Consider the following 53,557-nt stretch of genomic DNA (forward strand, 5'->3'; position numbering starts at 1 on the left):
TTACCCCAGCGCCGACGAGCTGTACGAGCGGTACGCCGCCGCGGAGCCGCAGGCCACCGAGGAGCGGCTGCTCCTGCTGAGGGCGAAGGCCGAGAAGGAGGGCAACCGGACTGCCCGGTGCGGGTGGGAGATGGTGTTCTCCCCGGTGAAGAGCTTCAGCGTGCTGTGGGGGTGCGCCGACGACACCGAGCGGGCCCGGCTGGAGGCCGTCGAGGAGCGCGCCTTCCGGCGGATCTTCGAACGCCTTGAGGGTGAGGCCTGCATCACCCGGACCGGCCCGACGCCCGCCTCCCAGGTGCAGGTCCGCGCCAGGGGCTTCATCGCCTGCGTGTTCGTCCACCGCAGCAGCCGGGCGGCCGATCCGGCCTATCACCGGCACCTCACGATCAGCAGCAAGGTGCGGGCGGCGGACGGCCGCTGGCTGGCCCTGGACGCGCGCCATCTGCACCGGATCGCGGTCGCCCTGTCGGAGGCCTACACCGCCGAGCTGGAACGCGGGATGCACGCCGAGTTCGGCATCCGTGCCGGGGCGCGCCAGGACAGCATCCGGCCCGCGAAACGGCCGGTGCGCGAGTTCCTCGGGGTGCCCCTGAGCGCGGTGCGCGGGTTCTCCCGGCGACGCGAGGCCACCGAGCGGGCCCTGGCCCGGATGATCGCCGAGTTCACGGTCCGGGAGGGCCGCGCGCCCGAGCGCGCCGAGCAGTACAAGCTGGCCCAGGCCGCCACCCTCCAGTCCCGTCCGGCGAAGACCGCGACCACCGTGGACGGCGAGCGCCGGCAGTGGCGCCGCCGGGCCAAGGCCTACGGCATCAGACGCCCCGACAGGCTGCTGCGGACCGCCGCCCGCACCGGTGCCACCCACCCCGCGCCGGGCCCCGACCCGATGGTCGTCCCGAAGGCGATCGACGCGGTGCTCGCCGAGCTGGAGGGCCATCGCGCCACCTGGACCCGGGCCAACGTCGAGGCCGAGGCGTGCCGCCGGCTCACCGCGGTCGGCGCCCACCTCGACGACGACTACCACCGGGTCCTCGCCCGCGTCGTCGACGGCGTCCTCAGCCCCGTCCGGTGCGAGCTGCTGACCCCGCCCGACGCGGTGCCCCTGCCCGCCCGGTACGCCCGCTGCGACGACCGTCCGTCGCTGTTCGCCGAGGTCGGCTCCCGGGTGTGGACCTCCCACGGCATCCGGGCCGCAGAGCGGGCGCTCGTCGAGGCGTCCACGACCCCCGCGCCGGTGCGCCGCCTGACGGCCGAGCAGGTCGACCGGGTCCTCGCGGCCGGCGAGACCGAGCGGGGCTTCGCGCCCTCCGACGAGCAGCGCGAGGCGGTCCGCCGGATCTTCGGTGCGGACACCCGGGCCACGTGGGTGGTCGGCCCCGCCGGCACCGGCAAGACCACGATCATGCGCCTGGTGAGGGAGGTCGCGCACGCCCATCGGATCCCCGTCCTCGGCCTGGCCGGCGGCCAGGTCCAGGCCGACCTGCTCGCGGCCGAGGCGGGCATCCGGGCGGAGAACATCGCCAGGTGGCGGACCATGTCCGAGCACTACGGTCGGGGGCTGCGCCACTGGACGCTCCAGCCCGGCACGATCGTCATCGTCGACGAGTCCGGCCAGGCCTCCACCCCCGATCTCGCCGCGCTGCTCGGCCAGGTCCGGCAGGCCGGCGGGCGGCTGCTGCCGATCGGCGACCCGCGCCAGCTCGGCTCGCCCGGAGCGGGCGGCGCGCTCGCCGACATCGAGGAGAGCGTCCCCGACGCCGTCGTCCGCCTCACCGAGGTCCGCCGTTTCCGCGACCCGGGCGGCACGGTGCGCCGGTGGGAGGTCGACGCGGCCCACCGGCTGTCCGTCGGCGACGCCGGCGCCGCCTTCGACGCGTACGAGCTGCGAGGGCGCGTCCACTGCGGCCCGGCCGCCGCCGTCATGCGTCGGCTCTTCGAGGACTGGCGGCGCGACGTCGACGACGGCCTGAGCTCCGTCATGATCGCCGCCACCGACGCCGCCGTGGCCGAGCTGTCCCGCCTCGCCCGCGAGGACCGCATCGCCCGTGGCCTGGTGGACGACCGGCGCACGGCCGACCTCGGCGCCCGCGGGCGCGCCGGCGTCGGCGACCTCGTGGTCACCCGGGTGAACGACCGCCGCCTCGCCACCGCCGACCGGCGCCAGTGGGTCCGCAACGGAGACGTCTGGACCGTCGGGGCCGTCGGCGCCGACGGCTCCCTGACCGTGCGCCACCAGCGGACCCGGCGCACCGTCACCCTGCCCCCGGCCTACGTCGCCGACGCCGTCGACCTCGGCTACGCGATCACCTCCGCGCGCTGCCAGGGCGTCACCGTCGACGTCGGCCGCGCCCTGCTCGACACCGGCTGGAACCGCAACGGCGTCTACCCGGCCCTCACCCGGGGCCGCTACGGCAACCACGCCTACCTCGTCACCCAGACACCCCCCGACGAGGACAGCGGCGAACCCGGGCACCCGCGCACCGCCCGCGAGATCTGGCACGCGATCGTCGAGCGCGACGGCACCCGGCTTTCCGCGGGCGCCACCGCCCGCCGCCAGGAGGAGCAGACCCAGTGCCTCGCGACCACCACCAGCCGCCTCGTCCACGTCCTCGACGAACTCAACGCCGAGGCCGCGCAGCGGGCGATCGCCGCACTGCTCGGCGGCCACGCCGCCTCCCGCCTGGCCGCCGCCGAGGCCTGGCCCGCCCTGCGCGCCCGGTGCGCGCGTCTGGCCGACGACGGCTACGACACCGCCCGGCTCCTGCGCGCCGCCTGGGCGGACGGGCGGGGCAACGAGACCGACCACCGCACCGGCCGGCCGCTGCGCGACCTGGCCGCCATCGTGGTCGCACGCCTCGACGCCCTGGCCGAACACCACGGCGAGCGCTTGCGCCTGCCCGACGGCGCCCCTCGGCCCGCGACCGCCCCGACCTACTGGGCACCGCCCTGCGCCCGGCCCGGCGCCGCGCTCCTGGAGGCGATGGGCCTGGTGCTGCCCGACGCAGGCCGGTGACGCGGGTGACGAACTGGTCGGTGGTCAGGCCGGAGGAGCGGATCATCCAGGTGGAGACGTCGTCGGCGGCCCAGATCAGGGTCTGGGTGACGGTGTACACGGCCGCGCAGCTCAGTGCCCACTCGACCAGGCCGGTGACCGCCGTGGCGATCCCCTTGCCCTCCTGCGAGACGCAGGTGCGGGTGACCTCCACGCACAGCAGGATGACCGCGATGATCGCGGACAACTGGAGCATCAGGGCGAGGGTGTCGGAGATGCCGTCAGCGTCCAGATCCACGACGGACCCCTCCAGGACGGCCTTGGCCATCTCCCCGAGCACCCACTTCGCCGCGCTGGCGAAGGTGTGGGCGAGCCGACTGGTGCCCTCGTCGGCGATCGCGGCGCCGGGGTTCTTCAGGGCGGCGGCGAGGCCGCCCTTGGATTCGGCTTCGCAGTGGGCCACACCCGGGTTCTTCTTGCACCAGGCGGTCATCTCCCTGTCGGCGTTCCCGCAGTACACCTCCATCCCGGGCAGGGGCAGGACGTCGGCGTCGCAGTACCTGTGCTTGTAGGTCGCGTACACGCAGGTCGAGAGCGGGTGGTCGCTCAATCCGAGGGCCCGGCAGCCGTCCTCGTCCAGCGGGACACAGCCGCCGCGCGCGTCCATCTGTTCGGCCGGGGGCTTCGGCTGCAGACCGGTGGCGGTCAGCTCCTCGGGCTGCCCGACGGGCCGGGTGTGCGTGGGGCAGGGTGTTCCGGCGGCGGCGCCCGGGACGGGAACCGGCGGGGGCGCGGCGGCGAACGCGGCGGCCGGCCCGGCCAGGTGGGCCAGGACGAGCACCAGGACCAGCACCGCGCGCCGCACGCCGCTAGTGCTGGTAGGCAACGGGCCTCCAGCCGGCAGCGTCGGCCTGCACTGTGCCCGGCTGGGCCACCACCGGGGTCTCCCGCATCTTCTTCGAGGTGAGCCTCCAGTCGTCGCCCTCCCAGACCACCGGGGCCGCGACGGCGAAGACACCGGTGCCGTGCTGGATGCCGCCGACGGTGGGTGTCTGGGTGGTCAGCAGCCACACGTCGACGGCGTCGGCGCTCACCGACTCGGTCTGGTAGGCGCGGACCTGGAAGGCGATGAAGTCCGAGCCGGTGCTGCCCCCGGCCTCGGGGAGAGCGAGGAGGCGTCGCCAGTCCCGGGCGTCCGCGATCGCCAGCGAGGTCAGCTTGAAGAAGTCCTCGCCCTTGCGGGCCATCACCATCATCTGGTCGGGCACCGCGTCGGGGCTCAGCAGGTCACGGGCCTCGGTGTAGTGGGCGGCCGCGGACACGGCACCGGCCAGGGTGTGGGGGTAGCCGACCGGAATGCCCTGCTCGACCCGGGCGGGCGCGGGCAGCGGCACAGCCTGCACCACCGTGGACGGGCTCGCGGACGGCGGTACGGCGGCGGCCGAAGCAGCGGCGGGGCCGGCGGCGCCGGCCCGCGGCCCGGGTTCGGCCTGCCAGATCAGGACCGCGACCGCGCCCGCGGCGGCGGCCGCCGCCAAGGCAGCCCCGGTGACCAGCGTGCGCAGGGCCCGCCGCCGGCGGAGCTCGACGGAGTCCATCCCGTCAGCCCTTCAGGCTCGCGCCGAGGGCGACGATCGGCCAGGCCAGGCCGATGATCACGGCGGCGCGGAAGCACTTCGGCATGCCGGCCTTGCCCCGGGCGCTGACATCCGGCTTGTCCGAGATGCTGCCGAAGGAGTCCATGGCGGCGCACGCGCACAGCGCCGCGACCACGAGAGCCAGGCAGCCGCCCATCGTCCAGTTGACGATCGTGGTCAGCGCGCTGCCGACCTCTCCGCCCGGCACCTCGGGCCTGAAGTTCTTCCCGACGTCGTAGAACGACCCGCTCGGGGCGCTGGTGGGGTCATTGAACGGCAAGGTGGTCAGCCGGGCTGCCAGCAGCGACATAGAGGTCGTCATGCGAGGGATCCTCCGAAGTGGCGGCCGTCCCGGCCGGGGCCCGCAGCGGGCCCCAGGACCTCTCGGCCGTGGTGATCAGGGTGTCGGCCAGCCCGGTGCCGGCCGCCTCGAACCGGCGGCTGAGCCGGTCGGTCCGCAGGGCGTGCGCCCGCCAGGTGGGGCAGTGCGGCACCCGTACCACCGCGCCGACCCGGGGCGCGAGCATGGTGGCGACCGCCCTGCACCGCCGCGGCATCCCACCGGCCATGCCGACCAGCACCAGCACGCACCGCTGAAGCGGCAGACAGACGCTCTCGGCGGCGGCGATCGCGACGGCGGCCGCCTCCAGGCCCTCTCTCGACGTCGGCGCGCAGATCACCGGCACGGCCCCTTCCAACAGCATCCACTGGGCGGTGCGCGAGTGGACCCCGGTGTCACCCAGGTCGTCCGCGACGGTCAGCGCCGTGTCCGCCACGCTCACCTGCCAGCCACCGATCCCTGCCAGAGCCGGCCACGCCGACGGCGCCGAGGGCAGGGCGAGCGGCGGTTGCGACCAGGGCCTGCGGTCGGTGAGCACCTGGACCCGGCCGTCGAGGCAGGACGAGGCGGCGGTGCGGACCTGACCGGTGCTCAGGGGCCGGTCGGCGGGTACGGAGGCGAGCCCGGTGCCGCCGGCCAGCGGCCAGCGGCGCCACGGCGACGACGCGGTCGACGCGCTGTCGAGCACCACCGTCGAAGCGAGCCGGGCCAGTCCCGCTGCGGCGAGCAGGGCCACGGTGCTCCGGCCGCTGCCGGCCGCCGCCCCCAGCACCGGGACGATCAGCCGGGCGCCGGCGTGCAGCCCGGCCACGGACGCGGACCTGCCCACCGATGTTCACTCCCTCCCACCTGACCGGTGTTCAGCGATGCCAGTTCATGGGCCATCACTGGCCGTAGCCGCACTGTCTAGCACAGTGACGACCGGCTCTGTTTACACTCGGCGATCGACTTGGAGCGGATCGTGACCAGGGGTGTGCCGGTGCCGTACGACACCACCGACTTCGGAGGCGGGGCCGGCATGCGGCCCTGTCCTCGCTGCCTCGACGGCCGGCCGGAGGTGATGCCGGCCGTCGAGGCAGCGGCCCACCTGCGGCGTCTTCCGTCCGCATGCCCTCGTGTCCGGCCGCTCCGGGCGCCTGCCCGGTCGGCAGGTCGGCGGCTCCGGCGGTGCGGCAGGCGGCACCCGGACAGCCACCTCGCCACCGGCCGCGCGGGCCTGTCCGGCCAGTCCGTACCTGACACGCCGACGGGTGCCACACGATCGGGGGACCTGGACCATGCCCAAACGGACGATCCTGCTCGTGGGCGGCGCGGTCGCCGCACCCGCCGGACTGCTCGCCCTGGTGCTGCTGGCGGCCGCCACCGACGTACCCGCCGCGGCGAGCGCCCCGGGGCACGGACCGTACGGCAGCGCGCTTCGGCCGGGCAGCGTCCCGGCGCCGTACGTTCCGATGATCGAGCGCGCCGCCGGGGCCTGCGGCCAGGGCCTGACCTCCCCCCGGCTCGCCGTCCAGCTCCACCGGGAGAGCGGCTTCGACCCCAACGCCCAGAGCCCGGCGGGCGCCCAGGGCATCGCCCAGTTCGTTCCGGACACCTGGCGCGCCTGGGGCCGGGACGTCGACGGCGACGGGGTGAGCAGTCCGTTCGAGCCGGCCGACGCAATCGACGCCCAGGGCCGGATGATGTGCTCGCTGATCCGCCAGGCCCGCGACTCCGGCATCGCCGCCGACCCGTGGCAGCTCGCGCTCGCGGGCTACAACGCGGGCTGGCACGCCGTCGAAGCCGAGCACGGCATCCCGCCCTACCCGGAAACCCAGCGGTACGTCGCCGCCATCGTCGCCGCGCTCCCGGACTTCACCGCCCCCTCGCCCGCCGGGCCGCCGGCCGACGCCGCCCTCCCACCGGGGTGGGACGTCCCGGCCGGCACCCACCCGCAGGCCGCCGCCGCCATCCGCTGGGCCCTGGCCCAACGCGGCGGCTGGTACCAGTACGGCGGCGACTGCACCGACCCACTGGGCGCCACCCCGTCCCACTGGTGCGACTGCTCCAGCCTCGTCCAGCAGGCCTACGCCCATGCCGGGATCCGGCTGAGCCGCACCACCTTCACCCAGGTCGAGGAGGGGCAACCGGTCGACCCCGGAAGCATCCAACCCGGCGACCTCGTCTTCACCAACGGAACGGACGGCGGTCCGGGCCGCCCCGGCCATGTCGCCCTCTACATCGGCGACGGCCGTCTCCTGGAGGCCCCCCGTACCGGCCTCCGGATCCGGACGGGCAGCTACCAGATCTGGAGGGCAGCTGGCGGCGGCCCCAACCAGGTCGTCGCCGTCCGCCGGATCGTCACCTGATCCCCCGTCCGGGGGCCGGATCCGTCCACACCCCCGGGTTATCCACAGGAAGTCGCACCACCCGCCCCGGGGACGGCCGGATCCGCCACCCTGACCGCCACGACGACAACCAACGAAGGAGTCCGCCATGACGACCGCCTGGTTCGACCGCATCGCCGCCCGCCTCGCCGAGCCCGACATCCAGGGCCCGCTCTCGGCGGCCTGGTCCCTCGCCAACCAGACCGGGTACTGGGCCCTGGCCGTCACCACCGACACCGGCGGCGACACCCTGGCCGCCTGCGGCACCCACAACCACGCCATCGAGCTCCGCGGCTTCCTGCCCGAGCCCGACGACGGCGACGACCCCGAAACCGACCTCACCTTCGCCGACGGCCGTCGGCTCGCCGAATTCCTGGAGCAGGCGGAGCTTCGGCTTTCGGCAGCGGCCGCCACCGCGGCGACGCCGGACGAGGCCTACACCGCCCTGGTTGCCGTCCGCCTCCTCGGGCACACCGCCGCCGCGGTGCGCACCACGCTCCGCCCGGCGGAGACCGCTCGGTGAGCGCCGAGTTCGGCGAGTTCGTCGCCCTCGCGGGCAGCTGCCTCACCGACGCCGACCACCTGCCGATCGAGCGGAGCTCGGAACTCTACCGACGGACCGTCGGCCACCAGGTCGCGGACCTGCTGGACCTCCTCCTCGCCGTGGAGACCCGGTACGGCTGGGAACCGGTGGACACCCTGCCCGACCGGGCGCCCACCGGCCCCGGCCCGGCGGCGGCACCGGACAGTGCCCGCCGGGCCCGGCTGCACGTGGCCCTGGCCGAAGCCGCCCGACAGCTCAGAGCCGCCTACGGCAAGCCGCCGGCCCTCACGGCCCTCCAAGCGTTCCAGGCCCCCCGGTACGTCCCCCATGCCGTCCAGGCCCTGCGCACCGGCCTGGACCTGCTCGCCACCCACACCGATCCCGACGGCCGGCCCCTCACCCGGCACGGGCTTGCCCTGGAGAGCACGCAGCTGCGCACCGCCGTCCTGGTCAGGGTCCTCGCCCTCACCGGAACGGTCGCGGACCTGGTGGGCCGCCTTGGTTCGGCCACGTCCAGCGCGTCCTTCACCGAGCGCATCGGTGCCCTTGGCCGGGTCGTCGACCAGCTGGGAGTGGTGCAGCGAGAGGTCCGGGCGCTCGCCGCCGACCCGGACGTCCGGCTCGGCGCCGTGGCGCTCGACACCGTACGGCCCCGCGCGCTGCTGCAGCCCGACCCGCCCCGTACCGTGGAGACCCCCGCACAGCTCGGCACCGGCGCCGCCGCCTCGGCCGACCGGCTCGCGGACATCAGCTGGCGCGCCGTACAGGCGGGCGACGACTCCCACGCGCACACCGCCTCCGCCATGGGCACAGCAGCCTCCAACGCCCTCGCCGTCTACCAGCTGACCCGGTTGCTGTTCACCCACGCCGCCACCCATGCTCCCGCCACCGTGTCCGCCCACCTCGCCTCCGTCCACGCCGCCGACGACGCCTGGGAAACTGCCGAGCACGCCTGGCGCCGCGTACGCGCCTGCTGGTTCCCCCTGCGCTCCGCTCCCGACAACACCCTCTCCGCCGTCACCGCGGAGTCGCACGCCCTGGTCGACCGGGTGGGCCGGCTCCTCTACGCCGACCCGGCCTGGCGGCTGTCCCACGGCCACGGGGGACCCACCCGTCGGGCCTGCGACATCGCCGCGTCCCTGCCGGTGTGGTGCGACGCCCTCCGCCAGATCTCCGCCCGCCTCCAGCACCTCGCCGAGGACCACGCCGTCCTCGCCGAACGCCTCGCCGACACCCGGCGGCTGATGATGCGAGCCTCCGGCCCCGGGCACAACCGACTGCCGGCCCGGCCGCTGCCCGCCGATCGGCGCGCTGAGCTCGCCGAGGAATACCGGTCCGCCGGCCGGGCGAGCGCGGCCGCCGAGACGGCCCTCGCCACCGTGGTCTCGGCGCTCGGAGCCGACCTCGCCGCCCAGCACCTCCAGCACCGGCTCGCCTCTGCTCCCGACCGTCAGGCCGCCGACCGCATGACCCTCAGACGCTCAGCGGCCCGGCTCGCCGCTACCGGGCAGAACCCGCAGCCGACCCGGCGTCCAAGGCGGAGCGGCCTGGGCCTGTGAACTATGGACCCGCCGGGCAGAGTCCAAGAAAGCAATGTGGTCCGATACGGGTGACGATTCCTACGCCGTGCCTCCGTGCCAGTCGGTGCCGACACCTGAAGCACCGGAAAGCGCTGTGCCGTCGCCGGCGACCCGATCCTCAGTCAGCTGCTCGCGGGCAGGCGGTGGGTTGATGTCGTATGTCCGCAGGACCAGGCAGTGGCGGTATGTGGCGACGACTTCGGCGACGGCGGCGAGGTCGGCGGCACCGCGGAGCTGAAGGTCGTCCTGTGTCAGCCTCTCCGCCCCGGGGCGTGGCCGACGCCGTCACCGGCGAACCCGTCCCCTATGCCCATGCCTGATGCCAGCCCGTACGATGCTGTCGAAGGTTCAGAGTCGGCTCGCCGGGGCGCAGCTGGGAGAGATCGTCTCTGGGGCGTTGGTCCCGTACACGTGGGGCTCCGGATTCGAACTGAATGGATTGGCGCACTCTGCGCCCAATCGCCGCAGGTCAGGAAGTGTCGGCCCCGCGCTCGCGGGGATAGCTCCCACCAGTGGTCGACGGCCGGGGGCTGGTCGCGGTCGGCCCCGCGCTCGCGGGGATAGCTCCCGTCACCTCCTGGACGGCGACCTGGGCCTCACGTCGGCCCCGCGCTCGCGGGGATAGCTCCCTGATCAGTTACGTCGGCTCGATCTCCGACCGGTCGGCCCCGCGCTCGCGGGGATAGCTCGACCAAGGGCGGCAAGCTCTACCGCGTCGACGCGTCGGCCCCGCGCTCGCGGGGATAGCTCCATCCCCCGCGAGAACTCGAAGATCATGGGCCCGTCGGCCCCGCGCTCGCGGGGATAGCTCCTCCCGGACGACGAGCCTGGGGACGACGCTCCGGTCGGCCCCGCGCTCGCGGGGATAGCTCCTGGCACCTCGTGATCTTCGGGTACTCCGCCAGGTCGGCCCCGCGCTCGCGGGGATAGCTCCCCGGAGCACCGCATGACCACCACGAAGGCCACGTCGGCCCCGCGCTCGCGGGGATAGCTCCGAGTGGGACAGCACGCGGCCGTTCACCGTGTCGTCGGCCCCGCGCTCGCGGGGATAGCTCCCGCCTGACCAGCTCGGCCGGGGGTATGGCGATGTCGGCCCCGCGCTCGCGGGGATAGCTCCGAAGAGGAGAGAAGCCATGGCACGCAAGCTCAGTCGGCCCCGCGCTCGCGGGGATAGCTCCTATCCCGGCCCACGTGGGCCGGGCACAGCAGTGTCGGCCCCGCGCTCGCGGGGATAGCTCTTCTTGACCCAGTCATTTTCGGGCCCTTCCGGCGTCGGCCCCGCGCTCGCGGGGATAGCTCGGCATTCGGCTATGTCGACGAGGGCGGCGTGACGTCGGCCCCGCGCTCGCGGGGATAGCTCCTGCGGGGAGGGGAAGTTCGGCGAGGGCCTGGTGTCGGCCCCGCGCTCGCGGGGATAGCTCCGTCTCCGGCATCCCCGTCACCGCCACGCGCTCGTCGGCCCCGCGCTCGCGGGGATAGCTCCCCGCCGGCGGTCGACACCACCCAGTACTGGCTGTCGGCCCCGCGCTCGCGGGGATAGCTCCAAGGCCATCAACCCCGACGCGGCCGGCGCGGAGTCGGCCCCGCGCTCGCGGGGATAGCTCCAAGGCCATCAACCCCGACGCGGCCGGCGCGGAGTCGGCCCCGCGCTCGCGGGGACAGCTCCTCTCCGGTAGTCGTGCCCGCGACGACCTTCGAGTCGGCCCCGCGTACGCGGGGATAGCTCCTGCCACTGCAAGCTCACCTACTGTCGGAAACGGTTGAAGCCGGGGGAGGGCCGTGGGGCGGCGCTCCGTGCTTCAGGAGGGCCGGTGAGATCGACGCTGTCCAAAGGATTCACATGCAGTGGGTCGCCGGGCACCGCCGGACGGGTGTCCCGGCAGCGAGTTCGCGCAATCACCGGGTGTTCGGCTTTAACGCTTCGCAACAACGGCATCCGGAGTACCGTCCTGATGGACGAGGTCAGAACGGAGTACACCAGCATGCCCTTGAACAGCGAGCACATCGGCGCCCGCGTGCGGATCGCCCGAAACGCGGCTGGACTGACCCAAGTTGAGCTGGCCGGTTTCCTGGGCCGGGCAGAGTCCTGGATGGCAAACGTCGAGAGCGGTCGACAGCCGCTCGACCGGTACAGCGTGATCACTGCGATCGCCGACCGTTGCGATGTCGACGTCGTCTGGCTCCTCGGCCAGCCGTACCGCCTCCAGAGGGCCGGGGGAAGCCTTGCACACGCCCACGTCCCCGCGGTCCGGACCGGTATCCGCCGTGCCAGCCTGATCCTCTCGGGACACCCGGGGCTCGCCCCGCAGGGGGCACCGGTTGAGCTGGACAGGCTGCGTGGGCAATCCCGCCGTGCCAACGCAGCCCGCCAGGCAGCGAACCTGCCCGGAGTCGCCACCCTGCTTCCGCCACTGATCGAAGATCTGAACACGGCGGTGCTCACTCTTACCGGCCACCAGCGGGACGAAGCTCTGAGGCTGTTGGTCGACGCCGCCAGGACGGCTCGGATGTGCCTGAACCAACTCGGCTACCCTGATTTGGCATGGTCGGCGGCCGAGGTGGCGGCCAGTGCCGCGGCAGCGGTTGACGACCCGCTTATGCGTGCCGCCGTCGCATGGGACAGGTGTGGTGCGTTGCTGCACCAGGCCTCGAACCGGGAGACCATCGCCGTGGCGGAGGCCGCGCTGCGGGACCTGGAGCCCTACACCACCGGAGGCGCGACTACCCGAGCAGCGGTGTCCTTGCGCGGTGCCCTGCACTTGAGGTGTTCGATCGCCCATGCCCGCGCAGGGCAGAAGGACGATGCCTGGGCCCGGATCAGTGCCGCGCTGGAGGACGCCGACCAGCTTGGCGACGGCTGGTACGACCTGGCGAACCACACCGTGTTCGGGCGTGGCGTCGTGGCCGTACATGCGGCGGAAGCCGGAGTGGAAGTGGACGAGCCGGACCGTGGCCTCAGGCGCGTTCCGGAGGTGGACATTCACGAGGTTCCGTCGAAGGAGCGCCGGACGCACTATGCGATCGACGAGGCGCGAGCGATGCACCGGATGGGTAGAAGCTCGGCCGCGGTGGTCAAGTTGAGGGAAGCCGCGACGGCAGCACCGCACTACGTGTACGCCGACCCCATGAGCCGCGCACTGGTCACTGAGCTCGTCCAGACCGGAGTGCCCTCCCAGGCCGCTGCCCTCTCAGGGCTCATCCGGAACATGGAACTTGTTCAGTAACTAAACTGAAATATCGAACAGTTGACGCCCCCTAAGTTTTCTAGGGGGCGGGCCGAGGCCGGGCTGCCACTCTCGGAAGGTCACCAGCAGTGCATGTGTGATCACCGTGGGAGAGACTGGCATGGAGCTGATCAACACCCGCCGACCGGAGGACGCCGCCACGGCCTACTCGGCCCTGAGCTGGACGCTGTCCGTCGGACACCGACACCGGCCCAGGCAGGGCTGTACCTGCGGCGATCCGAGCTGTCCGGCCCCAGGCGCCCACCCGCGTCCGAAGGGTCCGGTGTTCTCCGACCCAGAGCTCGTCATCTCCGAGTTGGAGGAGTCGCCCGGTGCCGGCCTCATCGCCTGGACCACCAGGTTCGATGCCCTGCTCCTCCCGCGACCCATCGGCATGGCCGCGATGGTCGTCTTGGAAAAGGTCGCTCAGGTCCCGTGCATCGTGACCGTCGAGTCGGTGATCCTTCTGGTTCTCCCGGCCACCGGCCGGTACGCGAGCGCATCCTGTGACGACCTCGAAGTCCGCTCCGGTCCCGGCGACTGGATCGCCGTTCCGCCTTCGCACGGCACCCGCTGGGACACCCCGCCGTGGGTGCCTCAGACGAACACGCCGGCTGTCCTGTTGCACGGTGCCGATGTCGGCCGCCGCCTTGAGGGAAGCTCCTCCGGCTCGGCCACTGGGAGGGCGGTGTGAGCAGCATCGCCAGCCTTGAATTCGTCGCCGAACGGGAACGGATCGGCGATCTCCGCCGCTGGGCGAGGACGGCACTGCCGACGCTCGGCCTGGACGGCCGGCAGCAGGAGGCGGTGTCGGACGATCTGCAGCTCGTGCTGAGCGAACTCGGGACGAACGCCGTCGTGCACGGCTGTGGCGGCGAGCGGCCGGACGTGATGCTGACCGCCCGCCTGCGGTACGACGCGGGTGTGCTGCGGGTGTCCGTGACCGACCCGGGGCTCGGCCGGCCCGAGTACCGGTCGGCCGGTGACGAGGCGACCTGCGGCCGCGGGCTGATGCTCGTCACGGCGGTCGTGTCCCGGTTCGGCGTCGAAGAGTTCCCCGAGGGCGGCAAGGAGATTTGGGCCGAGATCGGGCTTCCCGAGCAGGCGCGTCCGGCGGCCACCGTGGGCGAGCAGGTCCACCCGCGGGGCGCGGCGCCGCGCGCGGACGCGCTCGTGCGGGAGTTCCGGCCTCGGCCTGCCGTGGGCCGGCTGCCCGGGCAGCCGGCGCGCGACCGAATACCGGCGTGACCGGCACCTCGTAGGCCTCCGGTAGCACCTGCCGCCTCCGCACACGCTGCCTGCGCACACCGGTGCCACCGGAGGTCCGGAACACCCGTCCCTGGAGCGACACGGCGGCGGGTGGCGGAAGAGCACCGCCCGCACGGGGCGTGCACGCTCACCGCCTCCCGGGGCCGCTTCCCTCTCCATCCCGTCCACTCCGAACCCGAGGACTGCGCCGTGAGCGTCGGAACGCGCACCAAGACGCTGCTCAAGACCATCAGCCCGGCCCGCAGACTGGACATCGCGGCCTCCTACGAGGCCCTGACGCAGGCCTGCGTGGCCACCGGCGACGACTCCGCGAAGGCCGAGCTGGTCAGCGACAGCCCGAACCACCTGTGGTCGCTCGGCTCGCGCTCGCACGCGCTCGCCATCGTGCACCCGGACCTGGACCAGGCCTGGGCGCTCGTCAAGGGCGCGCAGTTCCTGCGGCAGCACCGGCTTCCCGTCACCTCCCCCTACTACACCGACGTCCGCCCGGCCGCCGACGGCCGGGCCGTGACCTTCTGGCAGGACCCCGGGAGGCCGAGCGCCGACACGTCCCTGTCCGCGTGGGTGACCGCCCTCGCCCACCGCATCGACCCCGCGTCGGCGCCGTGGCTGGGGGAGCACGACCCGTTCGCTCACCTGCTGGACGGACTGGACGACGCCCCGCTGGACGATGCCGCCCGCCGGTTCCTGCGCGAGCACACGGCGCAGCTGCGCGAGGAGTGGGACTACCTGGACTGGCCGACTCCGGACACCGTCGTCCTCGGCGCCCTCGGAATGGTCCCCTGCCACGACGACGGCGTTCACGTCGGGCTCCTGCTGCGCCGGCCGCTGACGCGCGGCCACAAGGAGTGGGACCTGGTCGCGGCCCGCTGGCGCTCCGAACTGCTCACCGGCCCCCGCGAGGACCACCGGACCTACGCAGACACCTACCTCTCCTACGAACGGGAGGGCCGGCTCCCGGCCCACCCCTACATCGGCGCCTGGTCCGGCTACCAGGTCGTGCGTGACGTCGTCGTCCTCACCGCGGTGATGAACACGGTGCGGCGCGCCCACCTCGACGCCGCCGCCCACCGGCAGGCCGCCCACCGCGTCGCCTGCCTGCGCGGTGCCCACCCCACCCCGTGGAACTGGGGGCCGCGATGACGGCCTCCCACACGAACGCCCGCCCGCTGCCGGACGTCCACGAGCCCCGGATCCTGCGGTGCGGCGACCACCTCATGGAGGAGATCACCATGCCCATGACCCCGCCGCAGAGCACCCCGGCCGCCGCCGACTCCCTGGCCGTCGCCGGCCTGGCCGACCTGGACCCTGACGCCCTGACCGACCGCCCCGAGTACCTGGTCACCGGCGCCTGGCTCGCCCCCGCCACCGAGTTGGCCCTGCACCTGCTCGACCGGGCCGACCCCGGCACCCTCGCGGCCGGCTCCCGCACCGCCCCCGGCCACACCCTGCTCCTGCTCGCCGCGCCCCGCGACGGCCACCCGGCGATCCACCTGCGCCTGCCCGACGGCACCACCCCCGACGGCGCCACTTCCGCCGGGCCCTGGCCCGCCGACCGCACCACCGCCCTCGTTCCGCTCGTCGGCACCCTGGACCTCGCCCTCTACCGCGACCGGGACGACGTCGACCACGACGACCCCCAGTACCTGCGCACCCTGGACCCCGGCCAGGTCTGCCTCCTGCACGCCGGTGCCACGACCCGGCTCACGGGCTCCCCGGACAGTGCGCAGCTCATCGCGTCCCATGCCCCGGCCTCCACCCAGGCCCCCACCCCGGTCCCGGGCACCGCGCCGCTGACCCCGGACGAGTACCGGGCCGCCGCCGCCGACGCCCACGCGCGCCTCACCGACCCCCGCCCGACCGGTGCGGCCCGGGCCGCCGCACCCCGGCTCGAGGACATCCCGGACCTGCGCGCCGCCGACCTGCCGCGGTTCCACGCCGAGTCCGACGTCCTCCACCGCCTCGCCGCCGACCGCGCTCTCCTGTCCTACCTGGTCACCACCACCGTCCTCGTCCCCGACCGGTACGAGGCCTCCCGCACCACCCTGCTGCTGGACCGTCTCGTCCTGTCCACGGCGGACGACCTCGGGTACGAGGTCCGCCTCAACACCAACCCCCGCCCCGGCAACCAGCTGCTCCCGCACGACCACGCCTACCCGTTCGCCGCCCGCGTCCTGACCGGCGGCTACCTCCACACCGTCTTCCTGCGCACCGACGGCCGGACCGCCGACCGCGCCGACGGCCCGTTCACGTCCGGCGACCTGCGCCCGGCCGTCACCACCACCGAACTCCCCGGCAGCAGCTACACCCTGGCGCCCACGCTCGTGCACCGGGCCGTCATGCTGCCCGGCACGACCACCCTCATGGTGCGCGGCCCCTACCGCTCCGCCGCCCACGCCGCCTCCGACCTGATCCCGCCGGTCTCCGCCTGGCCCCCACCCGTCGGCGGCGAGGCGCCGACGCACTCGCGCCGGATGACCGACGCCGAGCACCACGCGCTCTACCGGAGCCTCGCCGCCGCAGGCGTGATCGACCCCGTGCCCGAGCGCCGGTGAAGCAGCACCCGGCCCCAGGATCCCGGCGCTCCGGTGCCCCGACGCCGCCGGGAACCCGGCCGAACCGGCCCCGGCGCCCGGCCGGACTTGGCAAGCTGGGGCGGCCCACTTTGGCACCCTAGGCAAGGAGCGCCCCGTGCACACCGTCCTGACGACCGATCACCCAGCCTGGCAGGAGAACACCATTACCGGCCACCGGCAGCGCCCCCTGCGCACCGCCGACGGCCTCTGGCTGGCCACCCTCACCCCCGACGGCCTCGACCTGGCCTGCGTGGACGGCACGGAGGACACCAAGCCCACCCTCGTCACCACCGACCCGACGTCGCTGCCCGGCACCGTCCCGCCCGACCTCCTCGCCGGCCTGCGCGGTCTCGGGCCGAGCGTGCGGGTGGCCAACCCCTGGCTGTGGGACGCGATCACCACCGCGGTCCTGCGCCAGGTCGTCCGCGCCGACCAGGCCCGCCGCCTCTACCGCGGCTGGTGTGCGGCTCACGGCACCGGGCTGCCCGCCCCCGGCAACGGCCCCGACAACGGCCCCGCCTCCGGCCACGACCGCGGGCCCGCTCCCGACCGCACCCTGCACACCGCGCCGACGCCGGAGACCGTCCTCGCCCTGACCGACGAGCAGTTCGCCGCCGTCGGCACCACGTTCCACCGCACCGCACTGCGCGCGGCCGCGAACGCGTACTTGGAGCACCGCGTCCGCTGGGAGCGGTTGGACGCCCCGGCCCTGGCCGCCGCGCTCGTCGGCGTGCCGCGGATCGGGCCCTGGACGGCGGCCGCGGCGGCCGCCGACTTCACCGGCGACTTCTCCGTGTACCCGCACGCCGACCTCGCGGTCCGCACCTGGGCCGCCCGCATCGCCCCCGACCACCCCTGGCCCGCCGCCGACAAGCCGAAGAAGACCGAGGCCCTGTTCGGCGCGCACTGGCACCACCTGGCCGGCGACGAACCGCGCCACCTGCACACCCTCACCCTGTCGACACTCACCTGGGGGGCCCATGCCCGCACCGATCAGCTCGGAGGAACAGACCCGCACCGCCCATGACCTGGTCGCCGGCGCCGACCCGGACCGCGCCCTCGACTGCCTGTTCGTCAACGCCCCGCTGCGCGACTACGGCCTGCGCCCGCGCGTCAACGACTACACCCTGCCGGTCCTCGGCATGGCCTACATCGCCACCCACGCCGCCGCGCACGGCTTCAACGTCGGCATCCTGGACGCCGAGGCCCACGGACTCGGCATCCGGCGCACCGCCGACGTCGTCAACGCGCTGCGGCCGCGCTGGGCCGCGTTCAACCTCCTCGCCCCGACCTACGAGCTGACGGCGCGGATCGCCGCCGCCCTGGACCCGGCGATCGCGCTGATGGCCGGCGGCCACCACGCCAAGGCCGACCCGGGGCGCGTCCTGGCCGATCCGCGCTTCGCCGGCCTGGAGGCCCTGGTGATCGGCGAGGGCGAGATGCGGGTCACCGCCCTGCTCGGGGACGTCCACCGGCGCCGCGAACTGCCGAAGGTGATGTGGCGCGACCGCCTGCTCGGCACCACCGCCTGCGGCATCCCGCGCCCCGGCGACACCGCCCGCTGGCTCGCCCCGGACATCGACGCCCTCGCCGTCGACCGCCGCTTCCTCGCCCAGGACCCGTACCGGGCCGCCGACGGCCGCATCGAGGCCAACCTGGTGTGCTCGCGCGGCTGCCCCTACGAGTGCGGGTTCTGCGGTGCCGCCGCCTCCATGAATCCCGAGGTCAGCATCCGCACCCGGACCCCCGAGAACATCATCGCCGAGATGCACCGGCTCGACGCCGACTTCGGGTGCACGGCCTTCCGCGCGGTGGACGACCTCTTCCTCGGCGCCCGCCGCGTCATCCACCCCGCCCTGGACGCCTTCGCCGCCGAGCGCGTCGGCGAGAGGTACGTGTGGGACGCCACCGGCCGCATCAACGTCCTCGACCGCGAGAACGACACCGTCCTGGAGCGGCTGCGCGGCAACGGACTGCGCGAGGTCGCGCTGGGGATCGAATCCGGCTCCGCCCGGATCCTGGAGGCGATGGACAAGCGGATCACCCCCGCGATGACGCTCACCGTCGCCCGCCGGCTGCTGGAGAAGGGCATCGGTGTGAAGGGGTACTTCATCCTCGGCTACCCCGGCGAGACCATGGACGACGCCCTCGCCACCCTCGCCCACATCCGCGAGCTCTGGGCCCTGTCCGACCGCCTGCCCGGCACCTTCCGCGCCTCCGCGTTCACCTTCCGCCCCTACCCCGGCTCGCCCGTCTTCGCCGACCTCGTCCGGCAGGGCTGGGACCCCGAGGCCATGCAGACCTACCAGGACGTCGACCTCACCGGACACGGAGCCGACGAGGCGATGCGTGGCCGCGACGAGTTCAACTTCGCCACCGGCCAGCAGTTCGGCCACGTCCCCCTCACCCGGCTCTACGGATGGCTGGCCGACATCTCCCGCGAACAGCACCACCGCAACGCCGCCGCCCGCCGGGAGGTGACCGCGTGAACGGCCTGCTGCTCACCGTGGACGGGCCCAGCGGCCTGGGCAAGTCCACCGCCGTCGCCGCCACCGCCCGAGCCCTGCGGACGGCCGGACACACCGTCCACACCGCCACCGGCCCGTCCGCCACCCCGTACGGCCAGGCGGTGCGTGCCGCCGCCGCGACGATGCGAGGGCGAGCCCTCGCTCTGGCCGTGGCCGCCGACCGCCTCCACCAACTCGACACCGACGTCCGCCCCCGCCGCGCCGCCGGCACCACCGTGCTGCTGGACCGCTACCTGCCCTCCACCCTCGTCCTCCAGCGCGCCGACGGAGTCGACACCGACTTCCTCCTCACGGTCAACGACGGCGCGGACGTCCCCGACCTCGCCGTCCTCCTCACCGCCGACCCCGACACCGTGCAGCGCCGCCTCGCCCACCGCGGCACCCGGCACCGCTTCGAACTCGACGCCGCCGCCACCGCCCGCGAACTGCGGCTCTACCAGGAGGCCGTCCCCGTGCTCGAACGGCTCGGCTACCGGCTCCACACCGTGGACACCACCCACCTCACCCCCGAGCAGACCGCACAGGCCATCCTGGAACAGGTCCCACCCCGGACGATCAACACCAAAATGCCGTACGGGAGTTAGAGAGAACATGAGCACCAGCGACACGAGTCCCACCCCGCATCCCGTCGTGGACGTCCACGTCATCCTGCGCACCCCGGACGGCAAGGTCCTGCTGTCCCAGCGCGGTGGCCCCTACGGCTACGGCCAGTGGCACGCCCCCAGCGGCAAACTCGACCCCGGCGAGAAGCCGGCCCGCGGCGCCGCCCGCGAACTGGAGGAGGAGACCGGGATCACCGTCGACCCGGCCCACCTCCACCTCGCCTACACCGTCCTGCACCGCCAGGACCCGGCGATCCTGCGTCTGGGGCTGTTCTACCTCGCCGCCGAGTGGGAGGGGGAGCCGGTCAACCGCGAACCCGCCAAGTGCCTGGACTTGCGCTGGTTCACCGAGGACGGCCTGCCCGACGACCTGATCCCCTACCCCGCCGCCGGCATCCACGGCGCCCTCACCGACCCCGGCGGCCTGGTCCACCACGGCTGGCCGCCTGCGTGACGGCCCCGGCCCACCCGTGCTCACCCTCCGGCCCCCGTGCCGCCCTCAGGGGGCCGGGGCGTTCAGAGGGTGAGCCGGACGGGCCCGAAGGTGGCGCAGAACTCGCAGCCACGGCTGGTGAGGGAGTTCGCCTGGCAATGGGCGGTCGGCCAGGAGCGGGACACACAGGGGCCCGGGTCGAGCGGCGCCTCGCCCCCGGGCACCGCCCTGTCGCACCACGTGCACCGGACAGCCGCAGGCACACCCGCCTCCCGCAACCGCCGGGCCGCCCCGACGGCGACGTCGAACGGGACCTCCTCCAGAACCACCACAGGGGCGCTGCCCAGAAGCAGCTTGCTGCGCCCCAGGCTCAGCCCGGTCACCGCCCTGACGGCCCAGTGCCCCGCAGCGGCGGGGAGGCGGTACGTCGGCGGCACCCACCTCTGCGTAAGCGGAGGGCGGACCCACTCCGTCCGATCCGTTCGGGGACAGCAGCGTGAGCGGCCGTCCCCACACCACGAGAGCAGAGGTGCGGCATGTCGCCGCGTCATCCCAACCGTCCGTCCGGACCGTTCCCCTACCTCGACGAGCCCGAATGGCGCGCCCGGTTCGTCCAAGCCGGCCTCGCCGACACCCGGTGCACCCTCGACGAGAGCGCGCTGAAGCGCCTCGCCACCGAAGTCATCAACATCAAGTCCCTGATCACCACCACGGGCCGCGGCAGCGGCATGGTCGGCACCGGCTTCAAGGAAAAGGCCGTCCAGGAGATCGAGACCGAGTACGGCGTGCTCTACCAGCTGGTGGCCAAGCAGCCGGCCTCGCCGGAGCGATCAACCAGTTCAACATCCGGTTCAGCTTCGACGTCGCGGCCAGCCCCGACGTGCCCACCCCGAAGGTCACCCCGGCCAAGGCCGAGGGCACCGGGCAGCCGGCCGTCATGGAGGCCGACTCGGAGAAGGCGTTGATGAAGCACCTCACCTTCGTCGAGGGACGGCTGACCGCAGCGGAGACCGCCCGCAAGTACGACCTGAAGGAGGACTTGGCGGGTCTCGGGCCAGTCCGAGCGAGCGACCTACCACCTGGTGCGCTACCGCGTCGGAGACCAGGTGTGGGACGCCGTCAGCGCCACGGCCGGATCGAACCGCACCAGGCACCGGCACGACCTGCGACCTCGGCGGCGACCACGGCGCGCTGCTCGGCGTGCTCCTGCTCGGTGGCCGAGTCCCAGACAGCCAGCGTCCGCTGGGGTTGTGCGGAGGCTGGGCGAGGACGGTCCGTACGGGGAGGGGGTCGTCCCCGACGAGCAGGTAGCCGTCCGCGTGCAGGATGTGCAGCAGCTCCCGGTGGGGCACCCCGCTGGCGGCGACGGCCGGGAACGCGGTGGCGAGCATGCGCGCGAGTCGGTCCACGGGGACGTGCGAGGTGTTGCCGGGGCCGATCAGGCGGGGAGGAAGCCTCCGGCGATCATGCCGTCCAGGACCAGCGCGGCCGGCGGGACTTGGCCGCCGTGGGTCGGGCCGACCGAGAACGACAGCCATCGGCGGGCGGCCTTCGCCCGCAGGTCTATGGCTCTTGGAGCGAGCACAGATCGGTGGAGCGAAGGCCGCTGTCGTGCGTTTGAACGGCTGGCTCAGGCACCCGTGCCGGGTGCCGGGATCACGGGTTGGCGCCCCGGGTCCAGAGCTGGCCGGCGTTGCCGTTGCAGTTGGCCTGGACGACCAGGGTGGCGTCGGCGGTCCCACCGTTGGCGGCGTCGAGGCACAGCCACGAATCGGTGCTCTGGATGCTGCCGTTGGCGTTGAGCGTCCACTGCTGGTGCGGGTTGTTCGCGGCGCACGGCCGAACGATCACCTTGCTACCCGAAACGTTCTGGGAATTGTTGTCCAGGCACATGGAATCGTCCCAGCCGTACAACCCGAGGTGCAGGAAGCCCCGGATCGCTCCCCCATTGGGGACGAGCGGGCTGGAGGGGACGGGGGACTGGGTGTTGCCCACGCTGTTGGGCGTGAACGTCCAGTACTGGCTGTCCGTTCCGTTGCAGGACTCGATGTCCATCTGAGCGCCCGAGGCGGCGCTGGGGGCGCTCAGGCAGCGACCGGAGGACCTGCCGGTGAAGGCGCTGGTGGTGGTGAAGCCACGGACGATATGTGCCCCCGCCCCCGCGGGCGCGGTCGCAAAGCTTGCACCGGCGCAGCTGCCATACTCGGCGATGTTGGACAGGGTGCCGGACAGGCCACCCCCGTCGATTGTGGTGGGGTTGCCGAACACGACGTCGGAGACCGTGTTCCGTTCGCAGGAAGCGTGGGCGTCGAAGTAGACGTACTCGACGAACCCGCTGCCCGAACTCTTGAGCAGGCCGGACGGCAGCGTCCAGCTGCCGATGTGCACGACCAGGCGGGAGGTGGCCGGGTCGAACACGTCGCCGGTCCAGGTTCTGGTGGTGGAGGTGCTCCCGGTCGGCCGCACCTTGAGGTGGTAGGCGTGGCCGTACTCCGCCGTGAAGAGGACGGAGCAGGACTGGCCGGCCCCGGAGTCGGCACCCGGACTGCAGTTGGGGTCGCTGCTGGAGGTGTTGCCCGGGGTACCGGCGGCACCGGAGGCGAAGACCGAGAAGGTGGCACGGAACCGCTGAACGCCGCCGGAGGTCGGCTGGGGCTGAAGACCCGTGTAGCCCATCAGGCCGTTGGAGAAGAAGAACTGCTGGGCGTAGTAGAGGCCGATCTGCTCGCTCGCCGGCTCGATGGCCATCGGGAAGGTGAGGTCACTCAGCCCCGCGGCCGGGGCGTTGGGGATCTGCCAATTGAGGCCCACGTTGCCGCCGAGGCCGAAGTACACGGCCGAGGCGGGCTGCGGGGCGACGAGCATCAGCGCTGCCACCGCCAAGCCCGCCAGGGCGGCGCCGTAGCGCCGCAGTGTCAAGGAGAGACGCATCTCGGGTTTTCCTTATCCCTACCGCCGCTGCGCAGTGCGCCGATCAGCGGGACGACTGGATTTCGCCTACTACGAGCCGACAGGGCAGTGGCAGCGAGAACACGCAGGCCGGCCCTCCCCGGACCGACCCCACAGCCCGGCCACACACAGTATGGATACAAATGCATACCGCTGCCTCCGTTTCCGGAAAATCAGTCGCCCCAGGGCGGACATGACCGAGTTCCGCACCCCGAACGTCCCGCCGGACAGACCGGAGCGCCGGCCCTGGCGCCGTCGTCCGGTCCCCCCGCCACCCAAGTCGGCCGCCCCTGGCCCGACGCCGTACAGCATCTTCGTCGACCCGGCCTACGAGATCGTCGAGTCCCAGCGGGTCGGCGAGGCCGTCTACGTGCGCGCCTACCGTCGCGGCACCGAGGAGGAGTCCGTCTGGGTCCACCGCGGTGACGAGTCGGACCAGCTGATGACCAGCGGCGGCGGCTTCCGTCCCCACGACGCCTACCGTGCGATGGTCGGCTCTGACGCGCCGACCACCCTCTACGATCAGCTCGTCAAAGAGGGCCAGCTCCTCGACGCCCAAGTCCGCGAGGACGCCAGATGGGAGCGCGAGCAGGAACGCGCCGGGTACGAGGCGGGCTTGGACGCCCTGGACCTGGCGTTCGAGGAGGGCCTGATCACCGAGGCCGAGTACGGCCAAGCCATCGCTGACCTCCAGCCCCCGCCAGACGCTGACCCAGCCCCGGTAACGGAACCCGCACCGGCCGCGGCCGCCGGACCGCCGTCTCCGGCCACTCCAGCTCCGCTGACCGTACCGTCCGGTGTCCGGCCGCAGCCGACGGAGCCGCCGTCGGCACCAACACCAGCGGCCCTCGGCGCCAGCCGGGGGATCGGTTCGGCGAACACAGATACCCCATCGACGTTCAGCTCCACCGACGGCACGTGGGTATCTGAGGCGCTGTCGGTCATCTCCGCCATGCCGGAGGACCAGGCCACATGTCTGCAGGACCACCTCGGGGTGCTGGCGGCGGCTCTGCAGGCCGTCCAACACGAGCTGACCGAGGACAGCTCCGTACAGGACGGCCTCGCTCCCGAGCAGGCGCTCGCCGACCTCATGGTGGCCATCCAGCAGGTACAGGACCGCGCGGGGTGGTGGCTCGCGCTGCCGCAGTGGGCTCAGGTCCAGTCGATCCAGGCTGCGGCCGCCGGGGCCTGGACCGCCGTCAAGGACGCCCTCCGAAGGAACACCGCGCTCGCCGCCGGCGAGCACCAGATCACCCGCCTTCTCCAGGGCGTCTCCGCAGCGGCCTGCCGCTCCGTCGCCCACCACGCAGCCGACCTCGCCTCGTTCAACGGCTGACCCCCGCGGGTACGGGGAGGAGTCCGGTTCGGTCGGAGCGGGATCGGCCCCGGCCGGCTGACCCCCGCGGGTGCGGGGAGGAGGCGCCCGGCACGAAGCTGACCGCGGTCGAGCACGGCTGACCCCCACGGGTGCGGGGAGGAGGCCCGGGTCCAAGGCCGACCGGGACTCGCTGCGGGCTGACCCCCGCGGGTGCGGGGAGGAGCTCCTGGGCAAGCCGGTTGAGCTCGGCCAGCTCGGCTGACCCCCGCGGGTGCGGGGAGGAGTCGGCGACCAGGTCGGGCAGGGCCAGCAGGTCCGGCTGACCCCCGCGGGTGCGGGTGTGAGCGGACACGCCGAAATGGTTCTGGCACGGATTCCGTGAAGTCGATCGTGCTGCTGTGCGCCGGTGACGCTCCGTCAACTCATTTTGGATACTGGCCGCGTGTGAGGCGATCTCCCTTCTGCTGCCGCATCTCGCCGGGATGCGGATCGAGCTCCTGGAGGTGCGGGGCGGGTGCGTGGTGATCGAGGCGTCGACGCCGGAGCACATCCCCGTGCCCTGCCCGGGCTGCCGGGTCACGTCTGACCGGGTGCACAGCCGGTACGGGCGACGACTGGCGGACGCCCCGTGCGGCGGGCAGGGTGTCCTGATCGAACTGTCGGTGCGCCGGCTGTTCTGCGACAACGGCGCCTGCCCGCGGGTGACCTTCGCCGAGCAGGTCGAGGGGCTGACGATCCGCTACGGCCGGCGGACGCCCGTCCTGCAGACGCTGCTCGGCGCGCTGGGCGTGGTCCTGGCCGCTCGCGCCGTGTCGCGTCTGGCCCTGCTGCTCGGCACCGCGGTCAGCCGGATGACCGTCCTGCGCCTGGTCATGGCGCTGCCGGACCCGACCTGGGCGACCCCGCGTGTCCTGGGCATCGACGAGTTCGCCACGAGGAAGGGCCGCCGGTACGGCACCATCCTCGTCGACTGCGAGTCCCATCAGCCGGTGGACCTGCTGCCCGACCGCGACGCGGACAGCGTCGCCGCGTGGCTGCGTGAGCATCCCGGCGTCGAGATCATCTGCCGTGACCGCGCCTCGGTCTTCGCCGACGGCGCGCGAGACGGTGCCCCGAACGCCCAGCACTGCGCGGACAAATGGCATCTGTGGCACAACCTCGGCGAGGCCGTCGAACGCCTCATTTCCCGCCACCGCGCCCTGCTGGGTGACCTGGACGAACCTGCCCCCGAGCAGCCGGAGTTGACGCAGGTCGAGGCCGTCACGGCTGAAGAAGGCCCGCCTGGCCCGTACCCGGAGGGGAAGTTCCTCGACCGGCTCCGCGACACCCACGCCGCCGTCCGCGCCCAGGTCGAGCAGGGCCTGAGCCTGCGCGAGATCGCCCGACGCCTCGGTCTCGGGCGCAACACGGTCCGCAAGTACGCTCGCGCGGCCAGCCCGGAGGCGATGCTGCACGGCCAGTGGCAGAACCGGACCAGCAAACTCGACCGGTTCAAGCCCTACATCGAGCAGCGCATCGCCGAGGGCTGCACGAACCTGTCCCGGATTCACCGTGAACTGCGAGAACGCGGGGCACTCTGCAGTTACAGCACGCTGCGCGACCACGTGCGGCCGTTGCGGCCCGACCACCGGGCCGCGGGCAAAGCGCCGCCGATCGCCCGGCCGCCCTCGCCCCGAGAGGCCACCCGCTGGATCATGAGCCACCCCGACCACCTGCGCGAGGACGACCAGCAGCGACTCAAGGCACTGCTGGCCCGCTCACCCGACGTCACGGCCGCCGCAGGCCACGTCCGCACTTTCGCGGCCATCATGACCAACCGGCAGGGAGACGAGTTGCGGCACTGGATCGCCGACGTCTGCGCGGACCAGCAGGCGGCCGGCCTGACCGGCTTCGCCGCCGGACTGATCCCCGACCTCGACGCGGTCGTCTACGGCATGAGCACCGACTGGTCGTCCGGCCCGGTCGAAGGCCGCGTCAACGACCTGAAGGCCCTCAAGCGCAGCATGTTCGGCCGAGCGAAGCCACCCCTACTCCGCAAGCGGCTCCTCCTGATCGCGGCCAGCCGCCGCCCCTAACCTCTGCTCCCGCGGGCGTCGCGGTCCAGAAACTTGATCAGCCGCGATTCCGAACGCAGAAGCCGCTCTCGCAGCTCCAAGGGAAGAGAGGCGAGGGCGTCTACCAGGACTTGCCTGCGTGGGACGTGCACCAGGTTGCTGCAGTAGATCCTGCAGTCGGAACACCAGATCAGTCCGATGCACCGCTCGAACATGGAGGACTCGGGCGGATGGAAGCGGTACTGGTACGAGCGGACGGGCGTTCCGCAGGTCGCGCAGACTCGTCCGTCGCTGCCGGGAACCGTCTCGCAGGCCGCGACCTTGACCCAGTAATGCCGCCCGGCCGGTGCTCTTCAAGTCGTCATGCCGAGCATTCTCTACCACCGCGAGCCGGCCAGCACAGTCGTCCGGCCCGGACCGACCACAGACCGCGACGGACTCTGGCCGGGTTCACGAAATCCGTGCCAGAACCCATACATCCCGCCGAAAACAGGATGTGCTCGGTCAGCTCGGCGTCGTGGCGCTTGCGCGCGTACGGCTCGACGGCCTTGCGGCGCCAGCGGTAGGAGGTGGAGGCGGGGATGTGCAGTTCCCGGAGGACGGGCTCGGCCCCGAAGCGGTCCTGGTGCTCGTCGATGAGCCTCAGTACCGTCGCCGGGTCGGGTCGAGCTCCTGGGCGAAGAAGCCGAGGCGGCCTTGAGTATCTCGCAGGACCGGCGGAGCTCGGCGTTCTCCTTGCGCAGAGCGGCCAGCTCCTCCTTCTCGGCCGTGGTGAGCCGGTCGTCGCGCTCGCCCCCGTCCGCCTCATCCTGGCGTATCCAGTTCGGCAGCGCCTCGTGGTGCATCCCGAGATCGCGGGCCATCTGCCGGATCACGGCTTCGGATCGGCGGCCCGGTACGCGGAAACAGCTCGCTGCCACGACTCGGGCGGGTACTTCATCCGTGCAGCCATGGTAGAGGCTCCCTTCTCACGGCCCATCAGGCCATGTCCGGCAACCTTCCGCACCTCGGGGAACCTCACAGTGAATCTGATCCGCAAAAGTGTGCGGTACATAGTTGTGCCGGTGGATTTTCATGGTCTGTCTTCGATCCGTCGGGTTGGTTGGAGGTACGGGCGAAGAAGCAGGGAGTGTCACCAGCCCTTCTCCGACCGCCGCCCTCGACTTGCGGAACTCCGCGCTCATGAGCGCCCTGCGCGCCGAACATCCCAGAAAGCCACCGATGAACCCGATTTCCGTCATCCGACGCATGGGCAAACGCCTGGGCACCCTGTTCCTGGCCTTCCTCGCCACCATCACCCTGGTGAGCACGGCCGCCACACCGGCCCAGGCGGACACCAACCGTCCCTGGAACGTCATCCAGTGGGACATCACGGGCATGAACGAGGGGGCCGGCCCCAGCCACACCGCAACCAGGACGAGTACGCAGGTTTCCAACAACTACCGGGCAATGCTTCTCGAACTACGGCGGCTGACCAGTCACCTGAACCCGATCAATACTTCCCTGCGTGAAAGCCAGTGGATGACCGGCCCCTACGTCGAGATCCAGGTCTGGGACCACAACGACCACGAGAACCCGCACCGCGTGTCCCTGTACCTGCGGGCGGACAACCTCTACCTCGACGGCTGGACCGCCGAGGGGCGAAACTTCCGGTTCCAAGGCACCAACAACATGCTGGTGACGAGCTTCGCCGGCCAATACGGGGCGCAGCTCTTCACGACGCTCCCCTATGGCGGGGACTACGCCCGTTATCTGGACCGTGGCCAGACCCGCGGCGGCGCGTCTTACCTCGGGCAGAGCCTGTACTCCTACCTGCGTGTGCTGTCGCGCATGCGCGCTGGCGACCACATGGACAACTACCGCTCCATCCTGACCAACATCATCGGCGCCACCTCCGAAGCTGCACGCAGCGGCTGGATTGAACGGCGCATCGCCAACTCCCTCGAGGCCGGCGGAGATCCGGATGAAAACGGCTTCCAGACCACCCTCGGAGGCTTCGGCGTCGGTCTGGAGAACGGGTGGGACGATCTCTCCGCTCTCGCCCACCGTTCTCTGAACAACCAAACGGTCACCCCCGTCAACATCGACGGCCGGTTGTACAGCAGTTTCGAGGACCTGTCCGGAACCGGTGGCCGGCCCAGGATCCTTCCGCTCCTGGCCCACTCCAGCGCGTTCGGGGCACCGTAGGCGGCCCGGGCCCGGATCTGCCCATCTGATCCGGGCCCGGCCACCTGTCTGTTCACCCCCGGCGCACAGTGAATGCGGCCGTTCGCCGGACCGCGAGCCTTGGCCGTTGTCGCCGTGCCGACCGGTCGGCGGACGTCGTGCTGCCCGCTGCCGGACCGGAGGCCACGTTGAACACGAGCGCGCTCGACCTGCTGCTGCGCGCACACCTTTCACGGCTTTGCGTCCGAGCTCTCCACCCTGACCCGGGCGCGCGCGGGCGGTCCCCGGTCTGACTGTGAAACACCCTCGTCCTGTACTGGGCCCAGCACAGGCCCGCCGGACTTATCGACGGCCGTCTCCCCGCAGACTTGCGGGGGACCGGAGGTAGCGGCGCGTCGGCCCTGGTCGAGGTGTTTCGCGAGTTCCTGCTGGCCTCGGGCGTGCCGTAGGAGCGGATACCGGAGTCGAAGAGCAGCACGGCCGCACTGTTCCCGGTCTCTGGCCGCCAGCCGCCAATTTCTGGTCGTATTCGGCAACGCACGTGAATTCGAGCAGGCCAGGCCGCTCCTCTTCGATGGTGACCGATGCATCACCATCCGTCACTAGTAGGGCTGGCTCCCAAGGCTGTCGTCAGCGACTTGGCCAGCGCCCGTCGCTGTGGACGTTCTCGCGCCACAGGACGGCACTGCCCTTCTGGCCCGGGTCTTTGGGAGGCCTGCACAGGCCAGTGCCGTCGCAGGCGGACACGGGGTCCGCTCCGCCACGGTGGACGGGGCTGAGGCTGGCCGAGGTCGGGCGGGTAGCCAGGGTGAGGTGCGGCTCAGTGGTGCGGTGGGCGAGGACCGCGTGGTGTCAGCCATGGAGAGAGGAGGCGGGGGCCGGGAGCTGCTGGAGTTCGGTGGCGGCTTCGCCGGCTCGGGGGTGGCCGAGTTCGCCGAGGGTTCGGTGGGCGGTTGACAGTTCCTGGTGGGCTTCTGTGTGGCGGCCGAGGTGGCGCAGGACGATGCCGAGGTCGAGGCGGGCGGGTTCGCTCCAGGCGGCCATGCGCGCGGTTTCGAGGTGGGTGACGGCGTAGCGCAGGGGTTGCTCCGCCTCACTCCAGCGCCGCAGGGCGGCGAGGTCGCCGCCGAGGTGGAAACGGGTCACAGCCAGGTAGATGCCGATCAGCTCCCCCTGTCCGGGGACGCCGGACAGGCAGATGGCCTCACTGCGCTGGTGGACTTTCAGCGCTTCGTCGGCGCGGTGGGCAAGGCGCAGCTGCGTGCCGAGGGTGTTGAGGGTGGTGAGTTCGGCCATGCGGGCAGGTGGTTCGGGTTGTCGGCCGAGATGATCGGCGGCTGCGCGCAGCTGGGCGATGGACTCCTCCGTACGGCCAAGGCGGATGAGCGCTCCCGCCGTGTAAGCCAGGGCCCATCCGGTCTGGAGCTGGTCCCCGCTTGCGCGGGCCGCCGCCAGTGCGGTGTGGGCGGTGGTCAACGCTGTAGCGGGGTCGCTGACGCAAACGTTGTAGGCCCACACCAGGTAGTTGAGGTGGACGGCTTCCTCACGGGTACTGCCGAGGGCCCTGGCGGAGTCGGAAGAGCGCTGAAAGACCTCGACCCACTGCTCCCAGTGCTGGGCGCGGTCGGAGAACCAGTGCATCGCCTCGGCGGTGTCGACGACCTGGCGGTGGAGGCCAGCCTCCTGGGCGTAGGCGAGGGCGGCCAACCACTGGTCGCGCTCTACCTCAAGCCAGGTGTGGGCTTGGTCGCGGTCGCTGGGGGCGGTGGCGGGGTGGGGGTCGACGCAGGGGGCGACGTGGTTCTCGGGGTCGAAGAGCTGAGCTGCTGCTGTGGCCCGGCGCAGTGTCCACACGGTGGCCCGCCGACGGGCGTTGTCGAGGTTGGCCGGGGTGTCATCGATCTCCAATTGTTCAGTGGCGAACAGACGCAGGAGGTCGTGGTAGCGGTAGCGGTCGGCGGTGGGGTGGGGCTGGAGAAGGCCGGCGTCGGTGAGATCGGCGGCGATCAGGGCGGCCTGGCGCAGGGTCAGGCCAGCCAGCACCCCGGCGGTCTGGGGGCTGAAGTCGGGCCCGGCGGTGAGGGCGGCGCGGCGGAAGAGGACGCGGGCTTGTTCGTCGAGCTGGCGGTAGGAGAGGTCGAAGGCCGCTCGAACCTGGAGGGAACCGGCACGCAGGGCATCGAGGCGGCTTTCGTGGGAGGCGAGCTGGCTGGTGAGCTTGGCCAGGCTCTCGCCAGGGCGGGCGGCGAGACGTTGTCCGGCGATGCGCACCGCGAGCGGCAGGTGTCCGCACAACTCGGCGAGCTCGCGGGCGGCCTGCGCCTCCGCGTGCACGCGTTCGGGGCCGAGAATGCGGGTGAGGAGTTCGACGGCTTCCTCGCGGCGCAGGAGCGTAAGGTCGGCGCGGTGGACGTTGTCGAGGCCGGCAAGAGTGTGGCGGCTGGTGACGAGCGTCAGGGTGTGGCCGTGGGCAGGGAGTAGCGGGCGGACCTGGTCCTCGGTGGCGGCGTTGTCCAGCAGAATCAGGGCTCGGCGGCCGGCCAGGAGTGAGCGCAGCAGGCCGGAGCGCTCGTCGGTGGTGCGGGGGATGTCGGTCTCGGCCGTGCCGACGGCGCGCAGGAGGCGGGCGAGGGCCTCGCTTGGGTCGAGGGGCTCGGGATCCATGCCGCGCAGGTCGAGGGCGTACTGGCCGTCGGGGAAGGACGCGGCGAGGGCGTGGGCGGCATGGACGGCGAAGGCGCTCTTACCCAGGCCCGGTTGTCCGCAGACCAGCGCGACGGGCGGATGTGCAGGGTCGAGGTCGGTGGCCAGACGGCGGAGGCGGTCGAGCGCGGGGCCGCGGGCGATGAAGTCGGACAGGTCCCGGGGCAGGGTCAGCCCGTAGCGGGCGGGAGTAGCAGCGGCGGGCGCAGCCCGGGTGGCGGTTGTATCCGCGACCTTGACGGAGTCGGCGCCGGGCCGGGGCCGGGGGCGACCGTGTGCTGCCAGCTGTTCTAGCTCGGCCGCTGTGGCACCGTCCAGCCCCAGCGCCTTTGCCAAGGCCTGGACGGTGCGGCGCTGCGGTCCTCGCGAGCGGCCCTGCTCCAGGTACGCCACGGCCCGCACACTTACCCCCGCGGCGTGCGCCAAGTCCTCCTGACTGAACCGGGCACGCTGGCGCAGGCCCCGCAGATAGGGACCGAAGCCGTAGCCCGCCGGCGGTGCGGTGCTCATCGTGCAGGACTTCCTTCTGTGGACGTGGCCCCGCGGAACTGCGAACCCACCTTGCAAAAGTGTGCGGTAAATAGGTTAATCCTATATTCACGCCGGGTTTTGCGGCACCGTCAGGCAGCGGGCAGGACGGGTCGGGTGCCCAGGTGGGCCCCGGCGGGGAACGGCCCCGTGCTGGTCGTGCCAGGGCTCGATCACCGGCCCCGGGGCGCTGCTGGACGGTGGAGCCGCGCTGGCGCTGGGTGGAGATCCGTCTGGGCGGCCGGTGGAGGCCGGGCCGGCTGGAGCTGTGGCGTCTGCACCAGGGGTCGACCCGCTGGGGCTGGTACCTCTACGAGCCGCAGGCCGTCCGGCAGGTCCCGGAGCCGGCGCCGGGCCACGGTTCGGCGGGCTGATGACGGCCGACAACGCGGGCGCGGCCGAGGACCTCGCCGACTGGATCGGCGAGCTGCTTCGCGAGGAAGCCCAGGACCTGGGAACCGGCCCCGCCGACCGTGACCGGGACGACGACGGGCAGGACGGCGGGCTGAAACCGGCCTGGTGGTGACCCGGCCCTGCCTGCCTGGCCCGGGCTCAGGACTCGGAGCTGCTACGCTCCCGTTCAACTTGGGGCCGTCGCGCCGGCCCAGGGCGACGGCGACGCCGCGTCTCATCCAAGGTGCTCCGCACCGCGCTTGAGTCCACACCTCGAGCCCTGGAGCCCCTGTGCCCGACAAGCACTCCCGCAAGAAGGCCGTCCGCGAACGCATGGCCGCCACTGGCGAGACCTACCGGCAGGCCGTGGCCGCGCTGGACCAACGACGCTGGGCCGAGGGGAACGCCCAGGCCGCCGAACCCAGCCACGACGACGGATCCGGCTGGGGCACCTGCACGATCCCTGACTGCCCCGAGTGCGCCGAAGGCCGACGCCGCGGCGAGGAGCAGTACGCGGCCCATCAGGCGATGCTCGACGCCTACCGGTGCCCCGGACTTGCGCGGTGCGTCCTGCCGGACTGTCTCAAGGGCTGCAACGAGGAGGAGGAGCTGGAGTTTTCCATGTGCAGGGACTGCTGGGCCGTCGACTTGCCGGCCGACGGCGCGAACTGCCCCTGGTGCCACGCCCGGCGGTAGACCTACGGGCGTTGGTGCGGTCCCAGCGCAGAACGCTGGGACCGCAGAACGGTCTTCTCGGGACCGCTGCGCACCCTATCCGCCAGCACCGACAGGGCAGCCTCCAAGGGCCTGCTGTAACGCCGGCGCTTCCTGGTGCACCGGGCGGAGGCAGAGCGCTTCGCCCGTTCCCGCGGGCGCAAGCTGGCGGCCTGAGACCTGGCAGGGAAGGCCTTGATCACGATTCGGTTCCACCGCCCACACGGGGCCTTTGCAGGCTGGGATGCTCACGGGCATGGACGAGACCACCGCCACGCCGCCCGCACCCACCACCGAGCCGCTGCAGGAGGTCGTTGAGAGGCCTGCCGGGTCGAGCGTACGCGTACCGGTGTGGCTCGTCGCGGGGCTGGTGGGCTTCGCGGCTGGCGCCGGGGCGGTCGGTCTGACGTGGGGTCTGTCCTCCTCTGGCGACCCGGCGGCGCCCGAGACGTTCACCCTCACCGGGTCCATGTCCCTCAAGAACGGCGCCACCACAGGGGCCGTGTGCGTTGGCCGCGGCGGGTACAGCGACATCGCGATGGGTGCCTCGGTCACCGTGTACGACGAGGGCGGCCGGGTCCTGGCCACCGGCACGCTGGGTGCGGGCAAGGGGAAGTCGCTGGACGGGTGTGACTTCCCGGTGACGGTGCCCAACGTGCCGAAGGGGCCGCAGTTCTACCAGGTCGAGGTCAGCCACCGCGGGAAGATCAGCCTGCCGAAGGCTGATGCGGAGGCTGGTCTGCTCGCGGTGTCGCTCGGTTGATCCGGCGTCCCCGGTGGTCGTAGAGGGGGCGATGATCATCAGCGGGCCGGTGTAGCCGACCATCGTGTGCATCCCGGCCATCCAGGCGGTGACGGTCCAGGGGCCGTGGCCGGGGTTGTTCAGGGGGTAGGTCATGAAGCTGAGCACGAGGGCGAAGGCGACGACCAGGGCGGCGGTGAGTGCTTGGCGGATCCGTCGGCGGTGCGGTGCCGGCGTAGGCGGTGGGTGTGGTCGGCGAGGACCCAGCCGATCAGGGGGAAGACAATCGCGGCCAGCCAGCACATGCCGGTGCCGTACAGGGGGCGCAGGGCGGTGGCGAAGTGGGGGACTGAGATGACCCACCAGTCGGCGCAGACGAGGGCCAGGCCGTTGAGGGCGATCCGGTAGTTGGTGCTGGGCCGGCGGGTGTCGCCCGCTTCGGCGGGGGTGGCGTGCACAGCGGGCATCCTGTCGCAGCCGCGGCGGGGCCCGGGCAAGTGTCGTTGACGCGGTCGGTGGGCGGCGGCGTGTAACGCTTCTGAGCGTGCTGTCGTACTTCAGGGTGTGAGTGTCCGGCGGGCGTGTGGTGGGAGCCGCTCGCCGGACACAGCCAAGGGCCCCTGGGGCCCGTAGAACCACTCCACGATGACTTTCTATAACAGCCCTAGACCTCAGCCACCCACTCAGCCGTCGCCGCGCGCGCCCCTCACGTGCACGTGGAAACGACGGTTCGGAAGGCTGCCAGGGTGGTTGGTGACGGTAGGGCTGTTATAGAAAGTCATTCTTGGGGCTGAGAAAAGACAGATACCCCGACCGGACCGCGTCTGCCACGATCCGGGGCATGCGCTTGAAGCCGCCCTACACCATCAAGGTCGCCGACAAGGCACTTGACGAAGCCCGCAACGCCCTCTGGAACCTCGGCGCCAGCATCGGCCGTCACGACACCGACCTGCGAACCCCCTACCTGACCGCCGTCGGCTTCGCCGTGGGAAAGCTCCTGCTCTTCGCCGTCCCCGACTTCGCCACCATCCTGCAGTCCGCCACATACTGGAACGTCCTGCAGATGCCCACCTGGACGCACTCAAGGCCTACGCCGCCCGCCCTGGCCTCCCCCTGGTCTACGACACCAACATGCTCAACCACTTCAAACAGCCCGACCACATCGACTGGAAGGACGCCGTAAGGCGAGCGACCGGCACGAAGCCCCCACCGTCCGCCTGATCATCCCGCAGGAGGTCATCGGCGAACTCGACCGCCAGAAGTACGGCCAAGGCGACCTCGCAAAGCGCGCCGCCGCCGCGATCAAGTACCTCGACACCGCCCTGCTCACCGCCCCGCCCGGTCACCCCGTCCAGATCCGCGACGGCGTCACCCTGGAAACCCGCCTCGCCCCACCCGGACCGTCCCACGTGATCGACGTCGACTGGGAGATCCTCATGTGCGCCGATGAACTCCACCACCTGAACCCCACCGCAGGCGTCCACGTGCTCACCAATGACCGGAACATGCGGCTGCGCGCCGGCCAGCTCAACCTGCCGACCCTCACCCTTGACGCGAGCCACCGGAAGTAGGCAGCGCGGCCAGACCCGCACCGTGCAGGCTGTGGCACCCTGAGGCACATGACCAGCGGCCCCGACCCCGACTTCGTGCTCGTCGACTGGCTGAGCACCAGCCCGTTCAGCGACAGCGCCAAGCTGAACTACCAGCGCGAGGTCGACCGCTGGATCAAACACATCGGGAACCGGGTCTGGACCGCGAGCGGCCGGGACGTGAAGCACTGGACCGCCGGCGCCGGCAACGCCCGCACCCGGGCCTTCCTCGTCAGTGCGCTACGCGGCTTCTACCAACACGCGCAGACGCTCGACCCGGACATCATCAACCCGGCGCCCAAGACCCTGCGCCCCTCCGTCGCCGACCTCCCCGGCCGCCCCGCCCTCACCCGCGCCGAGTCCACCCTCTACGTCTCCGCCCTCGACCGCTACGACGGCCTGATGCCCCACCGCGCCCGCGCCCTCGGCTACCTCGTCCTCGGCCGCGGCCTGCGCGCCCACCAGGCCGTCGCGCTCGACGTCGAGGGCATTGTGCGCGAGCAGCACCGCACCACTGCCCTCGTCACCCTCAAGGGCGGCGGCACGGAGTTCCAGGAGCTCCCCCCACCCGTCGCCCTGGCCGTCGAGGACTACCTCCCCCACCGCCGCACCGCCGCCCCCCACAGCAGCCCCGAGGCCGGCCCGCTGCTCACCAGCGGCCGCGGCCGCCGCCTCGACCCGGCGCCCAGCGTCCGCGACCTCCTGCGTGCCGTCGCCTCCACTCACCCCCAGCTCACCCACCTCGCCGACACCCTCACCGCCGACGGCCTCGCCGCCAGCCCCAACCCCTTCCTCGGGTAGGCCCCCTCCGCGCTCAGACCCTCCGCCCGGCTCGCCCAGGCCTCCGCGCGTTGGCATGGATCCAGCGCCGGTTGACGGCGCAGGCCAGAGGCGGGCCGATGAGCATGAGCAGCCACCACAGGAGTCCCAGGGTCCATTGGCGGTCGTCTTCCCCCCAGCGGCCCGGGAGCAGCGGCATCAAGCCCAGCATCACCAGGAGTCCCCCCCAGGTGGCCGCCCATGTGATCGCCCTGCGCGCACCGACACCCATGCTTCCCCCAACCTCGCCATGTATCTGAACGTGTTCAATATAGCGACCCCGGGTATCGCCCGACGAGCCACCCTCGACCGCTACAGCAGCCTGCGCGCCCACCAGGCCCTCGCCCTCGCCGTCGGGCGAATCGAGGCAGGCCGCCGACCGTGAGATCGGTACCTACGGCGCTGGCGAGGCCGTTGAACGGTTCGCCGCCTACGCCAAGGGCGGCTACGACGAGATCGTTGTGGGTGGCGGGTGCCATCCTTCGGCCATGGACAGCACTGTCGCGTTCTCCACGATCACCATGGCCCTCGGTCCACGCGCGGCTGAGCCGTCTTCCGTAGTCCCTGGGGGGGTGTTTCAGCGCTGGTCACACACTGATACCGGAAGAGCCCAACATGTCGTTGTCCATTGGAACCACCGTCGTCGTACCGCACTGCGCCGTGCCTCAGGACTGGCCGCGCGAAGGTGAAATCGTCGAGATCAACACCGAGACCGTGGTGGTCGAGCTTCGAGACGGCCACCGGCAGGAGCTGCCCGCAGACGAGGTCGCTGCCGTCGCCGACTGACCCCGGTTCCGGCGGTTCCGGCTGGGCGTCAGGGGGCGAAGGCGAGGTAGCTTGCGGTGGCCAGTCCGGAGAACGTCACGAGCTGGATGGGCTTGAGGCAGGAGAAGGCGGCGTGCATGGCGATGCCGGCCGCTGCGGCGTAGGGCCTGGTCGGGGTGAGGAGCAGGCCGATGGGTAGCGCGAGTTCGACCACGATGACCGTGACGGACAGCACGCGCCAGGCCCGGATGTCGTAGACGGTCAGGTTCCCGAGGTGCTGCTGGACAAGTCTGGGGATGGCGAACTGGTGTCGGTGGCGGAGGTTGTTCTTGACCTGGGCATAGGTGTGGATGAACTGCGCGAGGTAGAGGCCGCTGCGGAACTGGCTGGAGCGGATCTTGTGCCAGGCCGAGTTGAGGTAGATGTCCGAGGTGACCAGGACGAGCAGGCACTGCGCCCAGGTGTTGGCGTGGCTGGGGGCATGCGTGAGGGTGAGCCCGTGACCGAGGTCTCCCGCGAGCAGGAGGCACGTGCCGGTGAGGATGATGTAGCGGACGGCGCTGGGGCTTCGCAGGTAGGCGAACTCCGTGGCGGCGCCGGCCAGCACGATCGACAGGGTGAGGCGTGGTGCGAGGGCCAGCGCGGGCGCGGCCAGGGCCCGCAGGACGAGCATCGGCCGGTACATGGCGAACAGGACGCGAGCCCGGGTGTCGCCGTGGCGTCGGCGGGCGAAGGCGGCCTGGACCTGGCCCGGGGCGAAGCGGTTCCACCCTCCGCTGGTGAAGGCGGCGGTGAAGCGGAAGGTGAGGACGGCTCCGAAGGCGATCCGGAACGTCTGGAGGCGGGAAGGGTCGGTGGGGTACCGGAACCCGGAGGTGACGGCGTCAGAGAACCACGACACGGCTGTCGCGCACCTCGATCCGCTGCTCGCCTCGGGTGGACAGGACGCGTCCGTGCCCGTCGATCCGGTCGTAGCGGCCGGTGCGAACGTAGCGGCCGGTGCGAACGTAGTGGCTGATGACGGCCTGGAGTACGGGGGCGGCAGCATGAGGCTGCCGGGCGACAGCTCCGCGTACGGGTTGACGGGCTCGGTGCGGCCGTCCTTGGTGCCGGTGAGGGTGACGATGCTGAAGGTGGCGTGGGAGAACAGCTTCCAGCGGAACCAGCGGCCGGGGCGGCGGGTGAAGCCGACGCCCATCCAGAGCACCAGGGCGGCGGTCAGGAGTTCGGCGAGTGATGAGGGCATGACGGATCGACCTCCGGAGCGGGAGGGAGGTGGTGGAGCCTGCGGGTACGGCGCTCAGCGCGCGGGTTTCACGGCTTCATGAGCGCGGTGGCTGCCTCGTCCAGGGTGAGCGCGCCGCGCAGCAGCGCGGCGACGGTCTCGGTGATGGGCATCTCGATGCCGTGGGCGCGGGCGAGGGTAACGATGGCGTCGGCGCTCTTGACGCCCTCGGTGGTCTGGCGGGTGGCGGCGGCTGCCTCGTCGACGCTCAGCCCGGTGCCGAGGTGATGGCCGAAGGTCCGGTTGCGGGAGAGCGGGGACGAGCACGTGGCGACCAGGTCGCCGAGGCCGGCCAGCCCGACCAGGGTGGCGGGGTCGGCACCGAGTGCGGTGGCCAGCCGAGCTGTCTCGGCCAGGCCCCGGGTAGTGAGCAGCGCGAGGGTGTTGGCGCCCATGCCCATGCCGGCGGCGATGCCGACGGCCAGGGCGGTGACGTTCTTCAGGACGCCGCCGAGTTCGCAGCCGATGACGTCGGTGCTGGTGTAGGGGCGGAAGTAGTGGGTGCGGCATGCGGCTTGGAAGCGGTGGGCCGCGTCGGCGTCGGGGCAGGCGATGGTGGCGGCGGCCGGCTGTTCGGTGACGATTTCCCGCGCGAGGTTGGGGCCCGAGAGGACCGCGATGCGCTGCGGGGGGATGCCGGTGGTCTGGGCGATGACCTCGCTGGCCCGCAGCCCGGTCCCCCGTTCGATGCCTTTCATCAGCGACACCACCAGCGTGGTCGGCGGGATGAAGGGGGCCCAGGTGGCGAGGTTGGCCCGCAGGGACTGGGCGGGGATGGACAGCACCAGGTAGTCGGCGCCGTCCAGGGCGGCCGCCACGTTGGTGGTGGCTTTGACCACGGTGGGCAGTTCGATGTCCGGGAAGTATGCGGGGTTGCGGCCAGTGGTGTTGATGGCGTCGGCGATCTCGGGGCGCCGGGCGTGCAGGGTGACGTCGGTGCCCGCGTCGGCGAGGATCTTCGCGGCGGCGGTTCCCCACGATCCGGCGGAGAGGACGGCCGCGCGGACGGCGGGGTGTGCGGGGCTCATGTCCGGTTCCTCTCGGGGATCTCCAGGCCTTCCCGGATCGTAGCGGGAACGCGCGGTGGGCCGGGCGGATCCGGGGGGCGGTGCAGGGTGAGGAGGACCGCGCGGCGGCCGGGCATCGTGGGGCGTCGGCGGTGGGCTTCGGCGAGCATGCCGGCGGCCTGCTCCTGGCCGAGTTCGCGTTCCAGCTCGGCTTGGTGAGCGTGCCACAGGCCGTAGAGCCGGTCCCACATCGCCGGCTCGTCCGGCCGCTCGTCGACGTGCTCCAGCACCAGCCCGGCAGCCTGGGCCTCTGCTGCCCAGGGGGGATCGGTGGTGCGGCGCGTGGCGCGCGTCAGGACCAGGCGGCCGCCGGGGGCCAGGACGCGGGCCAGCTCGCGCAGGGCGGCCGCGGGGTCGGTGGCGAAGCCGAGAGCGTCCACGCACACCACGCCGTGGGCGTGTTGGTCCGGCAGGCCGGTCGCCTCCAGGGACGCAGCCCGGAAAGCGACCCGGGACTGCGCGAGGCCGAAGTGCGGTGCGCGGGCTGCGGCCTCGCGCACGGCGACGGGGGACAGGTCGAGGCCGACGAGGTCGGCGTCCAGGGCCCGGGCCAGCCACAGGCCAACGCCGCCGGTGCCGCACCCCGCGTCCACCAGGACCTGCCCGGCCCGCAGCCGCAGTCGCGTCACCAGCAGCCCCAGCAGCGCCCAGTCGCACGAGCCGCAGGCCCCGACCTGGTCGGGGTAGTCCTCGCCCAGTGCCCGGGCGTAGAGGCGTGCGGTGATCGAGCTGCGGGAGCGGGCCGCGTGGAAGGCGTCGAACCGGCCGGCGAGCCGCGCCTTGTGAGCGGCGCGCGGTGCGGGGGTCATCGGGGCATCGTCCTGGTCACCCGGGACCCGGCGCCCGGACACACGACCTGTACCGCGGGCACGAGGTCGTCCGGCCCGGACAGGGCGATCGCGGCGGGCTCGTGCCCGGTGACCCGCTCGACGGCCGCCGCCGTCGCGTGCACCCGCTCGGCGAAGGTCCCGGAGGCGGGCGCGAAGCCGTAAGCGGCCCGCTCCCAGGAGACCAGCGCCCTGCGCGCGGGCCGGGCGAGGACCGCGCCGGCCGGTGCGATGTCGCCCCGCAGGCGCGGGGGTCAGCCGTACACCGGAAATCCGCTGTAGCCGCGGGCCTGGTCCTCCCCGCAGGCGCGGGGGTCAGCCGGGGAAGTGCCCGGACGTCATCCTCGCCGCCGAGTCCTCCCCGCAGGCGCGGGGGTCAGCGCTGCACGGGCGAAGCGAGAAGGCCGGTCCTCAGTCCTACCCGGCCTCAGGGGAGGAACGGAACGGCCAGTAGCGGGATCGGTCAGCCTGCGGTGAGCTGGTCCGGGATGCGGCCGGAGGCCCGGAGCTCTTGCAGGTCCGGGATGTGGTTGTAGAGGGTGCCGGGGCTGACTCCGAGGATTCTGGCGATCGAGGTGATCGACTGCTCGGGGTCGGGCAGCAGGGTGCGGGCGGCCTGGATGATCTCAGGGGTGGCGACGGTGGGCCGGCCGCCGACCCGGCCGCCGGGCGCGGGCGGCGTCCAGGCCCTCGCGGGTGCCGGAGACGATCAGCTCGCGGATGAACTCGGCGAGGGCGGCGAAGACGTGGAAGACCAGCCGGCCGCCGGGGGTGGTGGTGTCCAGGCGCTCGTGCAGCGAGCAGAACCCGATCTCGCGGCGCCGCAGCTCGCCGACCATGTTGACCAGGTCCTTGAGGGAGCGGCCGTAGCGGTCGAGCGCGGGGACGACCAGGGTGTCGCCGGGGGCGAGGAAGGCGTGGCAGGCCTTGAGCTCGGGTCGCAAGTCGTCCTTGCCGGACTTCTTGTCGGCGAAGATGCGGCGGCAGCCGGCGGCGGTGAGGGCGTCGATCTGGCGGTCGAGCTTCTGGCCGCCGGTGGAGACCCGGGCGTAGCCGATGAGGATCTCGGTGCGGTGGGCGGGCTCGGCGACCAGGAGGTCGAAGGCGTCGGGCTCGAAGGGGGTGCTCACGTCCGGGATTCTGTCAGAAAACGGTGTTACCGAGTTCTTGAACTGCCTTGGTTTTTGAAGGAGTTTTTGAAGGGCTTGAGGGGTCGTCGGGCGGCCCGGCGGCCGGTCTTCAATAAACGATGGTTTTCTGAAGATTTGGGCAAGCCTAGGGGCGTGGGTGGGAAAGCCGCTGGAACGCGGTGGCGTGGGGCGCGGTGGCGGCGAGGGTGTAGGTGACGATGGTGAGGCCGGGGTCGGCGGGGATTTCGAGGGCGTCGTAGTCGAGGTCGAGGTCGCCGGCGTCGGGGTGGTGGAAGCGCTGCTGGCCGCTGCGGTAGTACTCGACGTCGTGGTCGTCCCAGCGCTGGGCGAATTCTTCGCTGTGGGTGGTGAGTTCGTCGATGAGGTCGGCGAGGTCGGTGTCGGCGGGGGTGCGGGCGGCTTCGGTGCGCAGGCTGCCGACGGAGTCGTGGGCGATGCGCTCCCAGTCGCGGTAGAAGCGTCGGGCGCGGGGGTCGCGGAAGACGAAGCGGGCCAGGTTGGGTGGCTGCTCATCGCTGTCGAGGGCGTCCGCGTACAGGGCGCGGGCGAGGGCGTTGGTGGCGAGGATGTCCAGGTGGGCGTTGCGGACGAAGGCGGCGGCGCCGGTCATGGCGTCGAGGATCTGCTGGAGGCTGGGCCTCACGTGGCTGGTGCCGCCGTCGCGGTCGGGGAGGCGGTGGGGGTTGTTGGCGGCGCGGACGAGCGCGGCCAGGTGGGCGCGTTCGACGTCGTCCAGGTGCAGGGCGCGGGCGAGGGCGTCGAGGATGTCCTCGGAGACGCCGCCGACGTTGCCGCGCTCGATGCGGGTGTAGTACTCGACGCTGATGGCGGCGAGCTGGGCGACCTCCGAGCGTCGCAGTCCGGCCACCTGGCGTCGGCCGCCGAAGTCGGGCAGGCCGGCCTCCTGGGGGGTGAGGCGGGCGCGGCGGCTGGTGAGGAAGGTGCGGATGTCTTCGCGGACGGTGTCGGCTGGCACCGCTCCAGCGTAGGCCGGTGCCGCGGGCGGGGGTCCCTGCCAGTACCCCTCCCAGCAAGGACTCCCAGGTCAGAGGCGGTGCGTGGTTCCGTGGAGGGGTGAGCGGGCCAGCAGGTCGGCCCGTACCTCCAAGGGAAGGATCCCGCCCGCCATGACCGTCACCGCTTCCTCGCCCAGCTCGGCGCCGGTGGCCACGGCCGGCACCGACCGGCACGCCGCGGCAACGCTGGCCGCCGCCGTCTTGGGCTTCTTCGTGATCACCTTGGACGCGACGATCGTCAACGTCGCCCTGCCCTCGATCCGCGGCGCGCTCGGCGGCGGGATCACCGGCCTGCAATGGGTGGTCGACGGCTACACGCTGATGTTCGCCGCGCTGCTGCTGTCCGCCGGCGCCCTGTCGGACCGGATCGGCGCGCGCAAGGCGTTCGCCGGCGGTCTGGTCCTGTTCGTGGCCGCGTCGCTGGCGTGCGGGCTGGCCCCGTCGCTGCCGGCCCTCGTCGTCGCCCGCGTGGTGCAGGGCATCGGCGCGGCCGTGACCATGCCGACCTCGATGGCGCTGGTCCGTCACGCCTTCCCCGAAACGGCCCGCCGGGCCCGTGCAGTGGGGGTGTGGGCGATGGGCGGTGCCATAGCCGCCGCCGCGGGCCCGGTGCTCGGCGGTGTGCTGAGCCTGGCCTCCTGGCGGATGATCTTCTTCATCAACCTGCCGGTCGGCCTGCTCACCCTGGCGCTGCTCGCCCGCAGTCCGAAGTCGCCGACCCGGCAGGCGCCGTTCGACTGGGCCGGGCAAGTCACCGGCATCCTCGCGATGGGCGGCCTGACGTTCGGCGCGATCGAGGCCGGCGAGGCCGGGTTCACCGCCCCGAAGGTACTGCTCTCGCTCGCCGTCGCAGTCGCGGCCGGGGTCGCGTTCGTACTGGCGCAGGCCAAGGGGGAGCACCCGATGGTGCCGCTGTCCCTGTTCCGGTCCAAGACGGTGGTGATCGTCACCGGGATCGGCTTCGCGTTCATGGTCGGCTTCTACGGGCTGCCGTTCGTCTTCAGCCTCGACTTCCAGCAGCAGCACGGCCTGTCCGCGCTCGGCGCCGGGATCGCGTTCCTGCCGATGATGCTGCTCAGCGCCTGCCTGACCCCGTTCTCCGCCCGCATCGTGGAGCGCACCGGCCCCCGCGTGCCGGTCATCGCCGGGCTGGTACTGATCGCGGCCGGATCGGTGGCCCTGGCCCTCGTGCCCGGATCGGCGCCGGTGTGGGTGAGCGCCCTGCTGCTGGTCCCCGTCGGGCTGGCCGGCCCGCTGGTGATGCCGCCGGCCACCGCGCTGCTGCTGGAGCACGTCCCGGCCGAGCAGACCGGCACCGCCAGCGGGGTGTTCAACACCAGCCGGCAGATCGGCGGGGCGCTGGCCGTCGCGGTCTTCGGCGCCCTGATCTCCGGCACGGCCGGCTTCCAGCACGGCCTGCGCCTCAGCCTCGCCCTTGCCGCAGCCGTCGCTGTGGCCGCGGCGCTGGCCGCTACCCGCATGGCCGCCGCCCGGCGCGGCAACTGAGCCCGCCCACGCAGGCCACGGCACCGTCAGGCACAACCACCGCCCCGCCGCTGCGGGGCCCGACGAAGGGATTCCCTCATGCCCGGCACCGAGCCTTCGGGTGCGGCGAAGATGTTCGGCGACTTCGCCCTGCAACTGGTGCACTTCACCGACGACGTCCTGTTCGGCGAGGTGTGGCAGCGCCCCGGCCTCACTCCCCGCGACCGCTCGCTGATCACCGTCGCCAGCCTGGTCACGAGCGGCAGCACCGAGCAACTGCGCCACCACCTCGGCCGCGCCAGGGACAACGGCGTCACCGAGGCCGAGCTAATCGAGGCCATCACCCATCTCGCGTTCTACACCGGCTGGCCGCGCGCCATGTCCGCCATGGCCGTCGCCAAAGACCTCTTCACCAGCTGACCTGCCCTCACCTCACCCAAGGAGTCACCCCGATGGAACTGCGCACCCGTCCCGCCACCGCCAAGCTGCCCGAGAAGATGTTCACCGGCGACGCCTGGGCCGACGTCATCCACCGCGGTGAGGAGCCGTCCAGGATGCGGGCCAACGCGGTGCACTTCGCCCCGGGCGCCCGCACCGCCTGGCACTCCCACGGCATCGGCCAGAGCCTCTACATCGTCGAGGGCATCGCCCTGATCCAGTCCCGTGGCGGCACGATCCTCGAAGCCCACCCGGGCCAGGTGATCTGGACCCCGCCTGGCGAGGAGCACTGGCACGGCGCCGCCCCCGACCACTTCATGACCCACATCGCCCTGTGGGAGGGCGACGACGTCGAGTGGCTCGACCACGTCACCGACGCCGAATACACCGGCCCCCGCACCCGCGAACTTTGACCCTTCCGCAACGAGTACAAGGAGCACCCCGTCATGCGTGCCACCGTCCTGTACGGGCCCGGGGACGTTCGCGTCGAGGAACGCGACACCCCTCAGATCCTCAAGCCCACTGACGCGGTCATCCGCACGTTCGCCACCTGCGTGTGCGGCTCCGACCTGTGGGACTACCGCGGCATCAATCCCGCCAAGGACCCCGCCCCCATCGGCCACGAGTACGTCGGCATCGTCGAAGAAGTCGGCGACCAGGTCACGACCGTGCGGCCGGGCCAGTTCGTCGTCGGCTCCTTCTTCGCCAGCGACGGCACCTGCGCCAACTGCCGAAACGGCTACCCCAGCAACTGCCTGCACCGCGAGTTCGTCGGCGGCTGCCAGGCCGAGTACATCCGTATTCCCTGGGCCGACGGCACCCTGGTCGCCACCGCCGACCTGCCCACCGAAGCGCAGGTGCCCGACCTGCTGGCCTGCTCCGACGTCATGGGCACCGGCTGGTGGGCCGCCGTCGCCGCAGGCGTCCAGCGCGGTGACACCGTCGCCGTCGTCGGCGACGGCGCCGTCGGCCTGTCCGCCGTCCTGGCCGCCCGCGAACTCGGCGCCGAACGCATCATCGCCATGTCCCGCCACGAGGCACGCCAGAAACTCGCCGCCGAGTTCGGCGCCACCGACATCTTCGCCGAACGTGGCGACGAGGGCGTAGCCCGCATCAAGGACCTCACCGGCGGCATCGGCGCCGACCGCGTCCTGGAATGCGTCGGCACCGACCAGTCCACCCGGCAGGCCCTGAACTCCGCCCGGCCCGGCGGCGGCGTCGGCATCGCCGGCGTCCCCCACGGCGTCCAGATCGATGGCACCGCCCTGTTCTACTCCCACGTCGCCGTCCAGGGCGGCCCCGCCCCCGTGCGGCGCTTCCTGCCCGACCTCGTCGACCGCGTCATGACCGGCCGGATCAATCCCGGCCGCGTCTTCGACCTCACCCTGCCCCTCGACCAGGCCGCCGCGGGCTACCAGGCCATGGACGAGCGCCGCGCCATCAAGGCCCTCCTCCGCCCCTGACCGCCGACCTCACAGCCAAGAGTCGTCCTTCTCAGCTAGCGCCGGCCGGTCTCCGCGTCTTCGACCGACGGTTCGCGCAGCGGGCGCCGCCCGGCTTCGGCCGGGCGGAAGAAGGCGTAGCGGCCGAGGAAGTTGATGTGGTCGAACTGGAGCGGAGACAGGCGGGCCAGCAGGTCGTCGGTGACGGGGAAGCCGTCCGTGGCGAGCTGCTTGGCGGCCCGGTCGAGGTAGAGGCTGTTCCACAGCACCACGGCGTTCAGCGCCAGGCCAAGGGCACCGAGCTGATCTTATCCGAACTAGCCCAGCATGGCGGTGAGTGCGCCGTCGAGCCAACATTCGCCACGAAAAGTAGTCGTGAATGAGTTGGGTGAACGGGTGCTCACGGGCGTTTCGCGCCTGTCTGTGGGTCAGCAGCATCACCGCTGTTCTCCCGGTCGGGCAGGGGGCTGCAGGCCAGAGGCGTCCTCGGGGTGCGTTACCCCTGGCTGCCCGCCGCGACGGGAGCCTCTCGCCACTCCCAGAGCCGCCTCGGGCCGGGCCATGGTGTCAGAGGGTGCCGGTACGTTGCTCAGATGCGCACACCCCGCTCTCTGACAGATCAACAAGCCCTGCTTGTTCTCTCCATGATGACGAGCGGAAGGACACAGGGGCAGGTCGGAGACATGTTCGGAGTCTCCGCGGCGGTGATTGGCCAGCTCTGGCGCGGCGAGACATACCGCCATCTCTCCCGCGACACCAGCTCATCCGCCTCGGGGCCAGGAACGTACCGGGGACGCCCCCAGACTTCCGAACGCAAGTACGCACGGGAGGCAGCCTTCTGGCGGCAGGTGGACATGGCGGCCGGCGCTGGCGGTTGCTGGCCCTTCACCGGCCCTCGCAACATGGATGGCTACGGTGACTACTCCGCTGGAAAGGCCTTGATAGGGACACGGTCCTCGCATGTCGTCGCCTATCTCCTTGCCGCTGGTCTGACCGAGAAGCCGCCTCATGGAACCTACGTGCGCCACCTCTGCGCCAACCGCGCGTGCTGCAACCCGGCTCACCTGGCCATCGGCACGCAGCGCGACAACATGGCCGACCGGTTCCAACGGCACGGTAACCAGCCAGGCCCACATCCCGTGAACGACCCGACCCCAGAACCCGAGGGTGGATGGAAGATCACCACTGGAAACCCCGAGGAGTTGGAGCTTGCGGCCTGGACCGCCGAGTTCTGTCAGCAGATCGACAAGACGGGCGGCGATCAAGCATGCTGGCCGTGGACCGGCGGTAGCAAGCACGACTTCGGGTACGGCGTCGCATACTGGCCCGATGGGCGGCACTCCCAAGCCCACCGGATCGCCTATCTGCTCGATCACGGCCTTACCGCTGACGATCTCGATCCCGAAACCAAGATCCGTCACAAGTGCCCCGGGGGAAGCAACCCGGCATGCTGCAACCCTGCACACCTTGAGCCCGGGACGCAGGGAGACAACATGGCCGACCGGATGGCGGAGGGCAAATACGCCCGCGGCGATGCCCACTTCAACACCAAGGTCCCGGACGCCGTGATACGGGCGCTCCGAGAGGACTACTGGCCCACGCCCAGGAAGGCACGGCCAAAGCTCAAGGCTCTCGCTGAACGGCACGGCGTCGAGGACTGGGGGACCGTGTGGCGGTGGCTGCACGGCAAGAGCCGCCGCGAGGCAGGCGGCCCGATGGGCGAGATCGCAACAAGCACGGACATGCCTGATGCCCTCTTCTGACGAGCACTTCCGGCCAGCCCGTCGGCAGGCTGCGGCTCACCTCGCGTCCTCATTTCTGCTCGGGGTCGGTGCGAGCAACGATGCTGCGGAAGTCGGGCATGCCGAGGTGCACGGCGGTATGCCGGGTAGTGAGGTCGCGCATCGCGGCAAGTTTCTGCTCGGCGGCGGCGAGGCTGGCTTCGATCGCGGCAACCTCGCCGAGCCACCCCTGCTCCTTGGCTTCCTGGAGCCGGTCGAGGAGGTTCGCGTGGATCTCCTCCAAGCGGGGCATCTGCTCCGGATCGGGCCGTAGGACGGGGCAGCGGATGCAGGCTTATCCGAACTAGCCAAGCTCGACGCTGAGTTCGCCTACGAGTCGGCCTTCGCCACGGAAAGTAGTCGTGAAGAAGTTGGGCGAGCGGACGCTCTCGGGCGTGTCGTGTGTTGCGTGACGTTGAAGATGTGCACTACGGCGACGGGCTCGATAGCGTCGGCTTCACGCTCACGCTTACGGTGTCGCGTGGGTCGCGGGGCACTCGTGCTGATGGGGTGGGGGTCCCACGATGTTGAGAATCGGGCTTTCTCCGTCCGGGATTTCGAAGACGAAGACGACGCCAGAGGACGTGGCCTCGATGGCGCATTGGTTGTTGAAGGTGAGGGGGGTGTAGGGCTGCCAGGCGCAACCGGCGCGGTCGAGGGAAGCGATCACGTCGGCGTACTTGGGTTGGCCGGGGAACTTCTCCCTGTCGACCAGGCCGGCAGGGAGGCTGATGACATCACGCCAGGTCTGGAGGCAGATCAGGGTGATCTTCTGGCAGCGGCAGACACTGAGTTCAAGGTCGCCGTAAGCGAACAAGCGCGGCCATGACCGCCGCTTCCCGACGGCCACTTCCCAGGGCTCGCCGAGTGCTGCGGTGACCTGGTTCCAGGCCGCGCCGTTCTCAATCGGCCCAAGGTGTCCCGACCGGGCGAGTTCCGTCAGGACGTCGAGTAGCTCCATGAGGCGGAGCCTGTCATCTGCGGCAATGGGCTGTCCAACGGCTTCGAGCAGGCCCGGATCGTTCCGCGGTCCTGGTAGGAGAACACGTATGTCCGGACGGGGTCGAGGTGCAGTTCGTAGGGCCCGAAGCAGTCCGCTGCGAGGGTCGCGACCGGTGCGCCGCGGCCGCTCGCCTCCTCACTGCAGGACTACCTCGACCCTGTGGTCGGCGAAGATCTCAAGGAGAACCTCGAACACGGTCGCAGGGCCCTCGTGCAGTGCACGCTGTCTCCCAAGCCGTGTCCTGGCTACCTCCGAGTGCTGCCATTCCAGCGTGAACGGAGGAGAGGCACCCCAGCCTCCTCCGAGGCAGTCGTCCAAGGCGTCGAGATTCCATCCGAAGTACCCGCCAGGCCCGTCGACCGCTTCGCCCAGCGCACAATAGAAGCTGTTGATGTCGACGGCCTGACGGCCGTCCATCCTGAACACGTGCCCCGGGGACTGGTCGCCGTTGCCGTTCCGGTGCCGGTATCCCCGGGACAACATAGCCACGGACAACCATGCAAGACGGCCGGCCGGGCCCATGGATCTCCACAGTCCATTTCGGTTCAACTGCCGGGTACGGATCAGTTCCCACACCCCAGCGGAGCCAGGAAGCGCATTTTGGCACCAGAGCCGGACCCTGACATCGAAGAGGCCCTCACCGAGAACTGATGGCTTGACAGCGGTCACGGTTACGCCGCCGACGAAGTACGACCCCATCGTGGCACCAGCGGCATCGAGGAGGGTCAGGTAGGCGTTCCCGGCGCAGGCGTCACGTCCACCGACACGGTCGAGAGCGGCCAGCAGCCCACCCTCCGGCGCGCATCCGCGCAAGTCGACCAACCGGTGGTCATCCCTGAGCGGCGTGAACAAGCCTGTGCAATCGTGTGCGAAACCCCAAGGGGTGTCCTCGTCGTCGTCGCCGGTCAGGGCGTACTTGAACTCTTCCCGTGCGCCTGTCGCTTCCATCTCACCCGCGTCATCTGTCGTTCCTGCAGGAGCTCAGGTCGAGCCCTTCGAACGAGTTTGTCGTGCGTCCTGTCCGCATGGAGTATCGCCGAGTGGGGCGCTGACGGTGCAACCGATATTGGTGGCGCCGCCCGCGCCGAGCCTGCAGGCCGAAGACTCTCTGCCGGAGCTCGGGAACGTTCAGTCCCCGGGATCGGCGCTGCTTCGTCCGGCGTCCCGGCGGAAGTCGGGCATGCCGAGATGGACGGTAGACGGTTGCGCTGCACGCTCGCGCATGGCCTCGAGTTTCTGGGCGGCGGCGGCCATGGTGGTCTCGATGGCGGCGACCTCGCCGAGCCAGCCCTGCTCCTTGGCCTCTTGGAGGCGGGCGATGAGGTTGGCGTGGATCTCCTGGAGGCGTGGCATCTGGGCCGGGTCCACGAGGAGTAGGGGACATCTGACACAGGCGTTTTCATGCTGGCATGGGGTCGCGTAGTCGCGGCCGCAGGTTCCCAGGGCGACCTTGCGGAGTTCGAAGTGGGCCAGGAACTCGTCCCACTCGGTGGTGGTGAGCTGGCGGTACTCCTCGCTGGGTCGCTCGGTTCGGCGGCGGGCGATGAAGGCCCGGTGATGGGAGATCACGTCTTCCGGGTAGATCGCGGCGTACCCCATGGTGGTGTCCAGAGCGGCGTGGCCGCAGATCTTCGCGGCGATGTGCGGGGGCAGTCCGGAGCGGATGGCGTCGGTCACGAAGATCCTTCTGAAGTCGTGGGGGCGCCATTCGAGCGGGTCGCCGGCCACGGTGATCTGGGCCGACTGCGAGGTGGCGACCAGGCACTCGCGGATGTAGCTGCGGGTCAGCGGCCGGTCCTCGGTGCCGTACCGGCGTTGGAACAGGAACGGCATGGGCGGGCTCCAGGTCTGCTCGAACACGTCGTAGGCCGACACCAGCGGCAGAGCGGCGTTCCCGGCTCGGACCCGGAAGATGACCGCGGTCAACACCTCGGCCAGCTCCGGGGAGACCAGCAGCAGGCGTTCCGCATCGGTCTTGGACGGGGCCACCTGCAGCATCGGCACCACCTCGCCGGTGGTGGGCAGGGTGTAGGCGATGAAGCTGTGGTGGGTGAGTTCCAGCATCTCCTCGATCCGGATGCCTGTGTGCCGCAGCACTTCCACCGTCGCCCAGGACCAGAACGCCGCCTCCTCCTCGTGGGTCAGGTTCCGCCGCCTGCCGGCGGACACCTCGGTGACGTAGACGCGGCGGGCCTGCCCGGACCCACAGCGCTCGAACTCCTCCCCGGCAACGAGGAACCGTCCACCAGCCGGCGTCGCCCGAGCCGCAGTGATGCGGGCCTCGGCGTCCTTGCGCTGCCGGTCGACGGCGCGAAGCAGGGCGGGCAGCAGCGGCAGCTGGGTCCTGGTCCGCTGGTCCATCCGGGACTTCACCCCGGACCTGGACTTCTTCGTCGCGCACTCGTTCGCCTTGATGGGGCACGGTGCCACCCAGGGCGCCCATCGCGCCGGATCGTCGGCGGCCCAGCGGGCGATGTCCTGGTAGAACGCCCGGACGAACACCAGCTCGCTGCGGAAGTTCACCCGTGGCCGCACCGGGTGGCCCTGGGCGTCACGGATGTAGGCCAGGCGTTCCTTCCATGCCTGCGCGACCTCGGGCGTCAGTCGCAGCGAGTCGATGCCGGGATGGTGAATCTCCAGGTCGCGCCAGAACAACCGGCACAGGTTGCGGGCGATGGAACGCAGCGAGACGTGGTCGAGCTCGGGAGCCCGCTCAGTGAAGTACTCGACCAGCAGGTCACGGACGGCCCGGCACTCGATGCCGTACGCGTCGACGATCTGCTCGACGCTGCGGCGGCCCTCGATGCGAAGCGCCCGAAGCCGCAGCGGTGCGCTGGTCGGGAGCACGCCGGTCTCCTTGAGCAGGGCGTAGAACAGCGGTCGGCCCGCGCTGCCCCGGAAGTGGTGTTCCTCCAGTGCGGCGGTCAGCTCGATGCAGTCGCCGACGGTGATGTCGCTGACCAGGCCGCCCTTGCGGATCACGATCCAGGTGAGTTTGTTCAGGGCGTCGGACCTCGCTGTCGCGGTCGCATGCTGAGCCAGTTGTTCGAGCCGCTGGAAGGCATCGGGGTCGCTGGCGGCCCGGGCCTCGGCGAGCATCACCGTCATGCGCTGCCGCAGCAGCCATGAGTAGCTGGGGCGGACCGCCTGCCCGGCGACGAGGAGCACCAGTCCCGTGGCCAGTTCATCGCGCCAGTGGCTCTTGGGTGTGCCGCGTCCCTGCAGGGGCAGATCGGTCCACTCGAAGCCGGCGCCGTCCGCCCCGCTGGCCATCCAACGGTCCTGCCAGGTCTCCCCGGGCTGGCCTTCGAGCCAGTCCAGCAGCTTGCCCAGGCCCCGCCGCCTGGTCTTGCCCCGGGTCAAGCCCGCACCGGGGTCGGTGAACAGGCCCAACAGCCGCTCGACCAGACTCTCCCGGCTCTGACGGGTCTGCCACCAGCTCGCTTCGCCGACTCGCGGTTCCCACTCCGGTGGGTTCCCCACCTCATGTGGCTCGACGGGCCGGGCGGCGTCGACCTGCACGATCGGGTTCACCGGCTCTCGCCGCCCGCGGTCGACGTGCCGAACAGTGCTGCCAGCACCTCGGGGCGGTAACCCGGCGCCGGCGGGGCCGGCGGTTTCGCCTGCACAGTGCGCTGCCGCTCGTGGTGGGCCAGGACGTGGGCGACGACCTCGTCGGGAGTGGGAGCGATGTAAATCTCCGTGGTGGTGATGTGCGCATGTCCCATGACCCACTGCACGTCGGCGAGGGTCAGGTTCGGATCGCGGACCATCCTCTTGGCCGCGCTGTGCCGAAGGTCGTGCAGGGTCCAGTTCGCGCCGAGCAGCTGGTTTGCGCGGGAGAAGACCATCCGGGCCGCGTCGTACTCCAGTGGACGGAAGGGCCGTCGCAGCGTCCACCACAGCGGCTCCGACGGGTGCTTGGGGACCATGCCGCGCAGTTCTTGCTGGTAGAGCCGCAGCCAGACGAATGCGTCGGCGGAGGCAGGGAGGTGCTGCAGGACCTGGCTGCCCTTGCGGACCACGCCGATCGTCTGGTCCCCGGGCGCGACCAGGCCCTGCGGGACGCTGAGCAGTTCGGAGGCGCGGGCGCCGGTGGAGATGTAGAACGCGATCAGAGCCCGGTCCCGGTTGTACTTCAACCCGGCGAACAGATCGTTGAATGCCCGGTCAGGAATGATCCTCGGGGTCGGCTTGGGCTCCTTGGGCTGGTAGGTGCCCCGGCGCGAGGGCTGCCGGAAAGGCTGCATCGGATTGTGATGCGCATTGGGACTCACCTCGTCGGCAGCCCCGCCGCCCTGGGGGAACGGGTTGATCAGCGGTCGGCCGTGGGTCTCGCGGTGGTACTCGTAGAAAGAGCGGATCACCGCGCGAGCGTGCCGCCTGGTCCGAGCGGCATAGTTCTCGCCGGGCGCGACCTTCCCCGTGACCGGGTTCACCGAGCCCGGTGCGGGCGCATCGGGCCGGCGCCGCCGGGGCGGCTTCTTCGTGGTCTTCAGCCACAGCGCGAAGTCACGGGCCTCGACGCGGCTCGCCAGATGCCAGGGCACGTTCACGGCGCGTAAGAACCGGACCCACGCCAACAGCTCATAGGCGTAGGACCGCAGCGACGTCGGACTCGCGTCGTCGGCGAGCATGTGGTGCAGGAACTCGCTGACCGCCTCCACCTCGGTGCCATCGGCGTCTACGAGCCGGAACGGCCGCAGCGGGTCATCGCTCTTCTCAACGCGGCCGACCCTCGCCACCTTCAGTGCCGCCACGTCCCGGACCGTCGTGCTGTGCTCTGGCATCCGTACCTCCACGGGCCGCCCTACTCGACGACACGCGATGAAACCAGATCCACCACCACACGCGCAGTCACCACGACCCATCAGCGGCAGTCCACAACCACCTTGCGGTCACTATGAGTTGATCTCGCAGGGAGCCCAAGTTAGTTCGGTCAACGGGACGTGCTCGTGGACACAGGGGGTGCCGAAGTCGCGTGCGCACACGCCCAGGGCGACCTTCCGCAGCTCGAAGTGGTCCAGGAAGTCGCGCCACTCCTGGGCGGTGGGTTCGCGGTACTCCTCGCTGGGCCGCAGCGAGCGGCGGCGGGCGATGAAGGCCCGGTGGTGGGTGATGACGTCCTCCGGGTAGATCGCTGATGGTGGAGTCGGGTATTGGAAGTGTCCGAATGCCTCAGGCCGCGCTCTCGACGATAGACAATCAACCGGTGACTCGACCCGTGAACCGCG

The 53,557-nt window shown here is 71.6% G+C and carries 51 protein-coding genes, 2 pseudogenes and 1 CRISPR repeat array (1 of these 54 only partly in view); of the genes and pseudogenes, 32 read left to right on the top strand and 21 right to left on the bottom strand.

What is annotated here, in order from left to right; translation table 11 throughout:
- Positions 1–3,010, top strand: partial view of a MobF family relaxase gene (gene mobF, locus ACZ5OX_RS31505; RefSeq protein ID WP_465634702.1) — the 3' portion only. 263 nt of this gene lie to the left of the window's left edge; the window shows 3,010 of its 3,273 coding nt (coding positions 264–3,273); its start codon lies off the left edge, out of view; its stop codon occupies positions 3,008–3,010.
- A gap of 5 nt (positions 3,011–3,015) precedes the next feature.
- Positions 3,016–3,561, top strand: coding sequence for a hypothetical protein (locus ACZ5OX_RS31510; RefSeq protein WP_465634703.1), 546 nt, complete (start codon positions 3,016–3,018; stop codon positions 3,559–3,561).
- A 297-nt stretch (positions 3,562–3,858) separates the two neighbouring features.
- On the opposite strand, the gene ACZ5OX_RS31515 is transcribed toward ACZ5OX_RS31510, so the two are convergent.
- The 3 genes from ACZ5OX_RS31515 to ACZ5OX_RS31525 are packed head-to-tail and all read right to left on the bottom strand — an operon-like array spanning position 3,859 to position 5,795.
- Positions 3,859–4,587: a hypothetical protein gene (locus tag ACZ5OX_RS31515; RefSeq protein ID WP_465634705.1), complete on the bottom strand. Its 729-nt coding sequence runs from the start codon at positions 4,585–4,587 to the stop codon at positions 3,859–3,861.
- Between the two features lie 4 nt (positions 4,588–4,591).
- Positions 4,592–4,948, bottom strand: a complete 357-nt coding sequence (locus ACZ5OX_RS31520; RefSeq protein ID WP_465634706.1) for a hypothetical protein — start codon at positions 4,946–4,948, stop codon at positions 4,592–4,594.
- Complete coding sequence (locus ACZ5OX_RS31525; protein ID WP_465634708.1) at positions 4,893–5,795, bottom strand: hypothetical protein; 903 nt, start codon at positions 5,793–5,795, stop codon at positions 4,893–4,895. Before ACZ5OX_RS31525 ends, ACZ5OX_RS31520 begins: the two co-directional genes overlap by 56 nt.
- A 448-nt stretch (positions 5,796–6,243) precedes the next feature.
- On the opposite strand from ACZ5OX_RS31525, the gene ACZ5OX_RS31530 reads away from it, so the two are divergent.
- From ACZ5OX_RS31530 to ACZ5OX_RS31590, 13 genes are all read left to right on the top strand, one after another.
- On the top strand, positions 6,244–7,314 hold the full coding sequence (locus ACZ5OX_RS31530) for a bifunctional lytic transglycosylase/C40 family peptidase (RefSeq protein WP_465634709.1): 1,071 nt from the start codon (positions 6,244–6,246) through the stop codon (positions 7,312–7,314).
- Between the two features lie 127 nt (positions 7,315–7,441).
- Positions 7,442–7,855 (top strand): hypothetical protein, encoded by a 414-nt coding sequence (locus tag ACZ5OX_RS31535; RefSeq protein WP_402412967.1) that lies wholly within the window; start codon positions 7,442–7,444, stop codon positions 7,853–7,855.
- Complete coding sequence (locus ACZ5OX_RS31540) at positions 7,852–9,435, top strand: hypothetical protein (RefSeq protein ID WP_465634711.1); 1,584 nt, start codon at positions 7,852–7,854, stop codon at positions 9,433–9,435. Before ACZ5OX_RS31535 ends, ACZ5OX_RS31540 begins: the two co-directional genes overlap by 4 nt.
- Positions 9,436–9,934: 499 nt before the next feature.
- Positions 9,935–11,183: a CRISPR direct-repeat array (repeat unit 29 nt; unit sequence GTCGGCCCCGCGCTCGCGGGGATAGCTCC).
- Positions 11,184–11,408: 225 nt separating this feature from the next.
- The gene (locus tag ACZ5OX_RS31545) at positions 11,409–12,680 is read left to right on the top strand and encodes a helix-turn-helix domain-containing protein (protein ID WP_465634712.1); all 1,272 of its coding nucleotides are present in this window, start codon (positions 11,409–11,411) and stop codon (positions 12,678–12,680) included.
- Positions 12,681–12,801: 121 nt separating this feature from the next.
- On the top strand, positions 12,802–13,374 hold the full coding sequence (locus tag ACZ5OX_RS31550) for a hypothetical protein (RefSeq protein WP_465634714.1): 573 nt from the start codon (positions 12,802–12,804) through the stop codon (positions 13,372–13,374).
- Positions 13,371–13,928, top strand: coding sequence for an ATP-binding protein (locus ACZ5OX_RS31555; protein WP_465634715.1), 558 nt, complete (start codon positions 13,371–13,373; stop codon positions 13,926–13,928). Before ACZ5OX_RS31550 ends, ACZ5OX_RS31555 begins: the two co-directional genes overlap by 4 nt.
- Positions 13,929–14,138: 210 nt before the next feature.
- Complete coding sequence (locus ACZ5OX_RS31560; RefSeq protein ID WP_465634716.1) at positions 14,139–15,092, top strand: hypothetical protein; 954 nt, start codon at positions 14,139–14,141, stop codon at positions 15,090–15,092.
- A complete protein-coding gene (locus ACZ5OX_RS31565) occupies positions 15,089–16,504 on the top strand; it encodes a hypothetical protein (protein WP_465634718.1) in 1,416 nt (471 codons plus the stop codon). The genes ACZ5OX_RS31560 and ACZ5OX_RS31565 overlap by 4 nt, the downstream gene beginning before the upstream one ends.
- A 136-nt stretch (positions 16,505–16,640) precedes the next feature.
- Positions 16,641–17,552, top strand: coding sequence for a DNA glycosylase family protein (locus ACZ5OX_RS31570; protein ID WP_465634719.1), 912 nt, complete (start codon positions 16,641–16,643; stop codon positions 17,550–17,552).
- Positions 17,506–19,014, top strand: coding sequence for a B12-binding domain-containing radical SAM protein (locus ACZ5OX_RS31575; RefSeq protein WP_465634720.1), 1,509 nt, complete (start codon positions 17,506–17,508; stop codon positions 19,012–19,014). Before ACZ5OX_RS31570 ends, ACZ5OX_RS31575 begins: the two co-directional genes overlap by 47 nt.
- Positions 19,011–19,637, top strand: coding sequence for a dTMP kinase (locus ACZ5OX_RS31580; RefSeq protein ID WP_465634722.1), 627 nt, complete (start codon positions 19,011–19,013; stop codon positions 19,635–19,637). Before ACZ5OX_RS31575 ends, ACZ5OX_RS31580 begins: the two co-directional genes overlap by 4 nt.
- Positions 19,638–19,644: 7 nt before the next feature.
- A complete protein-coding gene (locus tag ACZ5OX_RS31585) occupies positions 19,645–20,109 on the top strand; it encodes an NUDIX domain-containing protein (RefSeq protein WP_465634723.1) in 465 nt (154 codons plus the stop codon).
- Between the two features lie 515 nt (positions 20,110–20,624).
- On the top strand, positions 20,625–21,053 hold the full coding sequence (locus tag ACZ5OX_RS31590; RefSeq protein WP_465634725.1) for a hypothetical protein: 429 nt from the start codon (positions 20,625–20,627) through the stop codon (positions 21,051–21,053).
- A gap of 473 nt (positions 21,054–21,526) precedes the next feature.
- On the opposite strand, the gene ACZ5OX_RS31595 is transcribed toward ACZ5OX_RS31590, so the two are convergent.
- Together ACZ5OX_RS31595 and ACZ5OX_RS31600 are read right to left on the bottom strand one after the other, a co-directional pair.
- Positions 21,527–21,673, bottom strand: a complete 147-nt coding sequence (locus ACZ5OX_RS31595; RefSeq protein WP_465634726.1) for a hypothetical protein — start codon at positions 21,671–21,673, stop codon at positions 21,527–21,529.
- Between the two features lie 71 nt (positions 21,674–21,744).
- A complete protein-coding gene (locus ACZ5OX_RS31600; protein WP_465634728.1) occupies positions 21,745–23,019 on the bottom strand; it encodes an RICIN domain-containing protein in 1,275 nt (424 codons plus the stop codon).
- Between the two features lie 211 nt (positions 23,020–23,230).
- On the opposite strand from ACZ5OX_RS31600, the gene ACZ5OX_RS31605 reads away from it, so the two are divergent.
- Together ACZ5OX_RS31605 and ACZ5OX_RS31610 are read left to right on the top strand one after the other, a co-directional pair.
- Positions 23,231–24,373 (top strand): hypothetical protein, encoded by a 1,143-nt coding sequence (locus tag ACZ5OX_RS31605; protein WP_465634729.1) that lies wholly within the window; start codon positions 23,231–23,233, stop codon positions 24,371–24,373.
- A gap of 464 nt (positions 24,374–24,837) precedes the next feature.
- Positions 24,838–26,430 (top strand): ISL3 family transposase, encoded by a 1,593-nt coding sequence (locus ACZ5OX_RS31610; RefSeq protein ID WP_465634731.1) that lies wholly within the window; start codon positions 24,838–24,840, stop codon positions 26,428–26,430.
- Between the two features lie 356 nt (positions 26,431–26,786).
- On the opposite strand, the gene ACZ5OX_RS31615 is transcribed toward ACZ5OX_RS31610, so the two are convergent.
- Entirely contained in the window at positions 26,787–27,329 is a 543-nt protein-coding gene (locus ACZ5OX_RS31615; RefSeq protein WP_465634732.1) for a transposase, read from the bottom strand.
- Positions 27,330–27,591: 262 nt separating this feature from the next.
- On the opposite strand from ACZ5OX_RS31615, the gene ACZ5OX_RS31620 reads away from it, so the two are divergent.
- Positions 27,592–28,596 (top strand): ribosome-inactivating family protein, encoded by a 1,005-nt coding sequence (locus tag ACZ5OX_RS31620; protein WP_465634733.1) that lies wholly within the window; start codon positions 27,592–27,594, stop codon positions 28,594–28,596.
- A gap of 831 nt (positions 28,597–29,427) precedes the next feature.
- On the opposite strand, the gene ACZ5OX_RS31625 is transcribed toward ACZ5OX_RS31620, so the two are convergent.
- The gene (locus ACZ5OX_RS31625) at positions 29,428–31,788 is read right to left on the bottom strand and encodes a helix-turn-helix domain-containing protein (RefSeq protein WP_465634735.1); all 2,361 of its coding nucleotides are present in this window, start codon (positions 31,786–31,788) and stop codon (positions 29,428–29,430) included.
- A gap of 239 nt (positions 31,789–32,027) precedes the next feature.
- On the opposite strand from ACZ5OX_RS31625, the gene ACZ5OX_RS31630 reads away from it, so the two are divergent.
- From ACZ5OX_RS31630 to ACZ5OX_RS31645, 4 genes are all read left to right on the top strand, one after another.
- A complete protein-coding gene (locus ACZ5OX_RS31630; protein ID WP_465634736.1) occupies positions 32,028–32,180 on the top strand; it encodes a hypothetical protein in 153 nt (50 codons plus the stop codon).
- On the top strand, positions 32,180–32,332 hold the full coding sequence (locus tag ACZ5OX_RS31635) for a hypothetical protein (protein WP_465634737.1): 153 nt from the start codon (positions 32,180–32,182) through the stop codon (positions 32,330–32,332). Before ACZ5OX_RS31630 ends, ACZ5OX_RS31635 begins: the two co-directional genes overlap by 1 nt.
- Positions 32,333–32,490: 158 nt before the next feature.
- Complete coding sequence (locus ACZ5OX_RS31640; RefSeq protein WP_465634739.1) at positions 32,491–32,895, top strand: hypothetical protein; 405 nt, start codon at positions 32,491–32,493, stop codon at positions 32,893–32,895.
- Positions 32,896–33,169: 274 nt separating this feature from the next.
- Positions 33,170–33,676 carry a hypothetical protein gene (locus ACZ5OX_RS31645; RefSeq protein WP_465634740.1) on the top strand — a complete coding sequence of 169 codons (507 nt, stop codon included), beginning with the start codon at positions 33,170–33,172 and terminating at the stop codon, positions 33,674–33,676.
- Between the two features lie 131 nt (positions 33,677–33,807).
- Here the strand turns inward: ACZ5OX_RS31645 and ACZ5OX_RS31650 are convergent, their stop codons facing one another.
- Entirely contained in the window at positions 33,808–34,113 is a 306-nt protein-coding gene (locus ACZ5OX_RS31650; RefSeq protein WP_465634741.1) for a hypothetical protein, read from the bottom strand.
- 383 nt (positions 34,114–34,496) lie between these two features.
- On the opposite strand from ACZ5OX_RS31650, the gene ACZ5OX_RS31655 reads away from it, so the two are divergent.
- The 5 genes from ACZ5OX_RS31655 to ACZ5OX_RS31675 all read left to right on the top strand — a co-directional run bounded on the left by ACZ5OX_RS31655 (position 34,497) and on the right by ACZ5OX_RS31675 (position 36,849).
- On the top strand, positions 34,497–34,838 hold the full coding sequence (locus tag ACZ5OX_RS31655) for a hypothetical protein (protein ID WP_465634743.1): 342 nt from the start codon (positions 34,497–34,499) through the stop codon (positions 34,836–34,838).
- A 40-nt stretch (positions 34,839–34,878) separates the two neighbouring features.
- On the top strand, positions 34,879–35,226 hold the full coding sequence (locus ACZ5OX_RS31660) for a PIN domain-containing protein (protein ID WP_465634775.1): 348 nt from the start codon (positions 34,879–34,881) through the stop codon (positions 35,224–35,226).
- A gap of 48 nt (positions 35,227–35,274) precedes the next feature.
- On the top strand, positions 35,275–36,045 hold the full coding sequence (locus tag ACZ5OX_RS31665) for a hypothetical protein (RefSeq protein ID WP_465634745.1): 771 nt from the start codon (positions 35,275–35,277) through the stop codon (positions 36,043–36,045).
- A 268-nt stretch (positions 36,046–36,313) separates the two neighbouring features.
- Complete coding sequence (locus ACZ5OX_RS31670) at positions 36,314–36,448, top strand: hypothetical protein (protein WP_465634746.1); 135 nt, start codon at positions 36,314–36,316, stop codon at positions 36,446–36,448.
- 230 nt (positions 36,449–36,678) lie between these two features.
- Entirely contained in the window at positions 36,679–36,849 is a 171-nt protein-coding gene (locus tag ACZ5OX_RS31675; protein ID WP_465634748.1) for an LSm family protein, read from the top strand.
- A gap of 28 nt (positions 36,850–36,877) precedes the next feature.
- On the opposite strand, the gene ACZ5OX_RS31680 is transcribed toward ACZ5OX_RS31675, so the two are convergent.
- The 6 genes from ACZ5OX_RS31680 to ACZ5OX_RS31705 all read right to left on the bottom strand — a co-directional run bounded on the left by ACZ5OX_RS31680 (position 36,878) and on the right by ACZ5OX_RS31705 (position 42,134).
- Complete coding sequence (locus ACZ5OX_RS31680) at positions 36,878–38,074, bottom strand: hypothetical protein (protein WP_465634749.1); 1,197 nt, start codon at positions 38,072–38,074, stop codon at positions 36,878–36,880.
- Between the two features lie 68 nt (positions 38,075–38,142).
- Positions 38,143–39,141, bottom strand: a complete 999-nt coding sequence (locus ACZ5OX_RS31685) for an NAD(P)H-dependent glycerol-3-phosphate dehydrogenase (protein WP_465634751.1) — start codon at positions 39,139–39,141, stop codon at positions 38,143–38,145.
- A complete protein-coding gene (locus ACZ5OX_RS31690; protein ID WP_465634753.1) occupies positions 39,138–39,989 on the bottom strand; it encodes a class I SAM-dependent methyltransferase in 852 nt (283 codons plus the stop codon). The genes ACZ5OX_RS31685 and ACZ5OX_RS31690 overlap by 4 nt, the downstream gene beginning before the upstream one ends.
- Positions 39,990–40,470: 481 nt before the next feature.
- Entirely contained in the window at positions 40,471–40,632 is a 162-nt protein-coding gene (locus ACZ5OX_RS31695) for a helix-turn-helix domain-containing protein (protein WP_465634777.1), read from the bottom strand.
- 1 nt (position 40,633) lies between these two features.
- Positions 40,634–41,137, bottom strand: coding sequence for a recombinase family protein (locus ACZ5OX_RS31700; RefSeq protein ID WP_465634754.1), 504 nt, complete (start codon positions 41,135–41,137; stop codon positions 40,634–40,636).
- A gap of 145 nt (positions 41,138–41,282) precedes the next feature.
- On the bottom strand, positions 41,283–42,134 hold the full coding sequence (locus ACZ5OX_RS31705; RefSeq protein ID WP_465634755.1) for a helix-turn-helix transcriptional regulator: 852 nt from the start codon (positions 42,132–42,134) through the stop codon (positions 41,283–41,285).
- Positions 42,135–42,285: 151 nt separating this feature from the next.
- On the opposite strand from ACZ5OX_RS31705, the gene ACZ5OX_RS31710 reads away from it, so the two are divergent.
- The 4 genes from ACZ5OX_RS31710 (at position 42,286) to ACZ5OX_RS31725 (ending at position 45,560) form a co-directional block, all read left to right on the top strand.
- The gene (locus ACZ5OX_RS31710) at positions 42,286–43,680 is read left to right on the top strand and encodes an MFS transporter (protein WP_465634756.1); all 1,395 of its coding nucleotides are present in this window, start codon (positions 42,286–42,288) and stop codon (positions 43,678–43,680) included.
- A gap of 78 nt (positions 43,681–43,758) precedes the next feature.
- Entirely contained in the window at positions 43,759–44,079 is a 321-nt protein-coding gene (locus tag ACZ5OX_RS31715) for a carboxymuconolactone decarboxylase family protein (protein WP_465634757.1), read from the top strand.
- 32 nt (positions 44,080–44,111) lie between these two features.
- Positions 44,112–44,510: a (R)-mandelonitrile lyase gene (locus tag ACZ5OX_RS31720; protein ID WP_465634759.1), complete on the top strand. Its 399-nt coding sequence runs from the start codon at positions 44,112–44,114 to the stop codon at positions 44,508–44,510.
- A gap of 33 nt (positions 44,511–44,543) precedes the next feature.
- Positions 44,544–45,560, top strand: a complete 1,017-nt coding sequence (locus ACZ5OX_RS31725) for a zinc-dependent alcohol dehydrogenase family protein (protein ID WP_465634761.1) — start codon at positions 44,544–44,546, stop codon at positions 45,558–45,560.
- Between the two features lie 35 nt (positions 45,561–45,595).
- Here ACZ5OX_RS31725 and ACZ5OX_RS31730 read toward each other — a convergent pair.
- Positions 45,596–45,832, bottom strand: a pseudogene (locus tag ACZ5OX_RS31730) (Tn3 family transposase); the annotation flags it as partial.
- Between the two features lie 300 nt (positions 45,833–46,132).
- On the opposite strand from ACZ5OX_RS31730, the gene ACZ5OX_RS31735 reads away from it, so the two are divergent.
- Positions 46,133–47,302, top strand: coding sequence for an HNH endonuclease (locus ACZ5OX_RS31735; RefSeq protein WP_465634763.1), 1,170 nt, complete (start codon positions 46,133–46,135; stop codon positions 47,300–47,302).
- A 49-nt stretch (positions 47,303–47,351) separates the two neighbouring features.
- Here ACZ5OX_RS31735 and ACZ5OX_RS31740 read toward each other — a convergent pair whose 3' ends face one another.
- The 6 genes and pseudogenes from ACZ5OX_RS31740 to ACZ5OX_RS31765 all read right to left on the bottom strand — a co-directional run.
- Entirely contained in the window at positions 47,352–47,564 is a 213-nt protein-coding gene (locus ACZ5OX_RS31740) for a hypothetical protein (RefSeq protein ID WP_465634765.1), read from the bottom strand.
- A gap of 225 nt (positions 47,565–47,789) precedes the next feature.
- On the bottom strand, positions 47,790–48,281 hold the full coding sequence (locus ACZ5OX_RS31745) for a hypothetical protein (RefSeq protein WP_465634766.1): 492 nt from the start codon (positions 48,279–48,281) through the stop codon (positions 47,790–47,792).
- A gap of 177 nt (positions 48,282–48,458) precedes the next feature.
- The gene (locus ACZ5OX_RS31750) at positions 48,459–49,271 is read right to left on the bottom strand and encodes a barstar family protein (RefSeq protein WP_465634768.1); all 813 of its coding nucleotides are present in this window, start codon (positions 49,269–49,271) and stop codon (positions 48,459–48,461) included.
- 180 nt (positions 49,272–49,451) lie between these two features.
- Positions 49,452–51,857 carry a tyrosine-type recombinase/integrase gene (locus ACZ5OX_RS31755; protein WP_465634769.1) on the bottom strand — a complete coding sequence of 802 codons (2,406 nt, stop codon included), beginning with the start codon at positions 51,855–51,857 and terminating at the stop codon, positions 49,452–49,454.
- Positions 51,854–53,113, bottom strand: coding sequence for a tyrosine-type recombinase/integrase (locus ACZ5OX_RS31760; RefSeq protein WP_465634771.1), 1,260 nt, complete (start codon positions 53,111–53,113; stop codon positions 51,854–51,856). Before ACZ5OX_RS31760 ends, ACZ5OX_RS31755 begins: the two co-directional genes overlap by 4 nt.
- 111 nt (positions 53,114–53,224) lie before the next feature.
- Positions 53,225–53,557: pseudogene (locus ACZ5OX_RS31765) on the bottom strand (hypothetical protein); the annotation flags it as partial.

It is taken from the genome of Kitasatospora sp. NPDC032121 (assembly GCF_055580145.1).

What these genes read in the sequence shown, in the direction of transcription:
- ACZ5OX_RS31745 (WP_465634766.1), bottom strand. Translation starts at nt 48,281, where the DNA reads ATGGAGCTACTCGACGTCCTGACGGAACTCGCCCGGTCGGGACACCTT.
- ACZ5OX_RS31635 (WP_465634737.1), top strand. Translation starts at nt 32,180, where the DNA reads ATGACGGCCGACAACGCGGGCGCGGCCGAGGACCTCGCCGACTGGATC.
- ACZ5OX_RS31715 (WP_465634757.1), top strand. Translation starts at nt 43,759, where the DNA reads ATGCCCGGCACCGAGCCTTCGGGTGCGGCGAAGATGTTCGGCGACTTC.
- ACZ5OX_RS31645 (WP_465634740.1), top strand. Translation starts at nt 33,170, where the DNA reads ATGGACGAGACCACCGCCACGCCGCCCGCACCCACCACCGAGCCGCTG.
- ACZ5OX_RS31680 (WP_465634749.1), bottom strand. Translation starts at nt 38,074, where the DNA reads ATGCCCTCATCACTCGCCGAACTCCTGACCGCCGCCCTGGTGCTCTGG.
- ACZ5OX_RS31590 (WP_465634725.1), top strand. Translation starts at nt 20,625, where the DNA reads ATGTCGCCGCGTCATCCCAACCGTCCGTCCGGACCGTTCCCCTACCTC.
- ACZ5OX_RS31545 (WP_465634712.1), top strand. Translation starts at nt 11,409, where the DNA reads ATGGACGAGGTCAGAACGGAGTACACCAGCATGCCCTTGAACAGCGAG.
- ACZ5OX_RS31550 (WP_465634714.1), top strand. Translation starts at nt 12,802, where the DNA reads ATGGAGCTGATCAACACCCGCCGACCGGAGGACGCCGCCACGGCCTAC.
- ACZ5OX_RS31690 (WP_465634753.1), bottom strand. Translation starts at nt 39,989, where the DNA reads ATGACCCCCGCACCGCGCGCCGCTCACAAGGCGCGGCTCGCCGGCCGG.
- ACZ5OX_RS31750 (WP_465634768.1), bottom strand. Translation starts at nt 49,271, where the DNA reads ATGGAAGCGACAGGCGCACGGGAAGAGTTCAAGTACGCCCTGACCGGC.
- ACZ5OX_RS31530 (WP_465634709.1), top strand. Translation starts at nt 6,244, where the DNA reads ATGCCCAAACGGACGATCCTGCTCGTGGGCGGCGCGGTCGCCGCACCC.
- ACZ5OX_RS31685 (WP_465634751.1), bottom strand. Translation starts at nt 39,141, where the DNA reads ATGAGCCCCGCACACCCCGCCGTCCGCGCGGCCGTCCTCTCCGCCGGA.
- ACZ5OX_RS31665 (WP_465634745.1), top strand. Translation starts at nt 35,275, where the DNA reads ATGACCAGCGGCCCCGACCCCGACTTCGTGCTCGTCGACTGGCTGAGC.
- ACZ5OX_RS31600 (WP_465634728.1), bottom strand. Translation starts at nt 23,019, where the DNA reads ATGCGTCTCTCCTTGACACTGCGGCGCTACGGCGCCGCCCTGGCGGGC.
- ACZ5OX_RS31605 (WP_465634729.1), top strand. Translation starts at nt 23,231, where the DNA reads ATGACCGAGTTCCGCACCCCGAACGTCCCGCCGGACAGACCGGAGCGC.
- ACZ5OX_RS31710 (WP_465634756.1), top strand. Translation starts at nt 42,286, where the DNA reads ATGACCGTCACCGCTTCCTCGCCCAGCTCGGCGCCGGTGGCCACGGCC.
- ACZ5OX_RS31565 (WP_465634718.1), top strand. Translation starts at nt 15,089, where the DNA reads ATGACGGCCTCCCACACGAACGCCCGCCCGCTGCCGGACGTCCACGAG.
- ACZ5OX_RS31735 (WP_465634763.1), top strand. Translation starts at nt 46,133, where the DNA reads ATGCGCACACCCCGCTCTCTGACAGATCAACAAGCCCTGCTTGTTCTC.
- ACZ5OX_RS31670 (WP_465634746.1), top strand. Translation starts at nt 36,314, where the DNA reads ATGTATCTGAACGTGTTCAATATAGCGACCCCGGGTATCGCCCGACGA.
- ACZ5OX_RS31535 (WP_402412967.1), top strand. Translation starts at nt 7,442, where the DNA reads ATGACGACCGCCTGGTTCGACCGCATCGCCGCCCGCCTCGCCGAGCCC.
- ACZ5OX_RS31610 (WP_465634731.1), top strand. Translation starts at nt 24,838, where the DNA reads ATGCGGATCGAGCTCCTGGAGGTGCGGGGCGGGTGCGTGGTGATCGAG.
- ACZ5OX_RS31725 (WP_465634761.1), top strand. Translation starts at nt 44,544, where the DNA reads ATGCGTGCCACCGTCCTGTACGGGCCCGGGGACGTTCGCGTCGAGGAA.
- ACZ5OX_RS31620 (WP_465634733.1), top strand. Translation starts at nt 27,592, where the DNA reads ATGAGCGCCCTGCGCGCCGAACATCCCAGAAAGCCACCGATGAACCCG.
- ACZ5OX_RS31515 (WP_465634705.1), bottom strand. Translation starts at nt 4,587, where the DNA reads ATGGACTCCGTCGAGCTCCGCCGGCGGCGGGCCCTGCGCACGCTGGTC.
- ACZ5OX_RS31575 (WP_465634720.1), top strand. Translation starts at nt 17,506, where the DNA reads ATGCCCGCACCGATCAGCTCGGAGGAACAGACCCGCACCGCCCATGAC.
- ACZ5OX_RS31520 (WP_465634706.1), bottom strand. Translation starts at nt 4,948, where the DNA reads ATGACGACCTCTATGTCGCTGCTGGCAGCCCGGCTGACCACCTTGCCG.
- ACZ5OX_RS31585 (WP_465634723.1), top strand. Translation starts at nt 19,645, where the DNA reads ATGAGCACCAGCGACACGAGTCCCACCCCGCATCCCGTCGTGGACGTC.
- ACZ5OX_RS31760 (WP_465634771.1), bottom strand. Translation starts at nt 53,113, where the DNA reads ATGCCAGAGCACAGCACGACGGTCCGGGACGTGGCGGCACTGAAGGTG.
- ACZ5OX_RS31720 (WP_465634759.1), top strand. Translation starts at nt 44,112, where the DNA reads ATGGAACTGCGCACCCGTCCCGCCACCGCCAAGCTGCCCGAGAAGATG.
- ACZ5OX_RS31655 (WP_465634743.1), top strand. Translation starts at nt 34,497, where the DNA reads ATGCGCTTGAAGCCGCCCTACACCATCAAGGTCGCCGACAAGGCACTT.
- ACZ5OX_RS31675 (WP_465634748.1), top strand. Translation starts at nt 36,679, where the DNA reads ATGTCGTTGTCCATTGGAACCACCGTCGTCGTACCGCACTGCGCCGTG.
- ACZ5OX_RS31625 (WP_465634735.1), bottom strand. Translation starts at nt 31,788, where the DNA reads ATGAGCACCGCACCGCCGGCGGGCTACGGCTTCGGTCCCTATCTGCGG.